Annotated in this window: 63 protein-coding genes, 1 pseudogene and 1 riboswitch; of the genes and pseudogenes, 46 read left to right on the top strand and 18 right to left on the bottom strand. The window is 37.4% G+C overall.

The window, feature by feature from the left end; genetic code table 11:
- Positions 1-155: 155 nt before the first annotated feature.
- The 10 genes from WAX78_RS11595 (at position 156) to WAX78_RS11640 (ending at position 10940) form a co-directional block, all read left to right on the top strand.
- A complete protein-coding gene (locus WAX78_RS11595) occupies positions 156-2537 on the top strand; it encodes a 3-hydroxyacyl-CoA dehydrogenase/enoyl-CoA hydratase family protein (RefSeq protein WP_336482410.1) in 2382 nt (793 codons plus the stop codon).
- A gap of 15 nt (positions 2538-2552) precedes the next feature.
- Positions 2553-3728 carry an acetyl-CoA C-acetyltransferase gene (locus WAX78_RS11600; RefSeq protein WP_336482411.1) on the top strand — a complete coding sequence of 392 codons (1176 nt, stop codon included), beginning with the start codon at positions 2553-2555 and terminating at the stop codon, positions 3726-3728.
- Positions 3729-3914: 186 nt separating this feature from the next.
- Positions 3915-5699 carry an acyl-CoA dehydrogenase family protein gene (locus WAX78_RS11605; protein ID WP_336482412.1) on the top strand — a complete coding sequence of 595 codons (1785 nt, stop codon included), beginning with the start codon at positions 3915-3917 and terminating at the stop codon, positions 5697-5699.
- 405 nt (positions 5700-6104) lie between these two features.
- Complete coding sequence (locus WAX78_RS11610; RefSeq protein WP_336482413.1) at positions 6105-6827, top strand: MBL fold metallo-hydrolase; 723 nt, start codon at positions 6105-6107, stop codon at positions 6825-6827.
- Positions 6828-6830: 3 nt separating this feature from the next.
- Positions 6831-7385 (top strand): TetR/AcrR family transcriptional regulator, encoded by a 555-nt coding sequence (locus WAX78_RS11615; RefSeq protein WP_336482414.1) that lies wholly within the window; start codon positions 6831-6833, stop codon positions 7383-7385.
- Between the two features lie 193 nt (positions 7386-7578).
- Positions 7579-8151, top strand: coding sequence for a permease (locus WAX78_RS11620; protein ID WP_336482415.1), 573 nt, complete (start codon positions 7579-7581; stop codon positions 8149-8151).
- Positions 8152-8262: 111 nt separating this feature from the next.
- Positions 8263-8448, top strand: a complete 186-nt coding sequence (locus tag WAX78_RS11625) for a hypothetical protein (RefSeq protein WP_098308865.1) — start codon at positions 8263-8265, stop codon at positions 8446-8448.
- A gap of 13 nt (positions 8449-8461) precedes the next feature.
- Entirely contained in the window at positions 8462-8710 is a 249-nt protein-coding gene (locus WAX78_RS11630; RefSeq protein WP_336482417.1) for a spore coat protein, read from the top strand.
- A gap of 245 nt (positions 8711-8955) precedes the next feature.
- On the top strand, positions 8956-9906 hold the full coding sequence (locus tag WAX78_RS11635) for an L-lactate dehydrogenase (RefSeq protein WP_336482418.1): 951 nt from the start codon (positions 8956-8958) through the stop codon (positions 9904-9906).
- A 20-nt stretch (positions 9907-9926) separates the two neighbouring features.
- Positions 9927-10940 (top strand): PTS transporter subunit IIC, encoded by a 1014-nt coding sequence (locus WAX78_RS11640; protein ID WP_336482419.1) that lies wholly within the window; start codon positions 9927-9929, stop codon positions 10938-10940.
- A gap of 82 nt (positions 10941-11022) precedes the next feature.
- On the opposite strand, the gene WAX78_RS11645 is transcribed toward WAX78_RS11640, so the two are convergent.
- Positions 11023-11664 carry a phosphatase PAP2 family protein gene (locus WAX78_RS11645; RefSeq protein WP_336482420.1) on the bottom strand — a complete coding sequence of 214 codons (642 nt, stop codon included), beginning with the start codon at positions 11662-11664 and terminating at the stop codon, positions 11023-11025.
- A gap of 578 nt (positions 11665-12242) precedes the next feature.
- Between WAX78_RS11645 and WAX78_RS11650 the strand changes: the two genes are divergently transcribed.
- The gene (locus WAX78_RS11650; protein WP_336482421.1) at positions 12243-13961 is read left to right on the top strand and encodes a methyl-accepting chemotaxis protein; all 1719 of its coding nucleotides are present in this window, start codon (positions 12243-12245) and stop codon (positions 13959-13961) included.
- Positions 13962-14538: 577 nt separating this feature from the next.
- Here WAX78_RS11650 and WAX78_RS11660 read toward each other — a convergent pair.
- Positions 14539-14985, bottom strand: a complete 447-nt coding sequence (locus WAX78_RS11660; protein ID WP_336482422.1) for a DUF3978 family protein — start codon at positions 14983-14985, stop codon at positions 14539-14541.
- 371 nt (positions 14986-15356) lie between these two features.
- Here WAX78_RS11660 and WAX78_RS11665 point away from each other — a divergent pair, with 371 nt between their 5' ends.
- From WAX78_RS11665 to WAX78_RS11735, 15 genes are all read left to right on the top strand, one after another.
- A complete protein-coding gene (locus WAX78_RS11665) occupies positions 15357-15722 on the top strand; it encodes an arsenate reductase family protein (protein WP_336482423.1) in 366 nt (121 codons plus the stop codon).
- 41 nt (positions 15723-15763) lie between these two features.
- Entirely contained in the window at positions 15764-16147 is a 384-nt protein-coding gene (gene gcvH / locus WAX78_RS11670; RefSeq protein WP_098308851.1) for a glycine cleavage system protein GcvH, read from the top strand.
- Positions 16148-16347: 200 nt separating this feature from the next.
- Positions 16348-16692 (top strand): toprim domain-containing protein, encoded by a 345-nt coding sequence (locus WAX78_RS11675; protein WP_098308849.1) that lies wholly within the window; start codon positions 16348-16350, stop codon positions 16690-16692.
- An 11-nt stretch (positions 16693-16703) separates the two neighbouring features.
- Positions 16704-17003, top strand: coding sequence for a thioredoxin family protein (locus WAX78_RS11680; protein WP_336482424.1), 300 nt, complete (start codon positions 16704-16706; stop codon positions 17001-17003).
- 153 nt (positions 17004-17156) lie between these two features.
- Positions 17157-17501 (top strand): hypothetical protein, encoded by a 345-nt coding sequence (locus tag WAX78_RS11685; RefSeq protein WP_336482524.1) that lies wholly within the window; start codon positions 17157-17159, stop codon positions 17499-17501.
- Positions 17502-17627: 126 nt separating this feature from the next.
- A riboswitch (SAM riboswitch) is annotated at positions 17628-17735 on the top strand.
- 161 nt (positions 17736-17896) lie between these two features.
- A complete protein-coding gene (locus WAX78_RS11690) occupies positions 17897-18922 on the top strand; it encodes a methionine ABC transporter ATP-binding protein (RefSeq protein ID WP_336482425.1) in 1026 nt (341 codons plus the stop codon).
- Positions 18915-19580, top strand: coding sequence for a methionine ABC transporter permease (locus WAX78_RS11695; protein WP_336482426.1), 666 nt, complete (start codon positions 18915-18917; stop codon positions 19578-19580). The genes WAX78_RS11690 and WAX78_RS11695 overlap by 8 nt, the downstream gene beginning before the upstream one ends.
- A 101-nt stretch (positions 19581-19681) precedes the next feature.
- Positions 19682-20497, top strand: a complete 816-nt coding sequence (gene metQ / locus WAX78_RS11700) for a methionine ABC transporter substrate-binding lipoprotein MetQ (RefSeq protein WP_336482427.1) — start codon at positions 19682-19684, stop codon at positions 20495-20497.
- A 105-nt stretch (positions 20498-20602) separates the two neighbouring features.
- The gene (gene metQ, locus WAX78_RS11705; RefSeq protein WP_336482428.1) at positions 20603-21412 is read left to right on the top strand and encodes a methionine ABC transporter substrate-binding lipoprotein MetQ; all 810 of its coding nucleotides are present in this window, start codon (positions 20603-20605) and stop codon (positions 21410-21412) included.
- Positions 21413-21648: 236 nt separating this feature from the next.
- Entirely contained in the window at positions 21649-22434 is a 786-nt protein-coding gene (gene sufC, locus WAX78_RS11710; protein ID WP_336482429.1) for a Fe-S cluster assembly ATPase SufC, read from the top strand.
- Positions 22435-22449: 15 nt separating this feature from the next.
- Entirely contained in the window at positions 22450-23742 is a 1293-nt protein-coding gene (gene sufD / locus WAX78_RS11715; RefSeq protein WP_336482430.1) for a Fe-S cluster assembly protein SufD, read from the top strand.
- Positions 23742-24962 carry a cysteine desulfurase SufS gene (sufS, locus tag WAX78_RS11720; protein WP_336482431.1) on the top strand — a complete coding sequence of 407 codons (1221 nt, stop codon included), beginning with the start codon at positions 23742-23744 and terminating at the stop codon, positions 24960-24962. Before sufD ends, sufS begins: the two co-directional genes overlap by 1 nt.
- Entirely contained in the window at positions 24952-25383 is a 432-nt protein-coding gene (gene sufU, locus WAX78_RS11725; RefSeq protein WP_336482432.1) for a Fe-S cluster assembly sulfur transfer protein SufU, read from the top strand. The genes sufS and sufU overlap by 11 nt, the downstream gene beginning before the upstream one ends.
- 50 nt (positions 25384-25433) lie before the next feature.
- A complete protein-coding gene (sufB, locus tag WAX78_RS11730) occupies positions 25434-26831 on the top strand; it encodes a Fe-S cluster assembly protein SufB (protein WP_336482433.1) in 1398 nt (465 codons plus the stop codon).
- A gap of 365 nt (positions 26832-27196) precedes the next feature.
- A complete protein-coding gene (locus tag WAX78_RS11735; RefSeq protein ID WP_336482434.1) occupies positions 27197-28738 on the top strand; it encodes a thiol-activated cytolysin family protein in 1542 nt (513 codons plus the stop codon).
- A gap of 155 nt (positions 28739-28893) precedes the next feature.
- Here WAX78_RS11735 and WAX78_RS11740 read toward each other — a convergent pair whose 3' ends face one another.
- A complete protein-coding gene (locus tag WAX78_RS11740) occupies positions 28894-29619 on the bottom strand; it encodes a VanZ family protein (protein ID WP_336482435.1) in 726 nt (241 codons plus the stop codon).
- Positions 29619-29948 (bottom strand): PadR family transcriptional regulator, encoded by a 330-nt coding sequence (locus tag WAX78_RS11745; RefSeq protein ID WP_336482436.1) that lies wholly within the window; start codon positions 29946-29948, stop codon positions 29619-29621. Before WAX78_RS11745 ends, WAX78_RS11740 begins: the two co-directional genes overlap by 1 nt.
- Before the next feature lie 236 nt (positions 29949-30184).
- Here WAX78_RS11745 and WAX78_RS11750 point away from each other — a divergent pair, with 236 nt between their 5' ends.
- The 3 genes from WAX78_RS11750 (at position 30185) to yunB (ending at position 32748) form a co-directional block, all read left to right on the top strand.
- Positions 30185-31576: a bifunctional metallophosphatase/5'-nucleotidase gene (locus WAX78_RS11750; RefSeq protein WP_336482525.1), complete on the top strand. Its 1392-nt coding sequence runs from the start codon at positions 30185-30187 to the stop codon at positions 31574-31576.
- 79 nt (positions 31577-31655) lie between these two features.
- Positions 31656-31958 carry a YunC family protein gene (locus WAX78_RS11755; protein ID WP_336482437.1) on the top strand — a complete coding sequence of 101 codons (303 nt, stop codon included), beginning with the start codon at positions 31656-31658 and terminating at the stop codon, positions 31956-31958.
- 52 nt (positions 31959-32010) lie between these two features.
- Positions 32011-32748, top strand: a complete 738-nt coding sequence (gene yunB, locus WAX78_RS11760) for a sporulation protein YunB (RefSeq protein ID WP_336482438.1) — start codon at positions 32011-32013, stop codon at positions 32746-32748.
- A 63-nt stretch (positions 32749-32811) separates the two neighbouring features.
- Here yunB and WAX78_RS11765 read toward each other — a convergent pair whose 3' ends face one another.
- Entirely contained in the window at positions 32812-33804 is a 993-nt protein-coding gene (locus WAX78_RS11765; RefSeq protein WP_336482439.1) for a M23 family metallopeptidase, read from the bottom strand.
- A gap of 189 nt (positions 33805-33993) precedes the next feature.
- Here WAX78_RS11765 and lipA point away from each other — a divergent pair, with 189 nt between their 5' ends.
- Together lipA and WAX78_RS11775 are read left to right on the top strand one after the other, a co-directional pair.
- Complete coding sequence (gene lipA, locus WAX78_RS11770) at positions 33994-34890, top strand: lipoyl synthase (protein ID WP_336482440.1); 897 nt, start codon at positions 33994-33996, stop codon at positions 34888-34890.
- A 98-nt stretch (positions 34891-34988) separates the two neighbouring features.
- Complete coding sequence (locus WAX78_RS11775; RefSeq protein WP_336482441.1) at positions 34989-35318, top strand: DMT family transporter; 330 nt, start codon at positions 34989-34991, stop codon at positions 35316-35318.
- Positions 35319-35347: 29 nt separating this feature from the next.
- On the opposite strand, the gene WAX78_RS11780 is transcribed toward WAX78_RS11775, so the two are convergent.
- The 3 genes from WAX78_RS11780 to WAX78_RS11790 all read right to left on the bottom strand — a co-directional run bounded on the left by WAX78_RS11780 (position 35348) and on the right by WAX78_RS11790 (position 36874).
- Positions 35348-35815 carry a YbaK/EbsC family protein gene (locus WAX78_RS11780; protein WP_336482442.1) on the bottom strand — a complete coding sequence of 156 codons (468 nt, stop codon included), beginning with the start codon at positions 35813-35815 and terminating at the stop codon, positions 35348-35350.
- Between the two features lie 180 nt (positions 35816-35995).
- Positions 35996-36142, bottom strand: a complete 147-nt coding sequence (locus WAX78_RS11785; protein WP_336482526.1) for a YoaP domain-containing protein — start codon at positions 36140-36142, stop codon at positions 35996-35998.
- A 150-nt stretch (positions 36143-36292) separates the two neighbouring features.
- Positions 36293-36874, bottom strand: a complete 582-nt coding sequence (locus WAX78_RS11790; protein WP_336482443.1) for a histidine phosphatase family protein — start codon at positions 36872-36874, stop codon at positions 36293-36295.
- Positions 36875-37148: 274 nt separating this feature from the next.
- Here WAX78_RS11790 and WAX78_RS11795 point away from each other — a divergent pair, with 274 nt between their 5' ends.
- Positions 37149-38021 (top strand): YitT family protein, encoded by an 873-nt coding sequence (locus WAX78_RS11795; protein ID WP_336482444.1) that lies wholly within the window; start codon positions 37149-37151, stop codon positions 38019-38021.
- 185 nt (positions 38022-38206) lie between these two features.
- Here WAX78_RS11795 and WAX78_RS11800 read toward each other — a convergent pair whose 3' ends face one another.
- Positions 38207-38983: a YhfC family intramembrane metalloprotease gene (locus WAX78_RS11800; protein ID WP_336482445.1), complete on the bottom strand. Its 777-nt coding sequence runs from the start codon at positions 38981-38983 to the stop codon at positions 38207-38209.
- Between the two features lie 217 nt (positions 38984-39200).
- Positions 39201-39773 (bottom strand): YhcN/YlaJ family sporulation lipoprotein, encoded by a 573-nt coding sequence (locus WAX78_RS11805; protein WP_336482446.1) that lies wholly within the window; start codon positions 39771-39773, stop codon positions 39201-39203.
- Between the two features lie 382 nt (positions 39774-40155).
- Here WAX78_RS11805 and WAX78_RS11810 point away from each other — a divergent pair, with 382 nt between their 5' ends.
- Complete coding sequence (locus WAX78_RS11810; RefSeq protein WP_336482447.1) at positions 40156-40458, top strand: YutD family protein; 303 nt, start codon at positions 40156-40158, stop codon at positions 40456-40458.
- Between the two features lie 39 nt (positions 40459-40497).
- On the opposite strand, the gene WAX78_RS11815 is transcribed toward WAX78_RS11810, so the two are convergent.
- The 3 genes from WAX78_RS11815 to glpX form a co-directional block, all read right to left on the bottom strand.
- A complete protein-coding gene (locus WAX78_RS11815) occupies positions 40498-41001 on the bottom strand; it encodes an RNA-binding S4 domain-containing protein (RefSeq protein ID WP_336482448.1) in 504 nt (167 codons plus the stop codon).
- A gap of 369 nt (positions 41002-41370) precedes the next feature.
- Positions 41371-41637, bottom strand: a complete 267-nt coding sequence (locus WAX78_RS11820; RefSeq protein WP_098308804.1) for a DUF3055 domain-containing protein — start codon at positions 41635-41637, stop codon at positions 41371-41373.
- A 15-nt stretch (positions 41638-41652) separates the two neighbouring features.
- The gene (gene glpX / locus WAX78_RS11825) at positions 41653-42624 is read right to left on the bottom strand and encodes a class II fructose-bisphosphatase (RefSeq protein ID WP_336482449.1); all 972 of its coding nucleotides are present in this window, start codon (positions 42622-42624) and stop codon (positions 41653-41655) included.
- Between the two features lie 148 nt (positions 42625-42772).
- Between glpX and hepT the strand changes: the two genes are divergently transcribed.
- From hepT to WAX78_RS11845, 4 genes are all read left to right on the top strand, one after another.
- Positions 42773-43213, top strand: coding sequence for a type VII toxin-antitoxin system HepT family RNase toxin (gene hepT, locus WAX78_RS11830; RefSeq protein ID WP_098308800.1), 441 nt, complete (start codon positions 42773-42775; stop codon positions 43211-43213).
- Positions 43214-43413: 200 nt separating this feature from the next.
- Positions 43414-44049, top strand: a complete 636-nt coding sequence (locus WAX78_RS11835) for a helix-turn-helix transcriptional regulator (RefSeq protein WP_336482450.1) — start codon at positions 43414-43416, stop codon at positions 44047-44049.
- A gap of 92 nt (positions 44050-44141) precedes the next feature.
- Complete coding sequence (locus tag WAX78_RS11840; RefSeq protein WP_336482451.1) at positions 44142-44906, top strand: TIGR01457 family HAD-type hydrolase; 765 nt, start codon at positions 44142-44144, stop codon at positions 44904-44906.
- A gap of 324 nt (positions 44907-45230) precedes the next feature.
- On the top strand, positions 45231-46583 hold the full coding sequence (locus WAX78_RS11845; RefSeq protein ID WP_336482527.1) for an MFS transporter: 1353 nt from the start codon (positions 45231-45233) through the stop codon (positions 46581-46583).
- Between the two features lie 82 nt (positions 46584-46665).
- Here the strand turns inward: WAX78_RS11845 and WAX78_RS11850 are convergent, their stop codons facing one another.
- Positions 46666-47247: an NAD(P)H-dependent oxidoreductase gene (locus WAX78_RS11850; RefSeq protein ID WP_336482452.1), complete on the bottom strand. Its 582-nt coding sequence runs from the start codon at positions 47245-47247 to the stop codon at positions 46666-46668.
- Between the two features lie 169 nt (positions 47248-47416).
- Between WAX78_RS11850 and WAX78_RS11855 the strand changes: the two genes are divergently transcribed.
- Positions 47417-47905 carry a GNAT family N-acetyltransferase gene (locus tag WAX78_RS11855; protein WP_336482453.1) on the top strand — a complete coding sequence of 163 codons (489 nt, stop codon included), beginning with the start codon at positions 47417-47419 and terminating at the stop codon, positions 47903-47905.
- Positions 47906-47946: 41 nt separating this feature from the next.
- On the opposite strand, the gene WAX78_RS11860 is transcribed toward WAX78_RS11855, so the two are convergent.
- Positions 47947-48438: a phosphatidylglycerophosphatase A family protein gene (locus tag WAX78_RS11860; protein WP_253630776.1), complete on the bottom strand. Its 492-nt coding sequence runs from the start codon at positions 48436-48438 to the stop codon at positions 47947-47949.
- Between the two features lie 116 nt (positions 48439-48554).
- On the opposite strand from WAX78_RS11860, the gene yutH reads away from it, so the two are divergent.
- Entirely contained in the window at positions 48555-49556 is a 1002-nt protein-coding gene (gene yutH / locus WAX78_RS11865; protein WP_336482454.1) for a spore coat putative kinase YutH, read from the top strand.
- Between the two features lie 86 nt (positions 49557-49642).
- Here the strand turns inward: yutH and WAX78_RS11870 are convergent.
- Positions 49643-49861: pseudogene (locus WAX78_RS11870) on the bottom strand (NifU family protein); the annotation flags it as partial.
- 178 nt (positions 49862-50039) lie between these two features.
- On the opposite strand from WAX78_RS11870, the gene WAX78_RS11875 reads away from it, so the two are divergent.
- The 3 genes from WAX78_RS11875 (at position 50040) to WAX78_RS11885 (ending at position 51498) form a co-directional block, all read left to right on the top strand.
- A complete protein-coding gene (locus WAX78_RS11875) occupies positions 50040-50348 on the top strand; it encodes a YuzD family protein (RefSeq protein WP_336482455.1) in 309 nt (102 codons plus the stop codon).
- Positions 50349-50422: 74 nt separating this feature from the next.
- Positions 50423-50713: a hypothetical protein gene (locus WAX78_RS11880; protein WP_336482456.1), complete on the top strand. Its 291-nt coding sequence runs from the start codon at positions 50423-50425 to the stop codon at positions 50711-50713.
- Positions 50701-51498 (top strand): nucleotidyltransferase domain-containing protein, encoded by a 798-nt coding sequence (locus WAX78_RS11885; RefSeq protein ID WP_336482457.1) that lies wholly within the window; start codon positions 50701-50703, stop codon positions 51496-51498. Before WAX78_RS11880 ends, WAX78_RS11885 begins: the two co-directional genes overlap by 13 nt.
- A 427-nt stretch (positions 51499-51925) precedes the next feature.
- On the opposite strand, the gene WAX78_RS11890 is transcribed toward WAX78_RS11885, so the two are convergent.
- Positions 51926-52870 (bottom strand): helix-turn-helix transcriptional regulator, encoded by a 945-nt coding sequence (locus tag WAX78_RS11890; protein ID WP_336482458.1) that lies wholly within the window; start codon positions 52868-52870, stop codon positions 51926-51928.
- 202 nt (positions 52871-53072) lie between these two features.
- Between WAX78_RS11890 and WAX78_RS11895 the strand changes: the two genes are divergently transcribed.
- Entirely contained in the window at positions 53073-53576 is a 504-nt protein-coding gene (locus tag WAX78_RS11895) for a DinB family protein (protein WP_336482459.1), read from the top strand.
- Between the two features lie 72 nt (positions 53577-53648).
- On the opposite strand, the gene WAX78_RS11900 is transcribed toward WAX78_RS11895, so the two are convergent.
- Positions 53649-54719, bottom strand: coding sequence for an NAD(P)/FAD-dependent oxidoreductase (locus WAX78_RS11900; RefSeq protein ID WP_336482460.1), 1071 nt, complete (start codon positions 54717-54719; stop codon positions 53649-53651).
- 335 nt (positions 54720-55054) lie between these two features.
- Here WAX78_RS11900 and WAX78_RS11905 point away from each other — a divergent pair, with 335 nt between their 5' ends.
- The 3 genes from WAX78_RS11905 to WAX78_RS11915 all read left to right on the top strand — a co-directional run bounded on the left by WAX78_RS11905 (position 55055) and on the right by WAX78_RS11915 (position 56822).
- Positions 55055-55294, top strand: coding sequence for a YuzB family protein (locus WAX78_RS11905; protein WP_098308736.1), 240 nt, complete (start codon positions 55055-55057; stop codon positions 55292-55294).
- Positions 55295-55560: 266 nt separating this feature from the next.
- A complete protein-coding gene (gene dapF, locus WAX78_RS11910; RefSeq protein ID WP_336482461.1) occupies positions 55561-56427 on the top strand; it encodes a diaminopimelate epimerase in 867 nt (288 codons plus the stop codon).
- Positions 56428-56468: 41 nt separating this feature from the next.
- Positions 56469-56822: a HesB/IscA family protein gene (locus WAX78_RS11915; protein WP_098308732.1), complete on the top strand. Its 354-nt coding sequence runs from the start codon at positions 56469-56471 to the stop codon at positions 56820-56822.
- The last annotated feature ends 81 nt before the right edge of the window (positions 56823-56903 follow it).

Consider the following 56903-nt stretch of genomic DNA (forward strand, 5'->3'; position numbering starts at 1 on the left):
AGAAAAAAAGAAATAAGTTCAGAAAATTTTATTTTTAAATATATTGCGAAAATTTAAACGATATCATATATTTATTAGTAGAGGCTCACTCATAGATTGCGACGTTTGTCGAAAAATTGAATGAGCATTCATTCAAGAATAAGGGGGAGAATTGGATGTTCCAAATTAAAAAGGCTGCAGTTCTTGGTTCTGGTGTAATGGGTTCTGGAATTGCTGCGCATTTAGCTAACATCGGTATACCGACATTATTGCTTGATATTGTACCGCCATCGCTTACAAAAGAGGAAGAAGCGAAGGGACTTACATTAGAACATAAAAGTGTACGAAATCGTTTCAGTAACGGAGCGCTGCAAAAATTGTTAAAGCAAAAACCAGCTCCTCTTACAATGAAAGAAAACTTAACGTTAATTGAAGCTGGCAATATGGAAGATGATATGGAACGCCTTGCTGACGTTGATTGGATTATTGAAGTTGTTGTTGAAAATTTAGATATTAAAAAGAAAGTATTTGAAAAGGTAGAAGCTGTTCGGAAACCAGGTTCTATTGTGAGCTCAAATACATCGGGGATTTCCGTTGAAAAGATGATCGAAGGGCGTTCAGATGACTTCAAAAAACATTTCCTAGGAACGCACTTTTTTAACCCACCACGTTATTTAAAACTTCTTGAGATTATACCGACAAAAGATACAGATCCACATGTGTTAAACTTCATGAAACTATTTGGCGAAGATGTACTTGGAAAAGGTGTTGTTGTTGCAAAAGATACACCAAACTTTATTGGAAACCGCATCGGTACGTACGGACTGCTTGTAACGCTGCAAGAATTGGTAAAACGCGGTTATAGCGTTGGCGAAGTAGATTCTGTAACAGGTCCATTAATTGGCCGTCCGAAAAGTGCAACGTTCCGCACATTAGATGTTGTCGGATTAGATACATTTGTTCACGTTGCAAATAACGTATATGAAAACGTGCAAGAAGAAGAGCGTGAAGTCTTCAAAGTACCAGCTTTCATGCATGATATGCTAGAACGAAAATGGCTTGGAAGTAAGACAGGCCAAGGCTTCTTCTTAAAACAAGGAAAAGAGATTTTAGAGTTAAATCCTGAAACGATGGAATATGAAGCACGTAAAAAATTGAAAGCGGCTTCTGTTGAATTAAGTAAACAAGAAAAAGGATTAGCGAATAAATTGAAAGCGCTTGTATATGCAAAAGACCGCGCTGGTGAATTGTTATGGAGCATTATTACACCGACGCTTCTATATGCAGCAAAGCTTACGAAAGAAATTGCTGATGATATTGTCGCAATTGATAACGCGATGAAGTGGGGCTTTGGCTGGGAGCAAGGACCATTTGAAATTTGGGATGCAATTGGCGTTGAGAAGTCCGTTCAGAAAATGGAGGAAAACGGTCAAGTTGTTCCAGTTTGGGTAAAAGAAATGATTGAGAAAGGTATTACATCGTTCTATAAACATGATAATGGTGAGAGCTATTACTATGATAACGGTGAATATAAACAAATCGTTCGTAATAAAAAGGCAATTTCTCTAAAACAACTGAAAGAGAAAAATGGCGTACTGAAGAAAAATAGCGGTGCGAGCCTGATTGATTTAGGTGACGGTATTCTTTGCTTAGAATTCCATTCGAAGAGCAACGCAATCGGTATGGATATTACGCAAATGATTAATTACGCTGTCGATGAAGTAGAAAAGAATTATAAAGGGCTTGTCATTGGAAACCAATCGAAGAATTTCTGCGTTGGTGCGAACCTTGCGATGATTTTAATGGAAGCACAAGACGATAACTACTTTGAAATTGAGTGGGTCGTGAAAAACTTCCAAGATGCAATGATGAAAATAAAGTACTGTTCAAAACCAGTCGTGGCAGCGCCTTATGGTATGACACTTGGCGGCGGTACAGAGGTTTGCTTACCAGCTGCTAGTATTCAAGCTTCTAGCGAAACGTACATGGGATTAGTAGAAGTCGGTGTTGGTTTAATACCTGGCGGAGGCGGTAACAAAGAGTTATACATTAAACATTTGAATAAAATGGCAAACGGTGTTGAGTTTGACCTGCAAAAAGTCGCAAACAAAGTGTTTGAAACAGTAGCGATGGCGAAAGTTTCAACATCTGCACAAGAAGCAGCTTCTCATAACTTCTTAGGCGATAAAGATGGTATTAGCGTCAATGGCGATCACTTACTATATGATGCAAAACAAAAGGCACTTGCTTTATATGAAGCGGGCTATAAAGCACCAACTCGTAAAAAGATTCCAGTTGTCGGTGAAACAGGATATGCAGCGCTCGCACTTGGGGCAGAAGCGATGCACTTATCTGGCTATATTTCCGAATATGACTTACACATTGCGAAAAAACTCGCATATGTCATTGCTGGCGGAAAAATCCCATATGGAACAGAAGTTGATGAGCAATATTTATTAGATGTGGAACGTGAAGCATTTATCAGTTTAGTGAGCGAAATGAAATCACAAGCAAGAATGCAGCACATGCTTGTAAAAGGAAAACCATTACGTAACTAAGGAGGAAGAGTGTTCATGAGAGAAGCTGTTATTGTTGCAGGGGCAAGAACGCCAGTTGGGAAAGCGAAGAGAGGATCATTAAAAACAGTACGTCCTGATGATTTAGGGGCATTAGTTGTAAAAGAAACATTAAAACGTGCGAATAACTATGACGGTCCAATTGATGATTTAATTTTTGGTTGTGCGACGCCAGAAGCAGAGCAAGGTTTAAATATGGCGCGTAATATCGGCGGGCTAGCAGGACTTTCTTATAATGTTCCGGCTATTACAATTAACCGTTACTGCTCTTCTGGGCTGCAAAGTATTGCTTTCGGTGCAGAGCGTATTATGCTTGGTCATTCGGAAGCCGTATTATCTGGCGGTGCTGAATCTATGAGTTTAGTACCGATGATGGGACACGTTGTTCGTCCGAATAACCGCCTTGTTGAAGCAGCTCCAGAATATTATATGAGCATGGGACATACAGCGGAGCAAGTAGCGATGAAATATGGAATTTCCCGTGAAGAGCAAGATGCGTTTGCGGTAAGAAGCCATCAACGTGCAGCAAAAGCATTAGCGGAAGGAAAGTTCGTAGATGAAACCGTACCGGTGGATGTAACACTTCGCACTGTTTCAGCAAACAACAAGTTACAAGAAGAAACAATCGTGTTCTCACAAGATGAAGGTGTAAGAGCAGATACGACGTTAGATGTGCTTGGGAAACTACGACCAGCATTTAACGTGCGCGGTTCGGTAACAGCTGGAAATTCTTCGCAGCTGAGCGACGGCGCAGCAGCAGTACTACTGATGGATCGTGAAAAAGCAGTAAGCGATGGACTAAAGCCGCTTGCAAAATTCCGTTCCTTCGCAGTAGCTGGTGTACCGCCAGAAGTAATGGGAATCGGTCCAATTGCAGCGATTCCGAGAGCATTAAAATTAGCTGGTTTAGAGTTATCTGATATTGGTTTATTTGAACTAAATGAAGCATTCGCATCTCAATCGATTCAAGTTATTCGCGAACTTGGATTAGATGAAGAAAAAGTAAACGTAAATGGCGGAGCGATTGCCCTTGGACATCCACTTGGTTGTACAGGAGCGAAACTAACATTATCTCTTATTCATGAAATGAAGCGTCGTAATGAGCAGTTCGGTATCGTGACAATGTGTATTGGCGGCGGAATGGGTGCTGCTGGAGTGTTTGAATTATTATAAAAAAAAAGTGGAAGCGGCTCGCTCAGAATGTGAGGAAGAAGTGAAGCCCTAGCCACTGGAACTGGATTTGAAGCTAGACAGATAAAGAATGGATGCGACGAAAGGGTATGAAAACAAACAAAGGGATGGCTAGCTTCTCTTACAACAAGAGAAGCAGCCTATAAAAATATGAAGGAGGAATTTTTCATGGAAAAAATAGTAGGAAGTGCAGTAAAAGGCGGCAGCTTTTTAGTTGATGATATTACAATTGATCAAGTGTTTACACCTGAAGATTATACAGATGAGCATAAAATGATTGCGAAAACAACAGAGGACTTTATTGTAAATGAAGTGCTGCCAGAGCTTGAATATTTAGAGCAGCACGAGTTTGATCGCTCTGTTCGTCTATTAAAAGAAGCAGGTGAGCTTGGATTATTAGGTGCTGATGTACCAGAAGAGTACGGCGGTATTGGTCTTGATAAAGTTAGCTCTGCGTTAATTGCAGAGAAATTCTCTCGTGCGGGCGGCTTTGCGATTACGCACGGTGCTCACGTTGGTATCGGATCGTTACCAATCGTATTATTCGGTAACGAGGAGCAAAAGAAAACATATCTTCCTGCATTAGCAACAGGTGAAAAATTAGCTGCTTACGCATTAACTGAGCCAGGTTCTGGATCTGATGCATTAGGAGCAAAAACAACAGCTCGCTTAAATGCGGAAGGTACACACTATGTATTAAACGGTGAAAAACAGTGGATTACAAACTCCGCTTTCGCTGATGTATTTGTTGTATACGCAAAAGTAGATGGCGAGCATTTCACGGCGTTTATCGTAGAGAAAGAATACGCTGGCGTATCCACAGGCCCGGAAGAAAAGAAAATGGGTATTAAGTGTTCTTCTACTCGTACGTTAATTTTAGAAGATGCATTAGTGCCAAAAGAAAATGTACTTGGTGAAATTGGTAAAGGTCATGTAATCGCATTTAACATTTTAAATATCGGCCGCTATAAATTAGGTGTTGGTACAGTTGGTTCATCAAAACGTGCGTTAGAAATTTCAGCACAATATGCAAATCAACGTCAGCAGTTTAAGCAACCAATTGCTCGCTTCCCATTAATTCAAGAGAAGCTTGCAAATATGGCAGCGAAAATTTATGCAGCTGAAAGCTCTGTATATCGTACAGTTGGTTTATTTGAAAGCCGTATGAGTACATTATCAGAAGAAGAAGTAAAAGACGGGAAAGCTGTAGCAGCTTCTATCGCTGAATATGCAATTGAATGCTCTTTAAATAAAGTATTCGGTTCTGAAGTACTAGATTATGTAGTAGATGAAGGTGTTCAAATTCATGGCGGTTACGGATTTATGGCAGAGTACGAAATTGAAAGAATGTACCGTGATTCTCGTATTAACCGTATTTTCGAAGGTACAAACGAAATTAACCGTTTAATCGTACCAGGCACATTCTTACGTAAAGCAATGAAAGGTGAATTACCGCTTCTGCAAAAAGCACAAAAATTACAAGAAGAATTAATGATGATGATGCCGGAAGAAGTAGGCGATGAGCCATTAGCACTGCAAAAACATTTAGTGAAGAACGCGAAAAAAATTGGCTTAATGGTTGCTGGTTTAGCTGTTCAAAAGTATGGCAAAGCGTTAGATAAAGAACAAGAAGTTCTTGTGAACATTGCGGATATCGTGAGCAACTTATATGCGATGGAATCTGCAGTTCTTCGTACAGAAAAAGCAATCAAAACAACTGGCCTTGAGAAGAACAAACAGAAAGTATTATACACTGAAGTATTCTGCCAAGAGGCGTTCAATCAAATCGAAGCAGATGCGAAAGAAACAATTATCGCTGTAGAAAATGGCGATATGCTGCGCATGATGTTATCTGCGCTTCGTAAATTCACTCGTCACACACCGCTTAATGTGATTCCAAAGAAACGTGAAATCGCGGCGAAAGTGTTAGAGGATGAGCGTTATACAGTTTAATAGGTAAAAAGAAGGAGCCGTTTAGAGCGGCTCCTTTTTTTCGTGTCCATCGATATATCGGCGGAAGTAGTGGATTTATCGACGCTTCGACCCAATATAAAGTGAAACTTCCTTCTAGGAATGTTTTTTTCCCAGAAGGTTAGTTGAACCAATCCCGCATTAACGGGCAGTTTTCTTCCTGGCTCCTCTCCATCTTTTACTGCCCGCTAATGCGGGATAAAGACCCTTCGATGATGTTCGATATGCGAATCGTTGAGTTGCTGGAACGGGATCATGTAAAAAGTGATCATATGAAGCGACTCCTGCCCTTTTTTGCACAAAAATGGAATTTATAGTGACAAAAACTAATACCATTAGTTATAATAAAACTAACGACATTAGTTTTTACGAAGGGGAGCTGGGAATATGAGAATGATGCATGAAAAAACGGTATATCAATTGTCATTTTTGCCAAGAGTGTTTCCTGTAAATTGTTACTTTGTGGAGGAAGAAGACGGTTTAACTTTAATTGATGCGGCTTTGCCATATAGCGCAAAAGGTATTTTACAAGCAGCTCAGAAAATAGGGAAACCGATTACTAATATTGTATTAACACATGCACACGATGATCACATCGGTGCGCTAGACGCATTAAAGGAAGTCCTTCCTGATGTTCCTGTTTATATTTCTAAGCGGGACGCAAGGCTGTTAGAAGGAGATACGACATTACAAAGAGATGAACCGAATACGCCAATAAAAGGCGGTGTACCTAAAAAAGTGAAGACGAGACCAGATGTTTTATTAGAGGATGGAGATCGGATTGGATCGCTTCTTGCGATTATGACACCTGGACATACACCAGGTTCCATGTCGTTCCTTGATACGCGAAATAACGCTCTTATTACCGGGGATGCATTTCAAACAAGAGGAGGTATGGCTGTTTCGGGACAAATGAAATTTTGGTTTCCGTTTCCTGCGATGGCAACGTGGAGTAAAGAGGTAGCATTACAGAGTGCAGAGAAGCTAAGAGAATATGAGCCTTCCTTGCTTGCGGCAGGGCATGGGAAAATGATAAATAATCCAGTCGCTGCAATAAACCGTGCGATTGAGGAAGCAAAGCGGAATGTAGAAAGTATGAAAGAGGGTTAATTTATGTCACCGAGAATCGGACTTACATTACAGAAAATTGTAGACACAGCGGCAGAAATCGCAGATACAAATGGAATACAAGAAGTAACCTTAGCGTCATTATCGCAAAGGTTGGGAATACGTTCTCCTTCTCTATATAATCATGTGAAAGGTTTACAAGACGTCCGAAAAAATCTTGGTGTTTACGGAATAGAACAGCTGCATGGGGCGCTGAAAGAGGCGGTAGAGGGTAAAAGTATGGATGAAGCAATTCATGCATTAGGAGAAGCGTACGTGTCGTTTGTCCGAAGGCATCCTGGATTGTATGAAGCAACTTTTTTACGAGATGAAGAAGTGCAACAAACAGGGGACGGAATTGTAGAGCTTTGTCTTTGTGTTTTACAACAATACGGTTTAGAAGGTGAGCAGGCGCTTCATGCGACGCGTGGACTAAGAAGTATTTGTCACGGATTTGCGTCGATTGAACAGCAAGGTGGATTTGGATTGCCGCTGGATTTAGATACAAGTTTACATTTATTACTGGAAACGTTTATTAAAGGGCTACATGTTATAAAGTGAAACTTCCATCAGTGGGGGGGTTCTTCATCCCCCACTGATGGTTAGTTGAACCAATCGGGCTCTTACTGCCCGTTAGTACGGGATAAAAGAGTGAATAAGGAGAGAGAAACCATGAATTTTTTGTTGTTCATGCTTCTTTTTACAGTAGGTTGCGGTTTGTTAGAGGCGAAAGTGCTAAAGGATGTGAGGTGAAATGTTTGCAGGACATTTTGGCTTAGCTGCAGCAGTGAAAGCGAAGTCACCGAAAATACCGCTTTGGGCTCTCATGTTAAGCACACAACTATTGGACGTCATCTTTGTGCCGCTTTATGTTTTAGGAGTAGAAACAATAGAGCCTATTGGTGGTAATGGTTATGGTGAAGCGGTGATTCATGCGGATTATTCACACTCTTTAATAGGAGCACTGTGTATTGCCTTTTTTGCAGGAATAGTGGGTAGGAAGTTTTTGGGAAGAAGTGGCTTTGTTATTGGAGCGGTAGTTTTTAGTCATTGGATCCTTGATTTACTTGTGCATCGCGCTGATTTGCCATTACTTCCAGGGAATTTTGGAGACTTTTCTTTGCTGGGGTTTGAGCTATGGAGATTTCCAGCTATTAGTATTGCATTGGAATGTATTCTTATTGCGTTAGGTGGTATATTATATTTTCGATTTGTTGTTTCGAGTGTAGAGCAACAAAAGAAATTGATAGCAAGAGTAGCCGGCGGTGTAGTAGTTGTGTTATTAATTCTTTCGTTAATTACAGATGTATTTGGCTTTTCGGCTTGAATATAAATGAGAGGAAACCTTAGAAGCGATTCTAAGGTTTTTTAAGTGCATACAATTCAAAAATAAATAGATACTAAATCTTGAATGAACAAAGAAAGGAAGGCCGTTACGATGCAAAATTTAAACGAGCTTGAAGTGGAGAATTTACGTCATCTTATTGGCGGACATGCAACAGTTATTAACAAATTACAAGAGTATGCACAGGCATGTACGGATCCGCAGCTGAAGCAGATGCTGCAAAAAGATGTGCAAGATGCACAAAATACGAAGCAACAATTAATGTCTTTTCTAGGATAGGAGTGTAAAGAACATGAATGAAAAAGATATGGTAAATGATTATTTAGCTGAATTAAATGCAAGTTTAACAGGCTATGCGAATTACATTGCTCAAACGAATAACGATCAATTATACCAAACGTTAGTTCAAATTCGTAATCAAGACGAAATGCGTCAACGTAATCTGTATCAATACGCAAAACAAAAGAATTATTATCAACCAGCAGCTCCTGCTAATCCAACGATTGTTCAGCAGTTGAAGACTCAATTAAGTGCGCAATAAGAAAAGAGATTTTTTGAAACGGGTGACGTGATTAAGACGTTACTCGTTTTTTGTTTTGTAAAAATGAAACATTCGGAACTTTGTCGAAATGATGTGCAAGGGGACATAAAATGTCCATATTATTTGTGATATATTTCACAAGTTGTACATGGTTTCCATGGTGAAAACTTCTATAATAAAAAGTGTAAAGAGCACAAGACGTAGAAAATTACATTACACTACACTAAGAAGCAGGTGAAATTATCATGAATAGAAATACAAGAAGGATTGCAATTATCGGTACTGGATTAGTTGGATCAAGCTGTGCGTATTCTATTGTGAATCAAGGGATCTGTGAAGAATTAGCGTTAATTGATCTTAATCATGAACGAGCAGTTGGCGAAGCAATGGATTTATCACACTGCATTAATTTTACAAATACAAGAACAAAAGTATACGCAGGAACTTATGAAGACTGCAAAGATATGGACATTGTTATTATTACAGCAGGACCTGCTCCAAAGCCAGGTCAAAGTCGCCTTGATACTTTAGGAGCAAGTGCAAAAGTTATGGAAAGTATTGTACCAAGTGTAATGGAGAGCGGATTTGATGGCATCTTCCTAATTGCATCAAACCCAGTTGATATTATTACTTATCAAGTTTGGAAATTATCAGGTTTGCCAAGAAATCGCGTTCTTGGTACTGGGACATCATTAGATTCTTCTCGTTTAAGAACAATTTTGTCTGAATTGCTAGATGTTGATCCTCGTAGCATTCAAGGTTATTCGTTAGGAGAGCATGGCGATTCACAAATGGTTGCCTGGTCTCACGTAACAGTTGGTGGAAAGCCGATTCTACAAATTTTAGAAGAGCAAAAAGAGCGTCTAGGTGAACTTGATTTAGATGAAATTGTAGAAGAAACAGCAAAAGCTGGTTGGGAGATTTATAAGCGGAAAGGAACTACTTATTACGGTATTGGGAATGCCTTAGCTTATATTGCACGTTCTATTTTTAATGATGATCACTGTATTATTGCTGTATCAGCCGTTTTAGACGGTGAATATGGAGAGTATGAAATTTCCACAGGTGTACCAGCTGTCGTTACAAGAGATGGTATAAAAGAACTTGTCGAACTGAACTTAACAGAAGCTGAAGAAAACCGATTTGGAAAATCAAATGATATTTTACGTGACTACATGAAAACAATCGGTTATTAAACTAGAAGAAGGTGAAACAGATGAAGGAATATATCATGCCTCGTATATTCAAAGGATCTGCAGGAATTGCACAAGGTATTTTCGTATCCCTTGGAATTGGTTTACTCATCGAAAATATAGGAAGAATTGCTGATATTCCTATGTTAATTACAATTGGAGTTGTTGCGAAATCACTTATGGCGCCAGCAATTGGAGCAGGAATTGCTTTTATGCTTGGAGCAAATGGACTTGTCATTTTCTCAGCGATGGTTGCAGGATCGATTGGAGCTGGATCGATTTCCATTACTGCAGCCGGTTTGATGATTAAAACTGGTGAACCAATCGGTGCGTTATTAACAGCAACTCTAGCGGTCTATATTGGTAAACGATTAAGCGGAAAAACTGCTGTAGATATGATGCTCGTTCCGTTTGCTGCAATATTAGGTTCAGGTTTAGTCGGTATTTGGTTATCCCAAAATATTAGTCCGGTTTTAAATGCAGTTGGAGCATTTATTAAAGATAGCTCAGCTGGTAGCCCATTTATCGCTTCTGTGGTACTTGCGGTTGTTTGGGGATTATTATTAATTTCTCCAGCTTCATCAGCTGCTCTAGCAATTGCACTTAGCCTAGACGGCGTGGCAGGCGGTGCTGCACTTGCAGGATGCGTCGCTCAATTTATCGGATTCGCTGTTATCTCTGCGAAAGAAAATAACTTAGGCGGTATTTTAGCGCAAGCTCTTTGCACACCGAAAGTACAGCTTCCGAATATTACTAAGAACCCAATGATTCTTGTACCAACTGTTGTCGCCAGTGCAATTGTAGGTCCTGTATCGGCGCTTGTATTCCAAATGACAGCTGGGAAAGAAATTGCGGGTCTTGGACTAAGTTCTTTAATCGCACCAATTAACTTGATTTCAAGCAAAGGATTAAGTGTTGTTCCAGCGATGGTGATTACTTATATCATAATTCCAGTAGCTGTTTCTTATATACTGTATATGATTTTGAAAAAAGCAGGTCGCATTAAACCTGGGGACATGACTGTACCGCAATCTTAAAAAAATATGCCAATTTGAAAATCTTCTCTTACATAGATAAAAGCAGACTGAAGAAGCCGCAGTCTGCTTTTTTGGTTATAGATTATACTCCGGCTTGCACAGTAACCTTTTGTTCACGTGATTCAAAGATATAATACATAGCGGCATAAAGGAAACTTGCTACTACAGTGCCTGCTACTGCATCCATAAAGGCGTGCTGTTTTGTAAACAAAGTAGATAAAATAATGAGTACGCCAATGAATGTTAATATGCCATATTCCCATTTGTTTTGCTTCTTCCTCTTATGTGCTGTAATCATAATGACAAATGTCGTGAGTACGTGAATGCTAGGAAAGCAATTCACAGGTTGATCGATACTGTAAATATAGCGCACTAAATTAGCAAACACATCATTGCCGATTACCTCGGGACGTGCGATCGTTGTTTGCCACATATAATAAATGCTAAAGGAAGTAAGGTTACCTAATAAAATACTACTTAATGTAACGTAATAGAGCTTTCGATCAGCAAAGCAGTAATAAATAAGAGCACCGTATAGGTAAGGAAACCAAAGTAAGTATGGAACGATAAATTCTTTTGTAAATGGAATCCATTCGTCTATTTTTGTTGTTACATTCACAGCACCTATTGTTGAGTGGTTCAGCACGCTATAAAGAGGACTTACAAGTACGAGTAGGAGTATATAAGATAATGGAATAAAGGCTGAAAACTTATTATTTTTCATAGTAATTCTCCTATTTGTAGTGTAATGATTTGAAACTTGAAAAATTATAATATAAAAAATGTAAATGAACCATCGATTTCTCTAACATTTTTTACAAATAACCTTACAGTTTTGTCACTATATGAAAATTCCTGTCCTCCTTCGAATCTTGAAGGTGGGGTTTTCTTGCTAAACTTCCGATAAATACGAATTGAAAAAATGAGATAAAATCTCCGTTCTTTTTAGGCGGGCCAAGGCCTTTTCATGCCACATGCGAGGGGGAAAAGCGAGTATAGGTCATGTTTTGTTCTGTATTGCAGCGACTTATATGTATCATATTGTAGGATGCCGATATGGGTGAAACGTTTCTTAAACAAACGTTTAATTAATATATATGTTCCATTTTCAGCTCTTAATCAAACGTTTGTTTAAAAGACTAGAAATACCTAGTCTAAAGGGATTATCACATTTAAATAAAAGTGCTATTCATTCCAAGTGAAAATGACAAATAGCGATATTGAAAAATATGTCGTGTTTTGTCATATTTTGTTATAAACTATATAACGTAATATAAAGATTTCTAAAAAGGAAGTGGTGTAATGGCATTGTTAAAAAATAGTAAAATTGGTACGAAATTAAACATGTTAATGATTGCAGCTAGTATTGCATGTATTATTTTATCATCCATAGGGGTAATCGCATTAAATAAAGCAGACAAAAATGCTGAAAGTATGTATAAAGACATGTTACTTCCAATTCAATGGATAGAAGCTGTAGAGGCTAATTTCTATTATGCTAATAATAATTTTATGGAACTTATGTTAACAACAGATGAAAATAGAAATAAAGAGTTGGCAAATAATCTGTCTAAAGTACGCCAAGAAAATGATCAATTATTAAAAAAGTTCGAATCAAAGTTACTCTCCCAAGAAGAAAAGGATTTATATGAAAATTTTAAAGCAAATTTTGGCGAGTTAAGACCGAAAATGAAAGAAGCGCAAGATTTAGCAATGCAAAACAAAAACGAAGAGGCTTATGCTTACTACTTAAAAGAAGTTGATCCTGCTATGCAAAAATCAATTAAGTCTATTCGAGAACTCGTTAATTATAATAGTAGCCAGGCAGAACAATTACAGGAACATAATGCTAACAGCGCTAAAACTGCAATGATGATATTTATTCTTATTTCAGTTATAGCGACTGCGACTATTATATTGATTGGTTATATTATTAAAATAGCTATTCAACGTCCAATTACGTTATTACAGCATGATATGAAAGAAGTAGCAGATGGGAATTTAGTAATACGTACTTCTTATGAAGCAAATGATGAATTAGGAAATATCGTTATTTCTTTTAATCATATGTTAGACAATTTACAACAACTAATTGAGAAAATAAAGGTAACAACACACGAGGTTACTTCCTCGACTGATAGTATGTTGCAAGATACAAAACAGGCATCTCAAATCTCTAACGAAGTTGTTCAAACGATTCATGAAGTGAACAAACAAATAGTAGGACAAGTTACGAGTATTCAAGAAAGTTCAACAGCAATGAATGACGTAGCAGATGGAGTGCAAACAGTAGCTGAATCTGCATCAACTGTTGCTGAAGTGTCTGTTATTACAACAGATCGTGTGGATAGCGGAAGTGAAGTAATCAAGCAATCTATTACTCAAATGAATAATGTACATAAAGCTGTGGAGGAAACATCTACAATGATAGAGCGTCTGGTGATGCGTACACAAGACATAGATAAAGCTTTAGATGCGATTACGAATATTGCGGAACAAACAAACTTGCTTGCTTTAAATGCTGCAATTGAAGCAGCACGTGCAGGGGAAAATGGAAAAGGTTTTGCAGTTGTTGCAGCTGAAGTGCGAGAATTAGCTGAACAATCAAAGCAATCTGCACATGAAATTAATGATTTAATTAAATCAATTCAACAAGATACAAAAGATACCGTTCAAATTATGAGAAAAGGTCAGGAAGAAGCGGCGCAAGGAAAGAATGCTGCTAATGAAGCAGAACAAGCATTTTCAACAATCATGACAGATATTCATAAGATAACACATCAAATTCAAGAAGTATCAGCTACAACAGAAGAAATGTCTGCTGGAACGGAAGAAATTAACGCTTCATTATCAGTAGTATCAGAAACTTCTACAAGGGTAGCAAAAGATACGGATCAAACCGTACAAGCCATTCAAACACAAGCAGCATCCATTACAGAAATAACGAATCAATCCATGCAAATAAAGAACAAAATTGAAGAATTAGAAGGATTGATTTCACAATTTAAAATTGAGGAATAAGAATTATTTATAAATAAAAATAAGAGACGGCAAATTTAGTGGCGTCTCTTATTTTTTATTATTGAAATATAAATAAATAATGATTAAAAATAAGTGCAAAAATGTGTTTACATGAACGCTTTTAATAATTCTTGTACTAATGGAATTACGTTACCGATGAATGTTAGGACTGCAATTGCAATTTGCATAAATATTCCCTCCTATTTTTCTGAATATTTAATATTTATAGTATTATTATATTTTAAAATAATGAAATCCGCAATCTTTTTTTGTATGCAATATTGCATGAAGGATAGTTGGTTTATCCCGCTATTCGCAGGCAGTAGGCCTCCCACCTCAAGATTCAGAGAGAAGCGAAGAAGATAGGTGGAGGATTAAGAAACCCTCCACTGACGGAAGTTTCACTTTATGGTATTAATTAAACGTTTGATTAAGCCGTATGTTCTATAATGCTACACATCTTTTTTGAAAAAATAAAAAACACTTCTCAAAAAAATGAAGTGTTTTTCTATCTCTAAATATATTATAATAAAAATAGTTGGAATTTTGTTATTTTAACAAAATATTATGTAATGGCTTAAATAGATGGATTATATTCGCTTATGTATTTAGTTACGCTTTCATTTAATGTCATGAAAAAGTCTGTGAATTTTGAACGGTTCGTGTGAATGTTATCTACATGCTGTAAAGAGAGTTTCTCGTTTAAGAGAAATTCCCCGTGATGTCCAAATACTTGTATATGAGCATTCATTTGATCTGAATCTTCTTGTGTTGATACGAGAAGATAGTCAAATGCTTTTATAGGAATGGCATATGTTTTACGATATGTATTCGTATTACTTATTCCGGTTTGTTTTATCACTTGAAACTGGAGAACTTCTTTGTTTATAGCAATAGACAATGTTGTTGATTTTAATTTTGTGTCTGTTAATTCATCAAGTTCTTCAAGTTGAAAATGGATTGTAGTTTGATCTGAGAAGTTTTGAATTTGTTGTTGGATTGCTGTGTGAATTTGTAGTTCCATATAGTAAAAAATCTCCTTTTCTTAATGACTATATAGATAGAAATATAGAACAAAAGAATTAATATAATAGTTTCAAGTAGTAAATAAAATTAAATATTTTTATGGCTACTTAAAGAGAATACATGACAAATTACTAAAAAACAATATAAATTGATTTAATATTTCGTATTTTAAAAACGTTATATTTAGCATAAATAATATTATGATGAAATAATATTATTTATGCTAAATATAAAATATTTTTGGTGAATTTGCGAAAAACAAAAGATTTTGCAGGATAAAAGAAATTCTTAGCGAAATAAGTTAAAGTTTGAAATGAAAAAATATTTTCTATATGATAAGGTAAAGGTTAGTGAAAAGTAGGTGAATGTATGTCAGTAACATTTTATTCATATCCAAAATGTGGAACATGTCAAAAAGCAAAAAAATGGTTAGAAGCAAATGATGTAGCATATGAAATGATTCATATTGTCGAAAATCCACCTTCTAAGGAAGAACTTCGCAGTTTATATGAAAAAAGCGAATTACCATTAAAAAAATTCTTTAACACAAGTGGAATGCGTTACCGCGAGCTTGGTTTAAAGGATAAGCTAAAAGATGCAAGTGAAGAGGAAATGTTGGACATGCTCGCTTCTGATGGCATGTTAATCAAACGACCAATTGTAACAGGCAGTAATCATGTAACAGTTGGCTTTAATGAAGAGCAATTTGAAAGCGTGTGGAAAAAGTACCAATAAGGTATTTTTACATAATTAATACATTCATTGGAGGTACAAACATGAGCATTCCAAAACAATTACGTTACTCTGAAGAACACGAATGGGTAAAAGTTGATGGCAACCAAGTTGTTATCGGTATTACAGATTTCGCACAACACGAATTAGGAGATATCGTATTCGTGGAACTTCCTGAAGTTGGTGCAACAATCGAAGCTGACGAGCCATTCGGAAGCGTAGAATCTGTTAAAACAGTTTCTGAGTTATACGCACCTGTAGCGGGTAAAGTTGTAGCAGTAAATGAAGAGTTAAACGACAAGCCAGAGCTTGTTAACGAATCTCCATACGAAGGTGCATGGATGATTAAAGTTGAGATTGAAGATGCAGGCCAAGTTGATAACTTATTAACTGCAGAACAATACGAAGAAATGATCAATCAAGACTAATATGGAAAGGGCAGCTAATAGCTGTCCTTTTTTATTTGTGTCAGCTCTAGTGTCGATGGCTTCGCTTCTTCCTCACATTCTAAACGAGCCACTTCTGCTTTTATTCACAAAAATAAACAGGAAACAACATTGAAATATCGAATATACTATATACTAAAGGTAAGGTTGTATCATAGTATATGGTGATCGGGTGATGCCAAGTGGTCTATGTGGAAAAAGTAATTATTGTTGAAGGTAAATCAGATAAGAAGAAGATTGAAACGATTATTAGAGAACCGGTGGAAATTGTTTGTACAAATGGTACAATTAGTTTGTCGAAGATGGATGAACTTATTGATCAGCTGTACGATAAAGAAGTGTATGTGCTTGTGGACGCAGATGATGCAGGAGAGAAGCTACGCAAACAGTTTCGCCGAGAATTTCCACATGCTGAGCATATTTATATTGATCGTTCGTATCGTGAGGTTGCAACTGCACCATCAAATCATTTAGCGAACGTTTTATGGGGAGCTGACATCGACGTTTATACAGAATTTTTACGGTAAGGAATGGTAGAATGATCGATTGGACAGGAAATGAAGCTGTAGCCGCAGTTAGAGATCAAAATAAAACGGTATTATACGTATATACGCCAATGTGCGGTACGTGTCAACTTGCTAAAAAAATGTTAACGATTGTTGAAGCAGCATTACCTCACTTGGAAATCGGGATGTTGAATTTAAATTATGCACCGCATTTTGCGCGGGAGTATGAAATTGAAAGTGTTCCGTGTTTACTTATATTTGAGAAAAATCAACTTGTGAAAAAAATATATGCATTTCAATCTGTGGAATATTTATATATGGAATTACAATAGGCGGCAAATATTTTGCCGCCTCGACATATTTCTTGGGAAATATAAGCAACAAATTGTTTTTCGTACAACTTTTGTCGAGAGAAAGATACAGGAGAGCTCGTTATAGAAATGGAATGGTATTATGTAGAACGTGATATGAGGAGTGTGACGAAGATGAAATTGTATTCACTGCTTCAATCATTTGTAACATATGCCAATACGCAGTGTCATTTAGAACCGCTACTGCCGCAATTTGAACGGGCTGTTTGTTTTACTTTTCAAGATGAACGTTATTCATTGAAAATTTCAAGAGAGAAAATTGAGCTTACGAATGTTGCAATGGGAACGGAAGAACTTGTTTGCTTTCAAGAAGATGACTTGCAGTTATTGATTACTGGACAAGTTCGTTTGCAGTCACTATTGCGTAGAAAGGCCATTACATATAGAGGGACATATAAAACAATGTTATTATTAGAATCTGTATTTCACATTTGTAAGCCGCTACGAGTGGGTGCTTAAATTTCAGAAATTTTATTCTTTGCGAAAATTTCTGTTGACATCCATTTCATGCGTTGATACAATTCAAAACATGAAATAATGAAAACTTCATAACGACAAAATCAGACGAAATTTACATCTGATTTTCTCTTATCAAGAGAGGTGGAGGGACTGTGCCCTATGAAACCCGGCAACCGTCAACTTATGTTGAAATGGTGCCAATTCCTGCAAAGCGAATGCTTTGAGAGATGAGAGGAAAGGATAATAGTAATTTATGTATATAAACCTTTCTGCTCATTTTAAAGCAGAAAGGTTTTTTTGTTGTTTCAGTGTAGGAGGACGCTCAAACAACAAATCATTTTTATAGTTATAGCGGCGAGCCGCTTACGCTTTTTAACTAAAAAGGGGTGACATCAATGATTGTGTTAGAAAATGTAAAGAAAATATATCGCTCCAAAAACGGTGATGTTACTGCTGTTGATAATGCGAATTTACAAATAGAAAAAGGCGAAATTTTCGGAGTTATCGGATATAGCGGTGCCGGAAAGAGTTCCTTAATTCGCTTGTTTAATCAACTGGAGAAACCGACGTCTGGAAAAATTACTGTTGGAGAGCGTGTGATTTCAGCGATTAGAGGAAGAGAACTTAGAGAAGCTCGTCAAGAAATCGGGATGATTTTCCAGCATTTTAACTTACTTTGGTCACGAACTGTTCGTGAAAATATTGCTTTTCCACTTGAAATTGCTGGAGTGGAAAAAGAGAAAAGAAAACAGCGTGTAGATGAATTGATTCGTCTTGTTGGTTTAGAAGGACGGGAAGATGCGTACCCATCTCAGCTAAGTGGTGGACAAAAGCAGCGTGTTGGTATTGCGAGAGCTTTAGCAAATAATCCGAAAGTATTATTATGCGATGAAGCAACATCAGCATTAGATCCAGAAACAACAGATCAAATTTTAGATTTGCTTCTCGATATTAATAAACGCCTCGATTTAACGATTGTACTCATTACGCATGAAATGCATGTGATTCAAAAAATTTGTAATCGTGTTGCTGTTATGGAGAAAGGGAAGATTGTTGAAAGCGGCAGCGTTTTAGACGTATTTCGTAATCCGCAGCAAGACATTACAAAGCGCTTCGTTAAGCAAATAACAGATTCTGAAGATGCAGATGAAACAATTGAACATTTACTAGAGAAATACCCGGAAGGAAAAGTCGTGAAACTGCAATTTATTGGCGAAGCGGTGGAAAGACCAGTTCTGCAGGAATTAATGAGAAAAGATGGAATTGAAGTGAGCATTCTGCAAGGAAATATTGCTCAAACGACAAACGGGGCGTATGGAAGTTTAATTGTTCATTTAAAAGGTGACGAAGATGCAGTTGCAGAGGCAGTTGCAACAATTCAACAAGAGCAAGTGGAGCTGGAGGTGATTGCACATGGATAATGTGTTTCAAAATGTAGATTGGGATCAAATGTTAGAAGCTACGCAAGAGACGTTATACATGACGGCAATTGCTACACTTGCAACGTTTGTATTGGGTCTTATTCTTGGATTAGTACTGTTTCTTACAGGAAAAGATAATCTATGGGAGAACAAGCCGGTCAATGTTGTAATTGGCGCGTTTGTAAATATTTTTCGTTCTATCCCGTTCATTATTTTAATCATTTTACTGATTCCATTTACGAAGTTTCTTCTTAATACGATTCTTGGAGCAAGTGCCGCATTGCCAGCATTAATTGTTGGAGCAGCACCGTTTTATGCGAGAATGGTTGAAATTGCGCTTCGTGAAATTGATAAGGGTGTTATTGAAGCATCGAAAGCGATGGGAGCAAAGACGAGTACAATTATCTTAAAAGTATTGATACCAGAATCTTTACCAGCACTTATTTCAGGTATTACGGTAACGGCAATTGCACTTGTGGGCTATACAGCGATGGCTGGAGTTGTTGGAGCAGGCGGTCTTGGTACCCTTGCTTATTTAGAGGGATTCCAACGCAATAATGGTGATGTCACTCTCATGGCAACAATTCTTGTGCTTATTATTGTATTTATTATTCAAATGATTGGTGACCTTCTTACAAAGCGACTTGATAAAAGGTAAAGAGAAGTTTAGGAATTATTGGGATAAAGAGTTTTCGTCTAAAACGAAAACTCCCTATAGATTTTATATTTCGAATATTGGGAAAGAAAGGGTGTTACAACATGAAGAAGGTATTATTTTCAGCACTTCTTGCTGTATTTGTATTTGCATTAGCTGCTTGTGGCAGCGGCGGCGGAAAAGATAAGAAGACACTTGTAGTTGGTGCTTCTAACGTACCGCATGCGGTTATTTTAGAGCAAGCGAAACCACTATTAGAGAAAAAGGGTATTACATTAAAAATTAAAAAATTCCAAGACTATGTGTTGCCAAATAAAGCATTAGCTGATAAAGAGATTGATGCGAACTATTTCCAACACATTCCGTATTTAGAGAAAGAAATCCAAGAAAAAGGTTACAAATTTGAAGTAGCGGGGAAAATTCACTTAGAACCAATTGGTGTATATTCTCAAAAATATAAAAGCTTAAAAGATCTTCCAGATGGGGCAACAATTATTATGAGTAACTCTGTTGCTGATCATGGACGTGGGTTAGCAATTTTACAAAAAGCAGGCATTTTAAAAATTAAAGATGGTGTAGACCCTGTTAAAGCGACGACAAAAGATATTGCAGAAAACCCGAAACACTTGAAGTTCAAAACAGACATTGAGCCAGGCTTGTTACCACAAGTGTATAACAATAAAGAAGGCGATGCAGTTTTAATTAATTCAAACTATGCAATTGATGCGAAATTAAACCCAGAAAAAGATGCGATTGCGATTGAAGGCAATGATTCTCCATACGCAAACGTAGTTGTTGTTCGTAAAGGTGACAAAGATAAAAAAGAAATTAAAGCACTTGTAGAAGTATTACATTCAAAAGAAATTCAAGATTTCATTAAGAAAGAATACAAAGGAGCTGTGCTTCCTTTAAGTGAATAATGTTTTTTTCATAAGGGCTGGTAAATGCCAGCCTTTATTTTGTAACCAGTAAGATGGATGCGGGGATAAGATTCTAAAAATTACGAAAATAGGGGCGGGAATTTTATGAAGAAAATTATATTCTCAATTTTTATAGCAGTCTTTGTATTTGCATTAGCTGCTTGTGGCGGCGAAAAAGATGAAAAGACACTTGTAGTTGGTGCTTCTAACGTACCGCATGCAGTTATTTTAGAAAAAGCGAAACCACTATTAGAGAAAAAAGGTATTAAATTAGAAATTAAAAAATTCCAAGATTATGTACTTCCAAACAAAGCGTTAGCTGATAAAGAACTTGATGCGAACTATTTCCAGCACATTCCGTATTTAGAGAAAGAAATTCAAGAAAAAGGGTATAACTTTGTAAATGCAGGGAAAATTCATTTAGAGCCTATGGGGATTTACTCTAAGAAATATAAAAGTTTAAAAGACCTTCCAAATGGTGCAACAGTGATTATGAGTAATAACGTAGCGGAACGAGGACGTATGCTTGCATTATTGCAAAAAGGCGGCGTTATCAAACTTAAAGATGGCGTAGATATTGTAAAAGCGACAGAAAAAGATATTGTAGAAAATCCGAAAAACTTGAAATTTAAAACAGATGTTGAGCCAGGACTTTTACCGAAATTATATGAGAATAATGAAGGTGACGCAATATTTATTAACTCAAACTACGCAATTGATGCGAAATTAAACCCAACAAAAGATGCAATTGCACTTGAAGGATCAGACTCTCCTTACGCAAATATTATTGCTGTTCGTAAAGGTGACGAAAACAGAAAAGAAATTAAAGCACTTGTAGAAGTATTGCACTCAAAAGAAATTCAAGATTTCATTAAGAAAGAGTACAAAGGAGCTGTACTTCCTGTAAGTGAATAAGGTGAAAAAAGGGCTGGAATTTCTTAGCCCTTTTTTCTTTATATAAGTAGGAAGAAAGGTGTATCATAATATAATGTGCAGAAAATTCCTGCTCGTATTTGTAGAAAAATTGTTACTTTTTTTCAACGTTTGCGATATCATTTTATTTGATATAAAATTAGAATGAGAATAAAATGAGAATGTGAACGTTTTAGGAATTTTTAAAATGTATATAGATGATTAATGGAGGTATTGAGATGGCTGGTTCTACATTAACGATTAAAGATTTACATGTATCAATCGATGGCAAAGAAATTTTAAAGGGTGTAAACCTTGAAGTAAAAGGTGGAGAAATCCACGCAATTATGGGACCTAACGGAACAGGTAAATCAACTTTATCTTCTGCAATTATGGGTCACCCAAAATATGAAGTAACACAAGGCAGCATCATCATCGACGGTGAAGATGTATTAGAAATGGAAGTAGATGAGCGCGCACAAGCTGGTCTATTCCTAGCAATGCAATATCCAAGTGAAATTAGCGGAGTAACAAACGCTGACTTCTTACGTTCTGCAATTAACGCACGCCGTGAAGAAGGCAATGAAATTTCTCTTATGAAATTTATCCGTACATTAGATAAAAACATGGAATTCCTAGAAATGGATCCATCAATGGCACAACGTTACTTAAACGAAGGTTTCTCTGGCGGTGAGAAAAAACGTAATGAAATTCTTCAATTAATGATGATTCAGCCAAAAATCGCAATTTTAGACGAAATTGACTCTGGTCTTGATATCGACGCATTAAAAGTTGTATCTAAAGGTATTAACGAAATGCGCGGCGAAGATTTCGGTTGCTTAATGATCACGCACTACCAACGTTTATTAAATTACATCACTCCAGACCATGTACACGTTATGATGAATGGTCGTGTTGTGAAATCTGGCGGCCCTGAGCTTGCACAACGTTTAGAAGCTGAAGGTTACGACTGGATTAAAAAAGAACTAGGTATTGAAGACGAAACAGAAGAGCAAGAAGCGTAAGAGAGGAGCATAAACATGACAATTGGTACATTACCTTTCGATCAAGATTCTATCCGTCAGCATGCAAGCGAAGCGAATGAAGCTGCTTGGTTGACTGAGTTCCGCTTACAAGCTCTTGCAAAGGCAACTGAACTTCCAATGCCAACGCCTGATAAAACAAAGATTGATAAATGGGACTTTATCGGCAAAGGTCACACTGCAAAGCAAGAGCCTGTACGTTCTTTAGAAGAACTTCCAGAAACAGTGAAAAATTTAATTGATGAAAAGAATAACGTTCTTGTACAGCGCAGCGGTACAACTGCATTTGTTTCTTTATCAGAAGAAGCGAAAACAAAAGGCGTTATTTTTACAGATATCGTATCAGCTGCAACGGAGCATGCTGAATTAGTACAAAAGTATTTAATGAAAGACGGCGTGAAAGTTGACGAGCATCGTTTAACAGCTCTTCATGCTGCACTAATCAACGGCGGTGCGTTCGTATACGTTCCGAAAAACGTTGTTCTTGAAACACCACTTCAAGCTGTATTCTTAGTAGACGGTGAAGAAGCAAATGTATATAACCACGTATTATTTGTAGCAGATGCAAATAGTTCTGCAACATATGTAGAAAACTACGTGGCAAATGAAAATGTTACTGGTATTGCAAATATCGTGGCAGAAGTAATTGTAGAACAAGGTGCACAAGTGAAATTTGGTGCAGTTGACTTATTAGCAAAAGATGTAACATCTTACGTAAACCGCCGCGGCGTAGTTGGACGAGATGGACGTCTAGAGTGGGCATTAGGTCTTATGAACGATGGAAACACAATTTCTGAGAACGTAACGAACTTAATGGGCGACGGTTCATTTGCTGATACAAAAACAGTAACAATTGGCCGTGGTAACCAAACACAAAACTTTACAACAAAAGTTGTTCACTTCGGTAAACATTCTGAAGGCTTTATCTTAAAACATGGTGTGCAAAAAGATAGTGCAACATCTATCTTTAACGGAATTGGTAAAATCGAGCATGGTGCTTCTAAATCAAACGCACAGCAATCTTCTCGCGTTCTGATGTTAAACGAAAAAGCACGCGGCGATGCAAACCCAATTCTTTTAATCGATGAAGATGATGTAATGGCAGGTCACGCAGCTTCTGTAGGACGCGTAGATCCTACTCAACTATACTACCTAATGAGCCGTGGTATTCCGAAGAAAGAAGCAGAACGTTTAGTCATCCATGGATTCTTAGCACCTGTAGTAAATGAGCTTCCAATCGAAGGAGTAAAAGCGCAGCTTGTTGAGGTAATTGAAAGGAAAGTTCGCTAATGGATATTCATGAAATACGCAAACAGTTTCCAATTCTTGATCAAAAGGTGAACGGCAAACAACTTGTTTATTTCGATAGTGCGGCAACTTCTCAAAAACCAATTCAAGTCATTGAAACGTTAGAACGTTACTATAAAGAATACAACTCTAACGTGCATCGCGGTGTTCATACGCTCGGTACGAAAGCAACCGATGCGTATGAAGGCGCACGTGAGAAAGTTCGTAAGTTTATTAATGCGAAGTCTATGGAAGAAATTATTTTTACGCGCGGTACAACAACAGCGTTAAATACAGTTGCGGCAAGCTATGGCATGGAACATGTAAAAGAAGGCGATGAAATCGTCATCACTTACATGGAGCACCATAGTAACATTATTCCTTGGCAACAAGTGGCTAAGAAAACAGGCGCAACATTAAAATATCTTCCGCTTCAAGAAGACGGGACGATCTCATTAGAAGATGCTCGCCAAACAATTACACCAAATACGAAAATCGTATCTATTATGTACGTATCAAACGTACTTGGAACGATTAACCCTGTAAAAGAAATTGCAGAAATCGCACACCAAAACGGAGCAATCATGATCGTTGATGGTGCGCAAAGTACACCGCATATGAAAGTGGACGTACAAGATTTAAATTGTGATTTTTACGCTTTATCCGCTCATAAAATGTGCGGTCCTACAGGTATCGGCGTATTATATGGTAAGAAGGAATTGCTTGAAAATATGGAGCCAATTGAATTTGGCGGTGAAATGATCGACTTCGTAGACTTACAAGAGTCTACGTGGAAAGAGCTTCCGTGGAAATTCGAAGCAGGTACACCGATTATCGGCAACGCAATCGGGCTTGGAGCTGCGATTGATTTCTTAGAAGAAATCGGTCTTGATAATATTGAAAAGCATGAACATGAATTAGCGCAGTATGCTTTAGAAAGACTATCAGAAGTAGACGGTGTTACAATTTATGGTCCAAAGCGCCGTGCAGGTCTTGTTACATTTAATATTGATGACGTACATCCACACGATGTGGCAACAGTATTAGATGTAGAAGGTATTGCGGTTCGTGCAGGGCATCATTGTGCACAGCCGTTAATGAAGTGGCTAAAAGCTTCTTCTACAGCACGTGCAAGCTTCTATTTATATAACACAAAAGAAGAAATTGATACATTTGTCGAAGCGCTGACGAAAACAAAGGAGTATTTCACAAATGTCATTTAATAATTTAGATACGTTATATCGTCAAGTTATTATGGATCATTATAAAAATCCACGTAACCATGGCATATTAGAAGATAGTGTTACGGTTAATTTGAACAATCCAACTTGCGGTGACCGCATTCAACTTACAATGAAAGTAGAAGACGGAATTGTTCAAGAAGCGAAGTTTGAAGGAGAAGGTTGTTCCATCTCCATGTCCTCCGCTTCTATGATGACGCAAGCAGTAAAAGGAAAGAAAATTGAAGAAGCACTTAAGATTTCTAAAATTTTCTCTGATATGATGCTAGGAAAAGAGTATGATGACAGCGTTGATTTAGGAGATATTGAAGCATTGCAAGGCGTATGCAAATTTCCAGCGCGTATTAAGTGTGCAACATTAGCTTGGAAAGCGTTAGAAAAAGGCTTGAACGAAGAGAAGTAATGCAAATGAGTTCCTAAATACGAAGTTTATCCAAGGAGGGACATACGAACATGGCGAAACAGCTGCCAGATATCGGCGATTATAAATATGGTTTCAAAGATAAGGACGTTTCAATTTTCCGTGCTGAGCGCGGTTTAACAAAAGAAATCGTAGAAGAGATTTCACGTATGAAAGAAGAACCACAGTGGATGTTAGACTTCCGTTTAAAATCACTGGATCACTTCTATGAAATGCCAATGCCACAATGGGGCGGCGACTTAAATGATTTAAATTTCGATGAAATTACGTACTACGTAAAACCATCTGAGAAATCTGAGAAGTCTTGGGATGAAGTACCTGATGAAATTAAAGCAACGTTTGATAAATTAGGTATTCCAGAAGCAGAACAAAAATATTTAGCGGGTGTATCTGCACAGTACGAATCTGAAGTTGTATACCACAACATGAAAGAAGATTTAGAAGAGCTAGGAATCGTATTTAAAGATACAGATAGCGCGTTAAGAGAGAATGAAGATATTTTCCGTGAGCATTTCGGAAAAGTAATCCCACCAACTGATAACAAATTCTCTGCATTAAACTCTGCAGTTTGGTCTGGTGGATCATTTATCTATGTTCCAAAAGGTGTGAAAGTTGATACACCACTTCAAGCGTATTTCCGTATTAACTCTGAAAATATGGGACAATTCGAGCGTACGCTTATTATCGTAGACGAAGGCGCACATGTACACTACGTAGAAGGTTGTACAGCACCTGTTTACACAACAAACTCACTTCACAGTGCGGTAGTAGAAATCATTATTAAGAAAGATGCATATTGCCGTTATACAACAATCCAAAACTGGGCAAACAACGTATATAACCTAGTTACAAAACGTGCAGTTTGTGAAGCAAACGCAACGATGGAATGGATTGACGGTAACATCGGATCGAAATTAACGATGAAATACCCAGCTGTTATCTTAAAAGGCGAAGGCGCTCGTGGTTTAACATTATCTATCGCGATTGCTGGTAAAGGCCAACACCAAGATGCTGGTGCGAAAATGATTCACTTAGCACCAAACACATCTTCAACAATCGTTTCTAAATCGATTGCAAAACATGGTGGTAAAGTAACATACCGTGGTATCGTACACTTCGGACCAAAAGCGACAAACTCTCGCTCTAACATCGAGTGTGACACATTAATCATGGATAACCAATCTACATCTGATACAATTCCTTACAACGAGATCAAAAATGATCACGTATCACTTGAGCACGAAGCGAAAGTATCAAAAGTATCAGAAGAACAATTATTCTACCTAATGAGCCGCGGTATTTCTGAGCAAGAAGCAACAGAAATGATCGTAATGGGCTTCATCGAGCCATTCACTCGCGAACTTCCAATGGAATACGCAGTAGAAATGAACCGCCTAATCAAGTTTGAAATGGAAGGTTCTATCGGTTAATTTAAAAGTGGAAGCGCCCTGTTTACAGGGCGCTTTTTTTATTGGGTGCTAATATATCAATCGTTTCTCTCGATATATCAGCATTATTTTGGAAATAACGGTGCTTCGACATGTAAAAAGCCACTGAAAAACTATCTAATTTGAGTAAGTGAAAAAATTTTATCAATATACGAAAATTAAAATTTTATGATATAATTTTCAAGAAAGGAGTTGAGTTTTTGGAAAGTTCTAAACCATTTTGAAGGGATAACATTCATAGTATGTTTATTAGTTAGTTTATGCACTATTAATTATTCGTTTATTCCCTTCGCTGAAACATAAACAAGTGATTCAGCTGATGCAACAAAATTATTCTAAAAAAGGAGTTGAATTTTTTGAAAATTATAAATAGAATCAAAGGAATCAAGTTTCTAGCATGTTTATTAGTTGGTTTATGCACTATTAATTATTCATTTATTTCCTTCGCTGAAACACAAACAAGTAATTCAGCTGATGCAACAAAAAATGCTAGTGGTATTGATAATGGCATAGCAAATTTAAAGTATGATAGTAGAGATATTTTAGCAGTAAATGGTGATAAAGTAGAGAGTTTTGTTCCGAAACAAGGTATCAATTCAAAAGGAAAATTTGTAGTGGTTGAACGTGAGAAAAAATCACTTTCAGCTTCACCAGTCGATATTTCAATTATTGATTCTATGGCTAATCGTACATATCCAGGAGCAGTACAACTTGCAAATAAAGCGTTTGCAGATAATCAACCTAGTTTATTAGTGGCCAAGAGAAAACCTTTGAATATTAGTATAGACTTACCTGGCATGGGAAAAAACAATACAACAACTGTCCAAAATCCAACATATAGTAATGTGTCCGGAGCAGTAGATGATTTAGTATCTACTTGGAGTGAAAAGTATTCAGCAACACATACGTTACCTGCAAGAATGCAGTATACAGAATCTATGGTTTATAGTAAATCTCAAATAGCAAGTGCTCTTAATGTTAACGCTAAATATCTTGATAATGGACTGAACATTGACTTTAATGCGATTGCAAATGGAGAGAAAAAAGTGATGGTTGCGGCATATAAGCAAATATTTTATACCGTAAGTGCAGAACTACCTGACAATCCATCAGACCTTTTTGATAATAGTGTTACGTTTGAAGAGTTAACTCGTAAAGGGGTAAGTAATGAGGCTCCGCCTGTTATGGTGTCAAATGTAGCTTATGGCAGAACAATTTATGTGAAATTAGAAACAACTTCTAAGAGCAATGATGTACAAGCTGCCTTTAAAGCTTTAATTGAGAATCAAGGCGTCCAAACGAATCAACAGTACAAAGATATTTATGAAAACAGTTCCTTTACTGCTGTAGTATTAGGCGGAGATGCAAAAGAGCATAACAAGGTTGTTACAAAAGATTTTAATGAAATACGAAATGTAATTAAAGATAATGCAGAATTTAGTCTTAAAAATCCAGCATACCCGATTTCATATTCAAGCGTTTTCTTAAAAGATAATTCAATTGCTGCTGTTCATAACAATACAGAGTATATCGAGACTACATCTACAGAATATTCCAGTGCTAAAATGAAGCTTGATCATTATGGTGCATATGTTGCTCAATTTGAAATAACTTGGGATGAATTTTCATATGATGAAAATGGAAATGAAGTACTAACTCATAAAGCATGGGAAGCAAACGACAGAAACAGAACTGCTCATTTCTCTACAGTTATACCATTTCCACCTAATTCAAAAAATTTAAAATTCGTAGCATGGGAATGCACAGGTCTTGCATGGGAATGGTGGAGAACAGTTATTAATGAACAAAATGTTCCGTTAGCAAATGAAATAAACATCTGGATTGGCGGAACGACATTATACCCAACCTCTAATATTAGTTATAATTAAAGGTGATGTATACGTCCGAAGCGCCCTGTTTACAGGGCGCTTTTTTTATGAGAGCAAATATATCGGCACTTTTTGCAACATAACAGCGCACATAGGACATTTATGGGCGCTTCGGCAAGATATAAAGACCCTCCGAGCTAAAAGCCACCTCATCATCAAAATGAGGTGGCTTTATCGGTACGTTTATAGCGAATCCATAATTTTTTCATTCCAATGAAAATGCTGTAGCCGATTAGTGCGCCCGTAGTGTTCAAAATAATATCATCTACATCGAAGATACCAGTGAAAGTTATTAATTGTAGTAATTCGATAAAGAAAATGATTTTGATAAAAAGCTTGCAAGTTAATTTCCAGTTGTTTACTTTCGGGAATAATAGAGGGGTGAAAAAACCGAAAGGAATGAACATTACAACATTCCCTATTGTATTCATAAGCCATATATCTAAGTTATAATGATCGAAATTCATGATATATTTGAATGTGCTTGCAAATGGAATTACATTTACTAGATGGTTAATCGCAGACCAGTTACCTGTTTCTAAGAAGTATGTTACATTGCGGAAATAATCAAAAAGAGGTCTGCTCAGTAAAAGCTGGAATACTAAGATGAATGAATATGGAATAAATAACCCCCATCCAAGCCACTTTATATATTTATGAGAAGAATTCATCACTTTCTCAATCTCTATTCCTAATACATTGGCCTCTCCAAAATTTTGAATGGCTAATTGCGTTGCTTCCTCTACTGACTTCCCTTGATTGATAAACTCTTCTTGCAAGCTTGTCAGGTGGTCGTATAGTTCAAGGGATAGTTCTTCCTTTTCACTTTTTGGTAAATGTGTTTCTTTTATAATAAGCTTAATATATTCCTCTAGCGTCATCAGCTATAGGCCCCCTTCTTACACACTTTAATTAAAGCAGTAATTTGATCCCATGCTGTTAGTTTTTCTTGCAGTATTTTTTCTCCGTTAGCAGTGATGCGATAAAATTTTCTTTTCATCCCTGTTTCGGATTCTCCCCAATAAGAGGTAATGAGTTCTTTTTGCTCCAATCGTTTGAGAGCGGGATATAACGTACCTTGACTCATATTGTAGGCATCCTTGCTATTTTCTTTTAATTTTTGAATGATTTCATATCCGTATGTATCATGCTGCTGAATGATGGAGAGAAGTAAAATATCAATGCTTCCTTTTAATATCTCTTTATCCATTTTATGGTTCACCACCTTGTGCTGAAATTGTATCACGACATATGTCGCATTACAAGGTAGTGTTTCTTTTTTATGATAAAAAGAAGAAATTTTGCTTTTTCCATCAATGAGAGTACAATGTAAAATAGCAAGAAAAGACGAAAAGTATTTACAGGATTCAAGCTTACATATAGCGTAAACAAGAAGTATGGAATCGAGAGGAGGTTTTTTCTCTGCGTATAGACACGGAAGCAACAATTCATCTTTATCATACAAATGATATACATAGTCATTTTGAAAATTGGCCGCAAATTTCTCAGTTTGTTGTAGAAGAGAAAAAGCGTCGTCTTGCTGCTGGTGAAGCGGTCTTTACATTAGATATTGGCGATCACGTTGATCGCTTTCATATGATTTCTGAGGCAACGAGCGGAAAAGGAAATGTGCAGCTATTAAATAAAGCGCTGTACGATTATGTAACGATTGGAAACAATGAGGGGATTACACTTGCGAAAGAGCAACTGGATCATTTATATGACAATGCGAATTTTGAAGTGCTCGTTGCGAATTTATTTGAAACAAATCAAACACGTCCTAGCTGGGTAAAACCATATGTGCTGCAAACACTTGATAATGGGATTACAATTGCTTTTATCGGTTTAACAGTGGCGTATCCTGATTTTTATGCGAAGTTAGATTGGCATATTGAAGATCCATATCTACATTTAGAAGCCATTTTAGAAGAGATACGTTCAAAGGCGGATGTCATTGTTGTATTGTCTCATTTAGGAAAGAATGCAGATGAATACATGGCAGAGCATTATGATATAGATGTTATTTTAGGCGCACATACCCATCATTTATTTGATCGCGGTGTATTAATGAATGGAACACTTCTTTGCTGCTGCGAGAAGTGGGGGCATTATGTGGGACATGTACAAATAACAGTGGATTTACAAACAAAGCAAGTGATAAAAAAAGATGGACGAGCAATTAATACGAAGCGATTTGGAGCCTATGGAGGGCCTCATGCTTTGTTAGAGAAGCTTGAACAAGAAAGTAAGTTCATCATGGCAGAGCCTGTTGTAAATTTAAAAGAATCACTAGAAGTCGATTGGTTTCAGGAAACGAAATTTGCTCATATGCTTGCCGAATCTCTTAGGGAATGGTGTGATGCTGAAATTGGTATGGTAAATGCAGGTGTATTACTTGAAGGATTGCAGGAAGATGTAGTTACCCGAGGGGATATTCATCGCATTTGTCCACATCCGATTAATCCATGCCGTTTGCAAGTGAAAGGGAAAACATTGCGAGATGTGATTTTGAAAGCACGCCGCCCAAACATGGAACAGCTTGAAGTAAAAGGTTTAGGTTTTCGCGGGAAAGTTATGGGGAAAATGATATATGCTGGCGTAGAAGTTGTGCCAGATACGATTCCGGGTAATAAAATATTACTCGAAGATGTCATTATCAACGGAGAATCATTAGACCTAGAACGAATCTATACAGTAGGAACGATTGATATGTTTACATTCGGTTACTTATATCCAGAGCTTGCGGTCGTGCCAGAAAAAGAATATTATATGCCGGAATTGCTCCGTGATGTTTTGAAGGATACATTAATGAAATATGCATCATCTGTAAAATTATAGCCTACTGATTGCAGTAGGCTTTTGTATTCACACTCTTTTTTCTCTTTTCATACAGATAAAGGAGAGAGGAGTGTGAACTATGGTTAATATAGAACCAATTATAATAAATGAATACACGTTTATAGCAGTGAGTGTAAAGCTTCCTAAAACAAATTTGTTAGCTGTTATGAGCGATAAAGGTTATATTATGTGCGGAGCATTAGATGTGGGATTGTTAAACGAAAAGTTAAGCGATCGCGGCATTCTTGCAGGGCGCGCTGTTGGTGTAAGAACGATTGAGCAGTTGTTAGAGGCGCCGCTTGAATCGGTTACATTTGAAGCTGAAAGGTTAGGCATTACAGCTGGTACAATTGGAAAAGATGCATTGTTAAAAATGATATAAATATATCGTCCCTCTTTTTTGCATATACATGTGTAAGAAGGAGGGATTTGTTATGCGCGCGTTTCGTCCCCGGACTTCTCGGTTTCGGAAAGGACCACTGCCATTTCGCTACGTATTACTTATTTCATTTGCTATTTTTATTATACTTACCTTACAAGGATTGTGGCTTGTGAACAAAAGCATTCAGCCAACGTTAATGAAATATGCAGAAATGCAGACGAAGCGAACAGCGACAGTTGTCATGACGAAAGCAGTGAAAGATAGGGTTGCACAAGGGATCGATGTCGATTCATTAATGAAGATGCAAACTGATAAAAATGGAAAAGTATCTACAATGGATTTAAACACAGAAGCAGTAAATGAGATTTTAACATCGACAACAACGGATATAGAGAAATATTTACATCAAGTCGAGAAGGGGGATACGAAAGCGTTAGGATTATCAGAGGAAGATGGAACTGCACTATCCGTTCCGCTTGGTAGAATTACGGATAATGCATTGCTTGGTAATATAGGACCAAATATTCCAATTACGTTTACAACAATTGGTCATGTATCCACGAATATTAAACAAGATTTTCAGCAGCAAGGAATTAACAATACGGCTATTAAAATTGTGATGGAAATTGAAGTGGCTCTTCAGGTTATTATTCCATTCCATACGAAGGAAGTAACTGTGAAGCAAGATATTCCAGTAGCCACACGTATTATTCAAGGTGAAGTGCCTGGCTATTACGGAAGCGGCGGAGTTGTTGTGCCGGAGAAAAAGGAGAAAAAAGCGGATAACTAATGTTACCCGCTTTTTTAGATAAAGGAATTGTTAGTTTGAGATAACTGTAGCATCGAACTGCGGTTATCTTTTTGAATTCATTCGCTCTTTTCGCTCCCATAAGCTTAAATGCATATATGGATCAAACGCCCATTCTGTATAGCCGTTATCTTTATACAATCCAAAATGCAGGTGAGGCGGAAATTTACCAGCTGTCCCAGGAGGACCATAACCAGTGCTGCCGACAAATCCAATAACAGTTCCAGGCTCAATGATTTGTCCAAGCTGTATTTCTTTTGAAAATCCACCTAAGTGTGCGTAGTAATGATAATTGTTATATAAGTCGCGAATACCGATGCGCCAGCCGCCAAGACGATTCCATCCTTTCGTTTCAATGATGCCATAGCAAGTAGAACGAACAGGTACACCATAGCCAGCGAAAATATCTGTGCCTTCATGCATACGCCGTCCGCCAAAGCTTCGTTTAGCGCCAAATGTACTGCGGTAACTATGATCGCTGCGAACCGGCAGAGGGAAAGCATTACCATCTAAATTAATCCGATTGTAATGTTTGTACATACGAGCATAACCTAATATTAACTCTACTGTTTTTGCTCGTTGATAATATTCCCACAACATAATTTTTAGCTGTTCTCGGTTTGTTCCGCGTTTTCCTAATATAGTAGTCATTGTATAGAGAACATCTTTCTCATTATTTGCGTCTGCCAATCCATCGTTGTCCCCGTCTAACCCCATGCCTCCAAATAAGGCAATTGTGTACGGTTTTGTATCATGGGGTTCTGGATTTGCTGGCCCGGACCATACTTCTGGTTTGAAGTAAATAGAGATAATGGCATCTGGCTTTTTCGGAATATCGCGGCGAACAGAACGGATATTTCGCTCGTATTGATCGATGGCAGCGAAGTAGTACCATGGAATAAGGGAGTATGTCTCCATTTCCTTATATAATGTCATTCGCTTCATGTATATGTCTTCTTGCTTGTTTTCTTGTCCGTACACAATGTTTGTTTGGAGAAGAAAACAGATAGAAAGCAGAAGGAAAAATTTTCGATGCACGGCAGTAAGCTCCTTTCGAAATCACTACCTTTAGTGTGGGATATACACGATATTTCATTATAAGTAATAATTGGAAGGAATTCTTTGAATCTTCATTTGAGCAAATCGCTTTCATACGATAAAATAGATATGTTACATTGAAAGAAGCGAACATGGTAAACTATTTCAAATTGTGCGGAGTTGATGAACATGACAAAACAAACAGAATATATGCGCAAGCCCGAGTGGTTGAAAATTAAATTAAACACAAATGAAAACTATACAGGCTTAAAGAAAATGATGCGTTCTAAGAACCTTCATACAGTTTGTGAAGAGGCGAAGTGTCCGAATATTCATGAATGCTGGGCTGTTCGTAAAACAGCAACATTTATGATTTTAGGTGCAGTTTGTACACGCGCATGCCGTTTCTGTGCGGTTAAAACAGGCCTACCAACAGAGCTTGATCTACAAGAGCCAGAACGCGTAGCAGATTCTGTAGAGCAAATGGGCTTAAAACACGTTGTTATAACAGCAGTTGCACGTGATGATTTGAAAGACGGAGGAGCAGCTGTTTTTGCGGAAACAGTGCGCGCTGTTCGTCGTAAAAATCCATTTACGTCTATTGAAGTTTTACCATCTGATATGGGTGGAGTAGAAGAGAATTTAAAAATGTTAATGGATGCACGTCCGGATATTTTAAACCATAACATTGAAACGGTACGTCGATTATCTGACCGAGTTCGCGCTAGAGCAAAATACGATCGTTCCCTAGAATTTTTACGTCGTGCAAAAGAAATGCAGCCTGACATTCCAACAAAATCAAGCATCATGGTGGGACTTGGGGAAACGAGAGAAGACCTTATCGAAGCAATGGATGACCTGCGTGCAAACAACGTTAATATTTTAACGCTTGGTCAATATTTGCAACCGTCTAAAAAGCATTTACCAGTTATTAAGTATTACACACCAGCAGAATTTGCAGAGCTAAAAGAAATTGCACTTAGCAAAGGATTTAGTCACTGCGAGGCTGGTCCGCTTGTACGTTCTTCTTACCATGCAGATGAGCAAGTACAATCTGCAAGAGAAAATACAGCAGAAGCAAAATAATGAGAAAAAATCCTTCTTAGTGAATCAGCTAAGGGGGATTTTTTTTTGAACAAGATATCAGTGTAGACAATACGATAGAGCATAAAAGGAGGAATTATATGAAAGGGTTTGTTTTGTTAGCAATCGCAATTGTGAGTGAAGTATTTGGGACAACGATGCTGAAGTTGTCAGACGGATTTACGAAAGTATGGCCAAGTATCGGTGTTGTTCTTGGTTTTGCATCTGCATTTTATTTTTTATCTCAAACGTTGCAACATCTTCAAATTAGCACCGCTTATGCGATCTGGTCTGGAGTTGGTACAGCGCTAACAGCATTAATTGGTGTTCTCATTTGGAAGGACGTTTTTACATGGCAAACGTTAGTTGGCCTAGTGCTTATTATTGGCGGGGTTGTTGTATTAAATATGTCGAGTTCAGGTGCACATTAAAGATAAAAGAGCTGGAAGTGTCAGCTCTTTCATTTGTATTCCAGTACGGTATTTCCACATGTGGATAAAAGTTTATGTAATTCTGCTGTGGATAAAGAAATTGTGACTTCAGGGACACCAGGTGAAATTAATACTTTTTCGTATTGATAAATAGAAGGATCCACAATGATTGTTACATCCTCTGTATAACCAAACGGCGCAACACATCCTGGGAGACATCCCGTTTTCTCTCTTAGTTCATCAGGTGAACAAAGAGAGACGCGTGTACCGATAAGATCTTTCATTTGCTTCATATCAAGGCGGGTTCCTTCTAACGTAAAGAAGACATAGTAAGTCCCAGATGTCGTTTTCATAAAGAGACTTTTACTTGGTTCGCCTTCTAAGCCAAGGCGTTCTCGAACGATTCGGTCTGTTTCATAATCTAGAACTGGTTCATGTTCAAACTTTTCATATAAAACATTCGTTTCATGTAGTAACGAGATGACTTCTTCGTACATCGTAATGCAGGCTCCTTTCGTTTCACTTCTTGAGTGTCTTCCGTAATTTTTCGAATTTCTTTTTGTTTACCCCGCACTAACGGGCAGTAATATTGAGTAAAGGCAAAGGAGTGCTAACTGCCCGTAAGAGCCCGATTGGTTCAACTAACCTTTTGGAGAAGAGCATTCCAAAAGGAAGTTTCACCTTATAATTTCATGTGTAATGAACTGTCCATTATAAAAAGCGCTATATGTTGTAAAAGCACACGGCGCAGTTTGAGCAGCTTCCCGGTTTGAAATTTTATGGTGCTGAACAGGAATATTGTATTTTTGTTCAATTTCTTTCAGTTCTTCATGGACATAATAATCCGTAAATGATCATTGATCTGTGTAATACACGACCAATCCTTCTTTGTTTTCAATATGCATTTCTTTTGCAAAACTCCGCGTGCCATTCTCTTGTCAGATATAGCGCAGCAAATATGTTCTGATTCTAGATTATCGGTAGTTACATTCATTCGTTTCACAATGTATTCCCCACAATCTGTGGATATTCGCTGTACCATGCTCTATCGTAATTTCGTATACGTCTGGATTGCTTAAGCTTTTCCATGTGGAAAAACCGATGCTGTTGTCAAAAATCTTTAAAATGAGTGTGAATAAGTTACCGTGTGTAACGAGCAGCGTTACTTCTTGCTCCTGATGTTGTACTATGTTGTGGATAAGTGATTGTACTCGTTCTGTTGCTTGGCGCGTCGATTCTCCGCCTGGAAAGGCGACATCAATTTCTGTAAATGTTTGCTCGAGCATTTGTAGCCAATTATCCATTGGTACACCGCTTAATATACGTTCAGCTAGTCGGTCATCCTCTTGAATAGGAAGTTGTACTTGTGACGCATAAGGTGCAATCGAATGAACGGCGCGAGCGAACGGACTCGAGATAATTTTTTCGATAGGAAGTTGTTCTGTGATGAGAAAATTGGCAAGAGTTTTAGCTTGCTGCTGACCCACTGCTGTAAGTGGTGCATCACATTCTTGCCCAGTTGCAGTGCAATGGCGGACAACAATTAATTTCTTCATGATTCATCCCTCACTTATAAATAGACGAATTTGTACGTACTTCGACAAATAGAGTGAGGAATCCTCTTTTTTCTAGTTATTGGTAACTGAGGTTGGGGTAGTTCAATTTGAAAACATTACATTTGAAAATATGCTCGTTCTGTAATTCCACAATCGTGCTATTTCGTTAAATAACCTGATGGTAATATGTTAGAATAATTATTAGGAATGAGTCTAGCTGATTAAAAGACGTGTAGGAATGAAAAGAAAACATAATTTGAAACGGAGGAATTATATGAGTATAAACAAAAAGCGCAAGCCCAATAAAGTAAAAATCGTTTTTCGAGTATTAATGATTATTATTGGAGCATTTATAACAGCATATGGGCTAGAATCGGTATTAATCCCAAACAACGTTTCAGACGGTGGTGTGACGGGTTTAAGTATCGTTAGCTCACAATTACTTGGATTACCATTAGGAATTCTAATTGCAGTCATTAACATCCCGTTTGTTTGGTTAGGGTATAAGCAAATTGGTAAAAATTTTGCTATTTATTCGATTATCGGTATTGCTTCACTAGCAATTGGTACTGTTCTTATGCACAACGTACGAACTATTATTCACGGTGATACATTGTTAGTTACCGTTGTTGGTGGGATTATCATCGGTTTTGGTATGGGATTAGCATTGCGTAATGGCGGCGCATTAGATGGAATTGACATGTTAGCCGTATTACTTTCTCGAAAATTACCTTTTGGGACAAGTGACCTCATCTTATTTTTAAACATGTTTGTCTTTATTGTTGTCTCAACAGTATTTGGTCTTGAAGGGGCTATTCTTTCAGCCATTGCTTACTTTATTGCTTCTAAAGTCATTCACATTGTTGAAGTAGGTTTAAGTGGTTCTAAAACATTTAAGATTATCACAAAAGAACCTGAATTAATGGTAGAAACAATTCGAGAGCGATTAGGTCGAAGTGCAACTTATAATGAGGTTTACGGCGGTTATTCAAACGAACAATTTAAAGAAATTACTTGTGTCATTAACCGCTTAGAAGAAAGTAAAATGAAAGAAATCATTCATGAAATTGATGAAAATGCCTTTGTTACGGTATATGACGTAGCAGAAGTAAAGGGCGGTAATTTCAGAAAACATGATATTCATTAATTATAACTTAGAAAAATTTAATATAGTTTCACAAAAAAATCACCTTTTTAGTTTGACTAAAAGGTGATTTTTTTACTGGATTTTTATCCTGCTACTTTTGTTAATATAATGTGCAATATTATAGATAAATTATTGTTTTTAAAAACCGCACGTACTTTCATTGGCTTTTAACATTACATAGTAGCTTAGCTTGCATGTTCTGCTAGGAGTTTTGTTTTCATTTTGCGAATTAGGATATAAGCACCAATACCAAACAGTATCATAAGTCCTTCGATTACAAATAAATGGATTTGTCCGCGTTGGTAGAGTACTGCGAAAAAGTCAATAAATGCATGAAGGAATACTGCCAGCCCTATAAATATGTATTTCTTATGTTTTACAGCATATAAGACAAGCATTGTGAGTGCGATTTGCATGATAAAAGCAACGAGCCGCTCTACTGCGCCAAATAAGTAGAAGTAAGGCGGAGTATGTACTAATGCATCTTGGACAGCGCTAAGCTGTGGTGCTTTCTCAATCATTTTAGAAAAGGTTCCGTTATTAATGGAGAAAGCAAATACAAGACTTTGCACTCCGACAGTTGCTCCGATTAATAATGATTCAATTCCTCCGTGACCGATTCCATAAGCAAGGCCGTCTTTATACTCCTGGTATTTCTTAAGTAAAAAGAAAAAGGCGATAAAACGAGCCAGTTCCTCAAAAATACCAGCAGTTAATCCGCCATATATAGCATAGATAAACGGATTTTTAAATAGCTCAGTTGCTGCTGGATTTCCAAGTACAAAGACATGTAGCGTTTTTTCTAAAATTTGTGAGAATCCGAGGAAAAATACAATCCCGACGCCGACAATTTTGAAAGAGATTTTATATTTCTTTCGGAAGTAAATGAGCGCAATAATCGGGATGAGAACAGAAATAACAAGTTGCACAATCATACTTCCAATTGTTGCATTTGAAACCATTAAATTCACCACTTTTCACTAGTTTATAGTCTTATTATACATTGAGTGAAAAAATTTTTTCAAAAAATAGCCTAAAAGGAGGAAGTGCAGGAAGTGTTTCACTACGCAAAAAACGTGCGGAATATTTAGATGTATAATCGAGCCCTGCCTTTTATGTTCTTGAAGATGAGATATAATGGTCAAAATAAATGAAATAACCTGAGAGTGTATTCTCAGGTTATTTCATTGTATTAGGCAGTGTATTATTTTGCGTGTTATTTAAATGCGGATTTTTGCTCATTTCATGCTTGAGCATATCAAGTGTTTGTGCATATTCTTTATCGTTTAATGTGCCGGATTTGAGTCCTTGGATTTGTGATATTAATTTTTGATCTGTTGATACATATGCTTTATAGTAGCGGGGAACAACAGACAATGCTGCTTTTTGTACTTGATCAGCGACTAGAGCCGGATCTGTCGTTTTTGCTCGGTATACAACAAACACTTCATCATCTGTTACAAGTGTTGCTGCATTCATGACATCGGGTAGTTTCACACTCAAATCTGTAATCATTTCTGCTAATCGTACTTTGTTAATTGTACCGACCTGACGATTCGACACTTCATCTTTTTGTTTTTGAGAATAGCCGACTTTTGTCAGCGTGTCGTTTGGCACGTCTTTCCCGTATATGTCTCTATGCGCAGACAAGAGTACGCGGCTTCCTTCTTCCCGTTTCATTTCCGCTTTGTTTGTTTGGCATCCAGCAAAGATGGAAAGAGTAAGAAGGGATAAGAGCAGTTGTTTTTTCATGATTGTTTCCTCCTTATTGGCTCGCTATTTGCGGGCAGTAATACCCATATCTCAAGATTGAAAGAGAATCGTTGTCCAGCTCTAGCGGCTAGAATCTCCGGTCGTTTCGCCCCTCGGACGAGGCAAAAAGCGCCTCTCTGCCTTGAGCTCCAACGTCCTGCGATTCTGGGCGAGCTGCTTCCGCTTTTCTACAGAAGATAGGTGGGAGATAACTGTCCATAAGAACCCGATTGGTTCAACTAACCTTTTGGAGAAGAATGCTCTAAAAGGAAGTTTCATTCTATAGCATTTCCCACTTAAGAGATTTTTTGTATTTGAAATTGTTGGTTTTGTGGCTTTATGATACGATAAAAAGAAGAAAGAAGAGGAAAGGGAATGGAAGATGGAGCAGAAGCAGGAGATTCGCACTACAGTTTACGTGAATAATATCCACTATGAAGTAATAGCAGAAAATCGAAATGGATTTAATGAAGAAGCATTTAAAGCTCGCTACGCAGAAATTTTAAATAAATACGATTACATCGTGGGTGATTGGGGCTATGATCAGCTTCGATTACGCGGATTCTTTGCTGACAGTAACCAGCGTGCAACGTATGATACGAAAATTAGTACATTATCAGAGTATTTATACGAGTATTGTAATTTTGGATGTGCATACTTTGTACTGCGAAAAGTGAAGAAGTAAAGAAACTCCTCTTGCATTGGGTAAGAGGAGTTTTTTTGCCTATCGCATGTATATAGAAATGCAATCGCCAGCTGCAAGTTTGGCATTTGGCTTAATGTGTTGACCGTTTAAGTGAATAGATCCTTTTTTAATTTTCTCTATGATTACCGTACGGCTCCATTCTGAAATATAGGTTGCGAGTGCTTTGTCGATGCGAAACAATCCATACACGGATTCTAATAGGATGGTTAGTTCCGTCAATCCTGCGTTTTCATAGGGCAGGATTGAAATGTTGTTTATTGTTTCCTGGCGTTCTTCTTGAAGCATATCGACTGTTTCAACATGTTCAGAATACGTTTTATAAATGTGTAATTTCTTATTCCATGTATGTCCTTTTTCGCATTTGTAAATCGCAAAACGATAAATGTTTTTACCATTCGCGTTATGTCTGCGAATATGTGTATCAGTAAACAAGGCTGTATGACCACAATTTTTACAATGTTTTTCTACAGTATCTTCTAATTCTGTCTTATATAAATTCCAAGAAAGTTGTACGTTCTGCATTTTCCTTCACCTCGTATTTAGATAAAGGAACGTGGGACATCTATTTGGATGTCTTGCAGTATGAAATATAGAAAACAGAGAAAAATAAAAGAAGGTTCCCCTGTGAGGAACCTTCGTAACAATCATACTACAGATGTGCTACGTTCCTTTGTAATGGGAATTGGGCAGACTACTCCCTTGAAAAAAGCGTTGTGCTTTTTTGAGAGTAATACTATCCAGTTGTTGCTCCATTACAAAGTATATGTTGGCATACGTAGTATAACATCCTTTCTATCCAAATAGATTTGTCGTTAGTATAACATATTAAACTGAAAATTCAAAATAAATAGCACGAAAAATTACCAGCCTGTTGCAAGCTGGTAATTTTGATTACATCAGTTCAAATAAAAATGAACGTAATTCTTCTGCATTTTCTTCAGAAATAGAAAATGCATGTTCTAAGTAGCCAGGTTCTTCTAAGTCGTCACGACCGATAATGGCAAATTTATTGCGCTGTATATCAAGGACGATTGTTTTACCATAATGACGGTCAGAATACAAAAGCGCTAAATCGTGGCGCTCGTTTTCTCCCATAAAGCTTACGAAGCGCGTTTTTGTTTCTACTGTATCATCATAAAGAAAAAAGCGTTCTCCCATGAACATGACTCCTTTTTAAATATCTAAATTTAAGTGTGGTTTATGATCTAAATGGTGGTGCGTTTTAATAAAGCGCACTGTTCTCGTTTTATAACGCATAACGATTGAATATGTTTCTGCTAAATCTCCGCCAAGGAATTTCACACCATCTAATAACTCGCCAGCAGATACACCTGTTGCTGAGAAGATTGCGTCATCACCGGATACTAAATCATCTAACATAAGAAGTTGACGTGGGTCTTCTAAGCCCATTGCAAGGCAACGTGCTTCTTCTTCTTCATTCATTGGAACGAGACGTGCTTGCATCTCTCCGCCAAGACATTTAAGTGCTGCAGCAGAAATAACGCCTTCCGGAGCACCGCCAGTACCGATAAATAAGTCGATTCCTGTTCCAGGAAGAGCTGTTGCGATAGATGCCCCAACATCACCGTCACCGAACAATTTTACACGTGCACCTTTTGCACGAACACGATCGATAATGTCTTGATGACGTTCACGCTCTTGGATGATAACTGTTAAGTCGCGAATTTTTTTATTGTTTGCTTCTGCTACAATGTCAATTGTCTTTTCGATTGGATCATCTAAGCTGATTTTACCAGCTGCATTTGGACCAACTGCAATTTTTTCCATATACATATCAGGAGCGTGTAGAAGGTTTCCTTTATCAGCGATGGCGATAACAGCCATTGCGTTTGCAAGACCTTTTGCTACGATATTTGTTCCTTCTAATGGATCAACGGCGATATCTACTTCTGGACCGTTACCTGTTCCAAGCTTTTCACCAATGTAAAGCATCGGTGCTTCATCAAGTTCCCCTTCTCCAATCACAACAGTACCAGCCATGTTAACAGAGTCAAACATCGTACGCATTGCAGTCGTTGCAGCATCATCTGCTTCATTTTTCTTACCGCGGCCCATCCATTGTGCTGATGCAAGGGCTGCTGCTTCTGTTACACGGACAATTTCTAGTGCGAGTTCACGTTCCAAGGTGTCATTCCCCCAATTCCGAAAATCATACACGTATAACTATAACAAAGAAAGAGAAAAAGGTGAATTCGAAAAATTGTCGATTTTTTTTGAATAAAGGGGTACAATTGGGAATGAAAATGCTTTAATTTCCAGGTAGGTGACATATATGTACTTTGTAGACCGTAAAAAAATTGAACAAATGTTACAGTGTTTAGAGAAAGTTGTTGCAGCATTTCAAACAAAACAAGAATACCGCGGAGCGCTTGATGAATATGCATTGGAGCGCATGGCACATCTTATGATTGATTGTATTTTAGACGTAGGCAATGCCATGATTGATGGATTTATTATGCGTGATCCAGGTAGTTATGAAGATATTATTGATATTTTAATGGACGAAAAAGTTGTTACGAATGAAGAAGGAGAACGTTTAAAAGAAGTTGTTCGTCTTCGTAAAATGATTGTACAAGAGTATGTAAATATGAACCATACAGAAGTGTATGATACAGTTCAAAAACATATTGATATGATTAAACAGTATCCTGCTAATATTCGCCGTTATTTGGAGCAAGAACTTGGTCCTGTATCTGCATTTGCAGGAGAGTAAAGTGAAACTTTCATCAGCGTTACTGATGGAAAGCTCTCGCTAATCGGGCGTATGCCAACAGTCAGTCCCCACCTCTCTTCTTTGTTTTTTTAGAATTTTGAGGTGGGGGTTTTACTGCTTAAAAATAGGAAAAAAATTCCTTTTGTGGATTGTGATGTACTTTGTTTATTAAAGCTTGTTAAAGGGAAGAAGGTAGAGAAATGGGGGAAACAGCACGTTCTACAAAAGAAGAAATTATTCAACTTTTGAAAGTAAGGAGAGAACAAACTGTTGCGGTATTAGCGGAAGCATTGCAAATTACGGAGATGGCAGTGCGCCGTCATGTAAGCAGGCTTGAAAAGGAAGAGCTGATTGAAGCGAAGATGGTACGCCAACATGTCGGAAGACCGATGTATGTTTATAGTTTAAGTGTAAAAGGGGAAGACCTGTTTCCGAAACAATATAAGCAGTTTGCAGTCGAAATGTTAGAAGACTTGCTGCATATTGGCGATGAGGAACTCGTGAAGAAGCTTTTAAGGGCACGTACGAACCGTATGGAAGAACAATTAGCGAACCGTATAAATCGAAAAGAAACAACAGTAGAGCGATTAAAAGAAATTGCAGTTATGCAAGAGAAAAATGGTTATATGGTGCGCGTACAACAAGAAAGTGAACATTCCTTCCTATTACAAAAGCAAAATTGTCCTTTAATAGAGGTAGCTGAAAAGTTTCCGCAAATTTGTCATGATGAGAAAAACATGTATGATACACTTTTGCCAGATGCTGATGTGAAAATATTATCTAGTATGTGTGATGGAGATTGCTTCTGTTCGTATCAAATAAAAGAAAAAAAATGAACATTATAGGACGCTTTTCGAAAAAGCGTTTTTTTCTTTTGGAAAAGAGGATACGATAAGAAGAGATGATGTATCAAGAAGGAGTGACACCTATGTATAAAGGTTATTTAATTGACTTAGATGGAACAATGTATCGAGGCGAAGAACGAATTGAAGAGGCAAGTGATTTTATAAAAGCGTTGCAAGAACGTAACTTACCATATTTATTTGTTACGAACAACTCAACGCGTAAACCAGAGCAAGTTGCAGATAAGCTTGTGCAGTTTGATATTCCAGCTAGCCCAGAGCAAGTATTTACGACAAGCATGGCAACGGCGAATTTTATATATGAAAGAAAGCAAAATGCTTCTGTATATATGATTGGAGAAGAAGGCTTACGTGATGCCCTTGTGGAAAAAGGATTCACACTTGTGGATAGTAATCCGGACTTTGTTGTTGTTGGATTGGATCGTGAAGTTACATATGAAAAGCTAGCAAAAGCATGCTTAGCCGTTCGAAACGGGGCAACATTCATTTCAACAAATGGTGATATTGCGATTCCAACAGAACGTGGTTTATTACCAGGGAACGGTTCTTTAACGTCTGTTGTAACGGTATCCACAACGGTAAATCCAATCTTCATTGGTAAACCAGAATCCATTATTATGGAACAGGCTCTAAAAGTGCTTGGTACAACGAAAGAAGAAACGTTAATGGTTGGGGATAACTACGATACAGACATTTTAGCTGGTATGAATGCGGGGATGGATACGCTTCTTGTCCACACAGGAGTCACATCTGTGGAAAAATTAACAGAATATGATGTACAGCCAACGCAAGTTGTCCACAATTTGACAGAGTGGATTGAAAAGATGTAAGAAGAGACAGGCAATCAGAAATGATTGCCTATTTTTTATAACAAAAAAATTCGTTCTGGCAATAGATGCAGTCGAATTATGTGAAAACCTATTTCTTTCTTACTTAACAGATAAATGGTATAATATGGAATATTTATAATAAGGAGGCGTATTTATGAAGTGCACAAAAATGATGGGGGTACAAATTTAAGGGGAGAACGCATCATTTACCCTATAAACTGCGTGGTTCCCCTTTAATATGGGGGTATCATCCTAGTGGAAAAAGATCTACAAGAATTAAAGAATAGTAATGTAACAACTACAGCAACCGATTTACCGAATTATGTGTTTACTGATGTGAAGAAGGCTTTTCTATGGCTTGGCTTTCTTGCTTTCTTCAGCGTATTGAACGAAATGGTTTTTAATGTAGTTTTACCTGATATCGCGAAAGACCTTGGTATATCACCGTCTTTGGCTAACTGGGTAAATACAAGTTTTATGCTTTCATTTGCTATTGGATCAATCACATATGGAACAATAAGTGATAAATATGGTGTGAAGAAATTACTTGTTTTCGGTCTGCTAGTTTATAGTGGTGGGTCACTTTTGGGTGTTTTGGCACATTCTAATTTTTTTGCTGTAATTGCTGCGCGTTTTATTCAAGGTGTTGGTGCATCAGCAGTGCCGGCGCTTATCATGGTAATCGTTGCACGCTACGTGAAATTAGAAGATCGTGGTAAAGCATTTGGTATAATCGGCTCGTTGGTAGCTATGGGAGAAGGAATAGGTCCAGCTCTTGGCGGGACGGTTGCCCATTATGTACAGTGGCCATTTCTTTTTCTGATTCCGATGCTGACACTTTTCACTATCCCCTTTTTTCTAAAAGAACTTCCTAATGAATCCACAAAGGGAGAGAGGATGGATATTTGGGGATTAGCGTTACTGTCCTGTGGGATTGTCACATTTACAATATACACAACGCAATATAACTGGTTGTATTTGGCAATTAGTTTTGCGTTGTTTGCAGGATGCGCTTTGTATATACACAAAGTTGAACAACCTTTTATAGAACCAAGATTATTTCTAAACCGAAAGTTTATATTGGGAGTTCTAACTGGATGTATTCTGTTAGGAACCGTAGCAGGTTGTATATCAATGATTCCTTATATGATGAGAGATGTACACCAACTGTCTGCAAGTATGATTGGGTGGGTTATATTCCCAGGAACTATGAGTGTGATGTTATTCGGTATAGTTGGTGGTAGCCTAGTTGATAAACGAGGAACTACGTTTGTTCTATGGCTTGGTTCACTTTTCATTGTTGCGAGTTTTCTTATCATTTCATTATTTGCAGATCGAACACCACGGTTGGTTTCTGGTATGTTGATTCTAATGTTTGGTGGACTTTCCTTCGTTAAAACAGTAATTTCTACGAGTGTTGCGGATGCTCTGGGGCCGAAGGAAATCGGTGCAGGTATGGGATTTCTCAGCTTCGCCTGCTTCTTAGCAGAGGGACTAGGGATGGCTATTGTTGGTGGGTTGTTAACAAAACATATTCTAGAATATCCGTTACTGTCCACTATACAAAATGCGAAAGCATACTTGTATAGTAATTTACTACTTGTTTTTATTGTTACTATATTAATTGGTGCAACAATCTATACAGTAGCTTATAGTCGAAGAGGTAAAAGGATATAAAAGAGTTAGAAGAGATTTTGCAAAGATATATCCCTAAAATTATCGGAAATTAAAAATCCACCTTCACAAGGTGGATTTTTCGTTAAAATAAACGATTTACAAGTTCTTTTACTTCTTCAAGATATTGTGTTCTCGTCTCGTTATCCACAGAAGGAACGCTTGTGTAGAATGCATGCTCTACCGTCTCAATACCAGTAAAATCAAAAATACCTGCATCAGTTGTTTTCTTCATTGCTTCAAACATACCGCTTGCATCGTAGTTTTCTTTCGAATTGCCCATTGTGGATAACAATAATCCTTTTTTGCCTGTTAAAAATTTATCAACGCCATTTGGACCGTATGTAAAAGCAAATCCTTGGCTAAATACACGTTCTACATATCCTTTTAAGATAGCAGGAAGACCTGTCCACCAAACTGGATAAATAAATGTGATTACATCTGCCCACGTAATATGTTCTTGTTCTGCCTGAATATCAGACGGCGTATTTCCTTGTGAAAATGAAATAAAGTCATTGGCAGCTAATACAGGATTGAAGTTTATCGCATATAGATCGCGAACGCGTACTTCGTGTCCTTTTTCTTGTAATTGTCCTTGGAGTGTTTCTAAAATTGCATGGTTAAAGCTTTGTGGATTCGGATGAGCATAAACGATTAAGTGTTTCATTACAATTCCTCCTGTCTGTGGATATGTTAGTAGTATGTTCATATAAAAAAACATCTATTGTAACTATTTTAGTTACTTGTTGTTAGGAAATCAAAGAAGATGCTTTGGAGAGGAGGAACTCTCCTAGTTTGAGCGAATTTGTACAAGGAAAGAGAAGGTGAACGTACAAATGAACATACAGACACTTACATTAGAAGAAGCGCAAAACATAAATGTATGGCAATATGAGGAGCCATATGAATTATATAGTTTTACCGGAGCGTCTGAAACGCTAGAAGAATTGTTAGACGGTACATATTATGGCGTTCGTAATGAGCATGATGAACTCATTGGTTATTTTTGTTTTGGGGATAACGCACAAGTGCCGGGCGGAAGAGACGCAAAGTTATACACAGGTGAATGTGTTGTGGATATTGGACTTGGAATGAAACCGGATTTAACTGGAAAGGGATTGGGGATATCTTTTTTTCAAGCGGGACTACAATTTGCGAAAGAGCAATTTGGACCAGAGAAGATTCGTTTAAGTGTCGCCGCTTTTAATGAACGTGCCATTCATCTGTATATGAAAGCAGGTTTTCAAAAGAAGGCTTCTTTCATGAGCAGGGGAAGGGAGTTTTTGCTTATGGAGTATGACGCGGCGGGATGTGAAAAACAATAAGAAAAACCAGCTTAAAGAAGCTGGTTTTTCTTACTTTTGTGCTATTCAGCATGTGCAGCTCTATGCGCTAAACGGCTGGATGCAGCAGCGGCAATCGCTCCGACGATATCATCGAGGAATGTATGAACTTTACCTGTTGATTTGTCATTTAAATATTCTAAAATACCTGGTTTTAATTTATCAATATAACCAAAGTTTGTGAAACCGATTGAACCGTATACGTTGACGATAGATAAGGCAACGACTTCATCTACACCGTATAATCCTTCGTCACGATGTATGATGTCTTGAAGAGGTGCACTTAACAATCCTTTTTCGGCAAGGACGTCCAGTTCAATTCCTGTAATGAGTGCATTTTGCACTTCGCGTTTGGATAAGACGCGTTCTACATTATAACGACATTCCTCCATTGCTAAATTTGGATGATATTTTTTTTGAAGAAAATGAACGAGCTCTGCAATATCGTCAATTGTTACGCCGCGTTCTTGTAGTAATTGTAATGCTCTTTCTTGTAGTTCATTTCGTTGTGTCATGATTATCACCTTTTTTTCTTTTTAATATTGTATACGTATAGGTGTACTATGTGCATAGGAATGAAAGTTAATCAGAAGCTCATATATATATAGAAAAAGTGTAGGTGGCGAGTACGATGATTCAACATATTTATGAGCATTATCATATACACGTCAAAGAATTTACACCCCTCGGGCCCTATCAGAGCTTTTGGGTTCGAAATAAAATTTATGTGCTTCTTGCGACGGAAAGCTTGCAAGAAGAAGAGCTTGTTGAAATGAAGAAGTTAAGTGATTATATGAATCAGCAAGGTGATATTACAGTTGCGACTTTTGTTCCAAACATACAAGGTTATTATGTTAGCGAGATAGAAGATGCAAATTATTGCTTGCTAAAAGGAATGCGTATGCTAGATCGCAATGCAATGTCTCCAGGAAGTGAGCTATCGTTATTTCATAAGCGCGGTGCATTTTTTTCAGATGATATTGAACATCTCAGTCGAATTGGTGAATGGAAGGCGCTGTGGGAAAAACGATTAGATCAGCTCGAGCGCTTTTGGCAATCCAAAATAATGAGTCACCCTACTGATATGTTTGAACAATTATTTATTGAATCATTTCCCTACTACTTAGGTCTTGCCGAAAATGCGATTCAATATGTAGTAGATACAGAAATTGATGATACTCCTCAACTTGCTGATGCTGCAACAATTTGTCAGGAACGATTTACACCGTTACTTTGGAAGCAAACGAAGCGATTAAAGCTGCCGGTTGATTGGGTATACGATCATCCAAGCCGCGACTTAGCAGAGTGGGTCCGTCACGTTTCTTTTGAAAAAAGAGAGAAATGGGAAGAAACGATTGTCCAGTTTTTAACGGATTATGAACGTAACTATCCATTATCTTCCTTTGGGTGGCGGCTCCTATTTGCGCGTCTTCTCTTTCCTCTTCATTACTTTGAAACAGTTGAAGGGTATTACTTAACTGGAAACGAGACGCAGAAATATGTATACCAAGATCGGCTGGAAACCATTTTGCAACAGGTAAATCAATCGGAACAATTTCTTCAGCGCTTTTATGACCTTATTCGTTTACCTGTTGATAAGTTAGGAATTCGTAAATTAGATTGGTTAACGTAATATGTAGTTTTGAAAAAAGAGACCATAGTGGGTCTCTTTTTTTTAGATTTAGTGGCTATTTTAAATAATCCACTAAAGATTTTACATTAAAATACTTGTTCTACTTCGATTACGCCTGGTACTTCTTCTAAAAGTGCGCGTTCGATACCAGCCTTTAATGTGATTGTAGAACTTGGGCAGCTGCCGCAAGCACCTAGAAGGCGTAATTTAACGATACCGTCTTCAATATCTACTAATTCTACGTCACCGCCATCGCGAAGTAAGAATGGACGTAATTTATCTAATACTTCTACTACTTGTTCGTGTAAGTTTTCGTTTTCCATTTTTATCGACTCCTTTCATTAGTTTTATTATAATCAAGATACAGGGGAAAATCTATTTTTTATATCTTTCTTATGTTGTCAAAATAGTTTATGGAAATTTCCTGCTTATATGTGACAATAAGATGCAGAAAGAAATGTATGTGCAGATGGGGGAGAGAATATGATAAAAGTTAGCGTTTACGGGGCGAAAGTTGTGTGTGCTAGCTGCGTTGGGATGCCGTCATCAACGGAAACGTATGAATGGCTGCAAGCAGCAATTGGAAGAAAGTATGAAGGACAAGAAGAGAAATTTCATTTTGAATATGTGGACATTCACGAGCAGCAAGCAGAGGAAGAAAAGAAAGTTTTTGCGGAGCGCGTGATTGAAGAAGATTTATTTTATCCCGTTGTACTTGTGAACGGTGAAATCGTGGGAGAAGGTAATCCCCGCTTAAAGGATGTATACGAAGAAATTGAGAAATATCTATAATATAACTCACAGAGCTCTTGCAACGTAGACTACGAAATGCAGGGGCTTTTTCTGTATTCGAAAGGGTGGATGAGATGAAGAAGGGCTTTGTAATAGGGAGTATAGGGGTTTTTGCAGTCAGCGGTATTGCCTATATGGAAGGAGATGCAGCGATGATTTACTCGTTAGCAGGTTGGCTAAGCCTCTTTTTCTTAGCTAGTGCAGCATTTCTTTGTATAGATGGATTCATTTTAGGAGCGCGGGGGACATTTGCTTCGGCAAAGCCAACGCGAAAAGAATCTCGTTTTCAATCTGCTAAAACGAATGTGTTTGCAGCGATTCCTAATGTGGTGGCTGCGTTAGGAGTATACTTATGGGTATCGTAATGGAGCGTTCTATACCAGAAGAAGTGAAACTCTTATTAGACAAATATGTGAATGGACTTCAGGAAATCGGTGTTAAAGAAAAACTAGTTGGTGTGTATTTGTATGGTTCCTTAGCATTAGGAGCTTTTCACTTGGAAACGAGTGATGTTGATTTTGTAACGGTGACGACAGAACAAGTGAATGAAGTAGAGAAAGTGAAGATACGTGAGCTACATAAGAAACTTTATAAACATGATCTTGGTAAGAGAATGGATGGTATGTATATTCCGCTTGTTGATGTAGGAAAGCAAAATCATGAAATGTCACCGTATTTATATTGTTCAGATGGAAAAACCAATGAAGGACATTGGGATATTAATTCTGTTACGTGGTGGACGTTAAAAAATCAAGGTATTACTGTTTGCGGTAAACAAGCAAACGAGCTTTCATATGCAGTAACGTGGGATGATGTTGTGAGCACAATGAAATACAATGTGGAACAATATTGGAGCGAGAAAGTAAAACGCCCCTATTTATTTTTATCCACAGAATGGGTGGAATTTGCAGTTGTAACGATGGGACGTATTATATACACGCTAGAGACGGAACGGATTATTTCTAAAGATGAAGGTTTGCAATATATGATGGCATCTTCTAAAGAATGGGAACCGTTACTGCAAGATGTGTATCGGATGCGTCAAAAAGAAGGGATGAAGCCGTCCTTATCGAGATGGAGGCGTGCTGAGATGACGAAGCAGTATTTATTGTTTGGGATAGAGGAATGTAAGAAGAGGTGGGGAAGATAAAGTGAAACTTCCATAAGTGGGGGAGTTTTTTCATCCTCCACTGATGGTTAGTTGAACCAATCGGGCTTTTACGAGCAGTTATCCCCACCTATCTTCTGTAGAAAAGCGGAAGCGGCTCGCCCAGAATCGCAGGACGTTGGAGCACCCGACAGAGAGGCGCTTTTCGCCTCATCCGAGGGGGCGAAACGACCGGAGGTTCTAGCCGCTAGAGCTGGACAACGTTTCTCTTTGAATCTTGAGGTAGGATCTTACTGCCCGTTAATGCGGGGTAAAGTGAAACTTCCATAAGTGGGGGCTATATTTCCTACTAATGGAGTGCAGGTTATGTTTGTTCTGCATAGTAGCGACTTATATGTTGAAAAATCAAAATGGATTTATATAGTAGGAATATGTGCGGAAGAGTAACACCGGATTTCTCCATCTTAAATTAATCATATTGGTTTAAGATGTTAGTTAATTTTTCTTTTGTATATTTAATTAATTCAACGGGTTTTTTAATAATTGCATGTTCTCCATATGTAATAAAGTAATTTGAAAAAAAGATAATATCATGTTTTGCGATAGTGCCTCTCACAAATCCTGAACCATCTTCTCTTTTATTCAACTCAGTATTTGGCCACGTAACGGATTGATATTTTTCTACACCTTTCTGCGTTAACTCTACATATAACTCAAATGTTTCTTTATAATCATTCAGGATGGAAAAACGATTCTTTAAAGTAATATTGGATAAGTCAATTGGATTCGTATTTTCATCATGTTCGACAGATTGTATACGATCACATCGAAAGACTCGATAATCTTTTTTAGAAAAACAATAAGATGGACAATACCACTTTCCTTCATTTGCATAAATACCAATCGGTTGAATACTTCTATTGCTAGTCCTTCCATTGGTTTCATAATTTACTATAATAACGTCTTGTTGAATGGCTGCATCTAACAATTGTCTTAAAAATGGGATTTCTTCTTGTTGATGTATCGACACAAAATCAATTCGATCTTTCATATTGTCAATTGTCTCTCTAATATCTCCAGAAAGATTTAAATAAAATTTCTTTTTTATTGATTCATATTCAATATCAAATGGAAGGGAAATATAATGTCTTAATGTATGAAGTGCAAAGAATATAGAAACAGCCTCATCCTCACTAAATGCAATGGGAGGAAGAATTCTTTCATTTAAGACTTGATAACCGCCATGCGGACCTGCTTCTGAATACAGTGGTACACCCATCTCACTTAATTCTTGTAAATCTCTCAAAATTGTTCTTTTGGAAACACGAAATTCTTGCGCTAATTCTCCAACTGTAAATCGTTTCATTCGATTAACCATCATAATCATTTCATTTAATCTTTTTGCTTTAGACATAAATACCTCCAATAACTATGACACAATCTGTCACCATTATAATATACAATTATTAATAGAAAAATGATTCAAGAAGTTACTTATGTAAATACTGAATCAAGTGATAGTAAAGATTCAAAAATAATTTTTATATAGGAGATATTTCATACTGTATTTCAAGAAATAAATTGTCAATTAAAATTTGATTATGGAGGAATAATTTATGTATGTAACAATTTCAGACTTTATTAAAGAATGGAATAGGGAAGCAATGCTAACTCAAAAAGTTTTGGATGGTTTGACAGATGAATCATTAAAACAACAAGTTTATCCAGAAGGTCGTACTTTGGGGAGAATTGCGTGGCATTTTGCAACAAATATTCCAGGTTATTTAGCTCATTTCGGATTGAAGATAGATGGAGTAGAAAATGTAGAAAGTGTACCAACCTCAGCGAAGGAAATTGCTGAAACTTTTAAAAATATAAGTCTCGATGCAGCCAAAGTTATTGAAGAACAATGGACAGATGAATCACTAAAGCAAATACAAGAAGCATTTGGAAGACAGGAATCAAACGCTACAATCTTAATGGGACTAATTAAGCACATTGTTCATCATCGCGGACAAGTTACAGTTCTTATGCGTCAAGCAGGAATAAAACCATTTGGAGTTTATGGTCCACCAAAAGAAGATTGGATTCATTTAGGGGTGGAAAATCCACCACTTTAAAAATAGTATGTGCTATGAATTCATTACGTCAAAACGAAAAACAAGAGCTGCATGGCGGCTCTTGTTTTTTGTTTAACCATTATGATGTTTATACATCCAAAGAATACCTGATTTTAAAAGGCGAGGTACGCGGCCCATTAACGGCTGATTTGCAAGTAAACCGAAGCCGTGTTTTTTACCAAGAGAACCGAGAACACCTTTTAATTTAATAACAGGTAGTTCTTCTGGTAATGTTTCATTATTCCAACGTTTTAATAATATTTGGACAATTTGTTCGCCTTGTCCTTCTGCAAGCTGAGCAGATGGTGCATGCGGCAATGCAGCGCAGTCACCTAACACATACACATTCTCATATTCTGGAATATTATGATATTTTGTTAATGCAACCCGACCGCTATTATCGTGCTCAACAGGTAGATTACGAACAACTTCACTTGCTTGAATGCCAGCTGTCCATACGATTGCATCGCATTCAAGTGGTTCATCGTGGTTATACACAATATTTGGCTCTACTTTTGTAATGTTTGAGTTACGAATGATTGTAACATTATGTTTCAAAAACCACTCTTCTACGTATCTACTTAGTTTTTCTGGAAACGGGAAAAGAATGCGATCTTTTCGGTCAAATAAATAAATGTTTAAGTCTGGACGGCTTTCGCGAAGCTCGCTTGCTACTTCAACACCGCTTAGTCCAGCTCCTACAACAGCAACTGTTGCGTGTGGTTCTAAACCGTTTAGTTGTTGATATGTTTGACGAACTTGTTCAATGGATTGAAGGCTATACGTATTTTCTTGCGCCCCTGGAACGTTGTGATAGTTGTCTTCACAACCTAGTCCAATAATTAAGTCATCATAATTAACAACTTCACCGCTATCAAGATGAACGGCTTTGTTTTCTAAATCAACATTAGTTATAGTTCCGTATTGAATATTAAGTCGTGGATGTTCTGGAAATGGAATGCGAATATGCGTTTCAGAAATCGTTCCTGCTACTAATGCGTAGTATTCTGTTTTAAAACAGTGATACGGTACCTTGTCGATTAATGTCACTTGAACATCATCCGGAAGTTGGTTGCTCGGAAGAAGACGCTGTAAAACTCTCATTCCACCGTAGCCCCCACCAAGTATTACGAGGTGCTTCATGATGGATTACCCCTTTTCTATTGAAATATCCCCTAATCATAAAAATAAAAGTTTTTATATTACAAAAATATTTTGACTTTACCCACTCAAATTATATCGAATTTAGAAGCAAATAACAATGTATGAATGCATAATCTGTTGTACAATAAGAAGAAAAGTGGGGCGATTTGTGAAAAAATTGTAGAATGTTGCAGTTTTCGACCGAAAAGTGCTTTTTATTAAGGATTACTGAATGAAACGATTGAAAATTTTAGTTGTTTCAGCTCAATTTATACAACATCTTAGTTTTACTGTTATAAAACAAGGGTTAATATATAGATGTAGGGGGGATAAGGTTGATTAAACCGTTAATTGAATTTTGTGTCGGCAACCTTGCAAGTGGTGCGCAAAAGGCAAGGGAACAACTAGAGAAAGATCCGAATTTAGATGTAATTGAGTATGGTTGTCTTGGTTATTGCGGTATTTGTTTTGAAGGACCATATGCACTTGTGAACGGTGAAGTTGTAAAAGGCGAAACACCGGAAGAACTTGTGAAAAACATATACGATTATTTAGATGAAAATCCGATGTTTTAAGACGTTGCAAAGAGGCAGCGTCTTTTTCATTTGGATACATAAAATTATCTCGAAGGAACAGGCTAATTAGTGCAGCAAGTACTGATATGTATATACAAAAAAAGAAAGCCCTTTGTTGAAGGGCTTTTTTCTTACACGATACGTGTAAGCACGACCTTGTTACGCCAAAATTGTCGTTGAATATGAGAAACGGGGGACATTCTTATTGTTTTCCAAAAGCGCGCATTTTATACTTATAACAATAAAAAATTTTGGAGTGAAACAATATGGAACAACTTTCTTTCACGAAAATGCATGGTCTTGGAAATAATTATATTTATGTGAATATGTTTGAAGAAAAAATTGCAGAAGAGCATCTAGCGAAAGTTGCTGAAAAAGTGTCAGATGTGAATACGGGAATTGGCTCTGACGGAATGATTTTAATTTGTCCATCTGAAGTTGCTCCTGTGAAGATGCGTATTTTTAATAAAGACGGTTCAGAAGGAAAAAGCTGCGGGAATGGGCTGCGCTGCGTTGCAAAATATGCATATGAGCATAAATTAGTAGAAGAAACTGTTTTTACAATTGAAACGTTAGCCGGAATCGTTACAGCAGAAGTAAAGGTTGAAAATGGAATTGTAACTTCAGCTACGATTGATATGGGTGCACCGCGATTAAAACGCGTTGATTTACCGATGCTAGGTGAAGGAGAAACCCCATTTATTCGTGAAGATTTTCTTTACAGCAATCACCGCTATGCATTTACAGCTGTCTCAATGGGAAATCCGCATGCTGTTATTTTTGTAGATGATATTGAAGAAGCACCGCTGACAACATTAGGCCCTGTGCTAGAAACACACGAGATGTTCCCAGAAAGTGTGAATGTGGAATTTATCGAAGTACTAAATAACTACGAAATGCATTTCCGTGTATGGGAACGCGGTTCTGGTATTACACAAGCATGTGGAACAGGAGCGTGTGCTGCGGTTGTAGCTGCAATCTTGAATGGAAAGATGAAGCGCGGACAAGAAATCACTGTTCATTTAGCAGGCGGAGACTTAATGATTACATGGACAGAAGAAGGGACAGTTTTAATGAATGGTCCTGCAGAAGTCACTTGCAGCGGTGTATATTATTATAAGATTGAAGAGTAAAGATGTATAATAGAACGAAAGAAGAAAGGAAGGTGGATTCTATGATTACTGTAACAGAACAAGCAGCATATCAAATTAAAGATATGTTAAAAGATGCCGAAGATGGAGAGAAATACGTTCGTCTTGCAGTACACGGCGGTGGATGCAGCGGTCTTTCTTACGGCTTAGGATTTGAAAGAGAACCAAATGAAGACGACACAGTTCTTGAATTTTTCGGTGTTGAATTTGTTATTGATAAAGAAAGTGCTCCGATTGTAAAAGGAGTAAAAATCGATTATAAACAATCGATGCTTGGCGGCGGATTTACTATTGATAATCCAAATGCTATCGCATCATGCGGATGTGGTTCATCTTTCCGCACAGCGACGAATGCTGGTAAACCTGAAGAATGTTAACACTGGAAAGTGAATAGATGCAATTCTAGTGTGCACCTATAAGAGTTGATAATAGTAACCTTCTTGACGATGAATGACGAA

Source organism: Bacillus yunxiaonensis, assembly GCF_037104695.1.
Taxonomy (GTDB): Bacteria; Bacillota; Bacilli; order Bacillales; family Bacillaceae_G; genus Bacillus_A; species Bacillus_A yunxiaonensis.

Excerpts from the sequence above, each read along its gene's own strand:
- WAX78_RS11665 (WP_336482423.1), top strand. The coding sequence starts at position 15,357 with ATGTCAGTAACATTTTATTCATATCCAAAATGTGGAACATGTCAAAAA.
- WAX78_RS11790 (WP_336482443.1), bottom strand. The coding sequence starts at position 36,874 with ATGAAGAAATTAATTGTTGTCCGCCATTGCACTGCAACTGGGCAAGAA.
- WAX78_RS11660 (WP_336482422.1), bottom strand. The coding sequence starts at position 14,985 with ATGGAACTACAAATTCACACAGCAATCCAACAACAAATTCAAAACTTC.
- WAX78_RS11815 (WP_336482448.1), bottom strand. The coding sequence starts at position 41,001 with ATGCAGAACGTACAACTTTCTTGGAATTTATATAAGACAGAATTAGAA.
- WAX78_RS11740 (WP_336482435.1), bottom strand. The coding sequence starts at position 29,619 with ATGACGCTAGAGGAATATATTAAGCTTATTATAAAAGAAACACATTTA.
- WAX78_RS11630 (WP_336482417.1), top strand. The coding sequence starts at position 8,462 with ATGAATGAAAAAGATATGGTAAATGATTATTTAGCTGAATTAAATGCA.
- WAX78_RS11890 (WP_336482458.1), bottom strand. The coding sequence starts at position 52,870 with ATGTCTAAAGCAAAAAGATTAAATGAAATGATTATGATGGTTAATCGA.
- WAX78_RS11860 (WP_253630776.1), bottom strand. The coding sequence starts at position 48,438 with ATGACACAACGAAATGAACTACAAGAAAGAGCATTACAATTACTACAA.
- WAX78_RS11900 (WP_336482460.1), bottom strand. The coding sequence starts at position 54,719 with ATGAAGCACCTCGTAATACTTGGTGGGGGCTACGGTGGAATGAGAGTT.
- WAX78_RS11835 (WP_336482450.1), top strand. The coding sequence starts at position 43,414 with ATGGGGGAAACAGCACGTTCTACAAAAGAAGAAATTATTCAACTTTTG.
- WAX78_RS11795 (WP_336482444.1), top strand. The coding sequence starts at position 37,149 with ATGAGTATAAACAAAAAGCGCAAGCCCAATAAAGTAAAAATCGTTTTT.
- WAX78_RS11775 (WP_336482441.1), top strand. The coding sequence starts at position 34,989 with ATGAAAGGGTTTGTTTTGTTAGCAATCGCAATTGTGAGTGAAGTATTT.
- WAX78_RS11805 (WP_336482446.1), bottom strand. The coding sequence starts at position 39,773 with ATGAAAAAACAACTGCTCTTATCCCTTCTTACTCTTTCCATCTTTGCT.
- WAX78_RS11680 (WP_336482424.1), top strand. The coding sequence starts at position 16,704 with ATGATCGATTGGACAGGAAATGAAGCTGTAGCCGCAGTTAGAGATCAA.
- lipA (WP_336482440.1), top strand. The coding sequence starts at position 33,994 with ATGACAAAACAAACAGAATATATGCGCAAGCCCGAGTGGTTGAAAATT.
- sufC (WP_336482429.1), top strand. The coding sequence starts at position 21,649 with ATGGCTGGTTCTACATTAACGATTAAAGATTTACATGTATCAATCGAT.
- metQ (WP_336482427.1), top strand. The coding sequence starts at position 19,682 with ATGAAGAAGGTATTATTTTCAGCACTTCTTGCTGTATTTGTATTTGCA.
- WAX78_RS11895 (WP_336482459.1), top strand. The coding sequence starts at position 53,073 with ATGTATGTAACAATTTCAGACTTTATTAAAGAATGGAATAGGGAAGCA.
- WAX78_RS11885 (WP_336482457.1), top strand. The coding sequence starts at position 50,701 with ATGGGTATCGTAATGGAGCGTTCTATACCAGAAGAAGTGAAACTCTTA.
- WAX78_RS11615 (WP_336482414.1), top strand. The coding sequence starts at position 6,831 with ATGTCACCGAGAATCGGACTTACATTACAGAAAATTGTAGACACAGCG.
- WAX78_RS11755 (WP_336482437.1), top strand. The coding sequence starts at position 31,656 with ATGGTTAATATAGAACCAATTATAATAAATGAATACACGTTTATAGCA.
- WAX78_RS11650 (WP_336482421.1), top strand. The coding sequence starts at position 12,243 with ATGGCATTGTTAAAAAATAGTAAAATTGGTACGAAATTAAACATGTTA.
- WAX78_RS11745 (WP_336482436.1), bottom strand. The coding sequence starts at position 29,948 with ATGGATAAAGAGATATTAAAAGGAAGCATTGATATTTTACTTCTCTCC.
- WAX78_RS11695 (WP_336482426.1), top strand. The coding sequence starts at position 18,915 with ATGGATAATGTGTTTCAAAATGTAGATTGGGATCAAATGTTAGAAGCT.
- WAX78_RS11640 (WP_336482419.1), top strand. The coding sequence starts at position 9,927 with ATGAAGGAATATATCATGCCTCGTATATTCAAAGGATCTGCAGGAATT.
- WAX78_RS11605 (WP_336482412.1), top strand. The coding sequence starts at position 3,915 with ATGGAAAAAATAGTAGGAAGTGCAGTAAAAGGCGGCAGCTTTTTAGTT.
- WAX78_RS11915 (WP_098308732.1), top strand. The coding sequence starts at position 56,469 with ATGATTACTGTAACAGAACAAGCAGCATATCAAATTAAAGATATGTTA.
- yutH (WP_336482454.1), top strand. The coding sequence starts at position 48,555 with ATGATTCAACATATTTATGAGCATTATCATATACACGTCAAAGAATTT.
- sufU (WP_336482432.1), top strand. The coding sequence starts at position 24,952 with ATGTCATTTAATAATTTAGATACGTTATATCGTCAAGTTATTATGGAT.
- WAX78_RS11780 (WP_336482442.1), bottom strand. The coding sequence starts at position 35,815 with ATGTACGAAGAAGTCATCTCGTTACTACATGAAACGAATGTTTTATAT.
- WAX78_RS11620 (WP_336482415.1), top strand. The coding sequence starts at position 7,579 with ATGTTTGCAGGACATTTTGGCTTAGCTGCAGCAGTGAAAGCGAAGTCA.
- WAX78_RS11690 (WP_336482425.1), top strand. The coding sequence starts at position 17,897 with ATGATTGTGTTAGAAAATGTAAAGAAAATATATCGCTCCAAAAACGGT.
- sufD (WP_336482430.1), top strand. The coding sequence starts at position 22,450 with ATGACAATTGGTACATTACCTTTCGATCAAGATTCTATCCGTCAGCAT.
- WAX78_RS11850 (WP_336482452.1), bottom strand. The coding sequence starts at position 47,247 with ATGAAACACTTAATCGTTTATGCTCATCCGAATCCACAAAGCTTTAAC.
- metQ (WP_336482428.1), top strand. The coding sequence starts at position 20,603 with ATGAAGAAAATTATATTCTCAATTTTTATAGCAGTCTTTGTATTTGCA.
- WAX78_RS11840 (WP_336482451.1), top strand. The coding sequence starts at position 44,142 with ATGTATAAAGGTTATTTAATTGACTTAGATGGAACAATGTATCGAGGC.
- WAX78_RS11685 (WP_336482524.1), top strand. The coding sequence starts at position 17,157 with ATGAAATTGTATTCACTGCTTCAATCATTTGTAACATATGCCAATACG.
- dapF (WP_336482461.1), top strand. The coding sequence starts at position 55,561 with ATGGAACAACTTTCTTTCACGAAAATGCATGGTCTTGGAAATAATTAT.
- WAX78_RS11875 (WP_336482455.1), top strand. The coding sequence starts at position 50,040 with ATGATAAAAGTTAGCGTTTACGGGGCGAAAGTTGTGTGTGCTAGCTGC.
- WAX78_RS11595 (WP_336482410.1), top strand. The coding sequence starts at position 156 with ATGTTCCAAATTAAAAAGGCTGCAGTTCTTGGTTCTGGTGTAATGGGT.
- WAX78_RS11800 (WP_336482445.1), bottom strand. The coding sequence starts at position 38,983 with ATGGTTTCAAATGCAACAATTGGAAGTATGATTGTGCAACTTGTTATT.
- hepT (WP_098308800.1), top strand. The coding sequence starts at position 42,773 with ATGTACTTTGTAGACCGTAAAAAAATTGAACAAATGTTACAGTGTTTA.
- WAX78_RS11820 (WP_098308804.1), bottom strand. The coding sequence starts at position 41,637 with ATGGGAGAACGCTTTTTTCTTTATGATGATACAGTAGAAACAAAAACG.
- yunB (WP_336482438.1), top strand. The coding sequence starts at position 32,011 with ATGCGCGCGTTTCGTCCCCGGACTTCTCGGTTTCGGAAAGGACCACTG.
- WAX78_RS11810 (WP_336482447.1), top strand. The coding sequence starts at position 40,156 with ATGGAGCAGAAGCAGGAGATTCGCACTACAGTTTACGTGAATAATATC.
- WAX78_RS11625 (WP_098308865.1), top strand. The coding sequence starts at position 8,263 with ATGCAAAATTTAAACGAGCTTGAAGTGGAGAATTTACGTCATCTTATT.
- WAX78_RS11600 (WP_336482411.1), top strand. The coding sequence starts at position 2,553 with ATGAGAGAAGCTGTTATTGTTGCAGGGGCAAGAACGCCAGTTGGGAAA.
- gcvH (WP_098308851.1), top strand. The coding sequence starts at position 15,764 with ATGAGCATTCCAAAACAATTACGTTACTCTGAAGAACACGAATGGGTA.
- sufB (WP_336482433.1), top strand. The coding sequence starts at position 25,434 with ATGGCGAAACAGCTGCCAGATATCGGCGATTATAAATATGGTTTCAAA.
- WAX78_RS11645 (WP_336482420.1), bottom strand. The coding sequence starts at position 11,664 with ATGAAAAATAATAAGTTTTCAGCCTTTATTCCATTATCTTATATACTC.
- WAX78_RS11610 (WP_336482413.1), top strand. The coding sequence starts at position 6,105 with ATGAGAATGATGCATGAAAAAACGGTATATCAATTGTCATTTTTGCCA.
- WAX78_RS11880 (WP_336482456.1), top strand. The coding sequence starts at position 50,423 with ATGAAGAAGGGCTTTGTAATAGGGAGTATAGGGGTTTTTGCAGTCAGC.
- WAX78_RS11855 (WP_336482453.1), top strand. The coding sequence starts at position 47,417 with ATGAACATACAGACACTTACATTAGAAGAAGCGCAAAACATAAATGTA.
- sufS (WP_336482431.1), top strand. The coding sequence starts at position 23,742 with ATGGATATTCATGAAATACGCAAACAGTTTCCAATTCTTGATCAAAAG.
- WAX78_RS11635 (WP_336482418.1), top strand. The coding sequence starts at position 8,956 with ATGAATAGAAATACAAGAAGGATTGCAATTATCGGTACTGGATTAGTT.